Origin of the sequence: Streptomyces mangrovi, assembly GCF_900114215.1 — a bacterium.
Taxonomy (GTDB): Bacteria; Actinomycetota; Actinomycetes; order Streptomycetales; family Streptomycetaceae; genus Streptomyces; species Streptomyces barkulensis.
This window is the reverse complement of record NZ_FOSG01000011.1, coordinates 56,409-112,624: the sequence shown is the minus strand read 5'-3', so window position 1 is coordinate 112,624 and position 56,216 is coordinate 56,409. Positions and strand designations below refer to the sequence as shown.

The window sequence follows — 56,216 nt, the reverse complement described above, 5'->3', positions numbered from 1 at the left end:
GCATGACGGAAGGAAGAGGAGACATGACCGGACACGACGAGCATTCCCCGGCCACGCCCGCCCAGGGGGCCGGGGAGTTCTGGGACGACCTCTACGGTGCGGGCGAGCGGATCTGGAGCGGCGAGCCCAACGCCGCCCTGGTCCGCGAGACGGCGGATCTGGCCCCGGGCAGCGCCCTGGACCTGGGATGCGGTGAGGGGGCCGACGCGATCTGGCTCGCCCGGCGGGGCTGGCGCGTCACCGCGGTGGACGTCTCGCGGATCGCCCTGGAACGCGGAGCCGAGCAGGCCCGGCGGGCGGGCGTCGCCGACCGGATCGAATGGCTGCGGCACGATCTGGCCGAGTCCTTCCCCGGCGGCTCCTTCGACCTGGTCTCCGCCCACTTTCTGCACGCCCCCTCCCCCGTCGAGCTGCCCCGCGAGCGGATTCTGCGCGACGCCGCGGCGGCCGTGTCGCCGGGGGGCGTGCTGCTGGTCGTCGGACACGCCGGCCCTCCCCCGTGGGCCGACGATCACGGCCACGACGACCACCCGCCCCTGCCCACGTCGGCGGAGGTCCTCGGCTCGCTCGGCCTCCCGGAGCAGGAGTGGGAGCCGCTGGTGAGCGGGGAGTACCGGCGCGATGCGACCGGGCCCGACGGGCAGCGGGCCGTCCTCGAGGACGCCGTGCTCAAACTGCGGCGGCTGCCCGGCTGATACCTCCGGGGCCGGTCGGGCCGGCCCCGGAAGACAGGGCCGGGCCGGACGGGAACGCGTGCGCGTTCCCGTCCGGCCCGGTGGTGCGCGGGGCCGTGCCCCGGCTCCGGCGCGTCAGACGAGCCGGGCGTCCAGGGTGATGTTCTTGACGCCGGCCAGTGCCTGGCTGACCGGGCAGTTGGCCTTGGCCTCCTCCGCGGCCGCCTGGAAGTCCTCCTCGGACAGCCCGGGAACGGTGGCGCGGACGGTCAGCTTGATGGCGGTGATGCCCTCGCCCGGCTGGAAGGTGACGTCCGCCTGGGTGTCGAGCTTCTCCACCGTGTGGCCCTTGCGGGCCAGGCCGCCGGAGAAGGCCATCGAGTAGCAGGAGGAGTGGGCCGCCGCGATCAGTTCCTCGGGGCTGGTCTTGCCACCGGGCTCCTCGGCGCGGGCGGGCCAGCTCACCTCATAGGTGCCGATCCCGGAGGACTCCAGGGCGACGTTGCCCCTGCCTTCGAGGAGGTTGCCTTCCCAGTGGGTCTTGGCGGTGCGGGTGGTGGCCATGACTGTCGCTCCTGACGGGTTGTGAGTGGCAAGAAATTCTGCGGTGATCAGTTTATGCGGCAAGGCCGCCCCGGCCCGGCGAACCGGCCCGGGCCCGGCGCGTGCCGCGCCGGAACGGGCTCCACGGGCCGCCCGGAACGGATAACCGATGGCCCGCGGTCCGGGGCACCGGTAGCGTCTCTTCCCGCCCGGCGCGGCGGCACACCTGCCTGCCGTTCCCTCCACCTCCCGCACGCACCGAAGGAGCGCCCGATGACAGGCCGGCCTCCGACGACCCCCCTGTGGCGGCCCACCGGGCCGAAGGAACTGGCACTGGTGCGGGATTCCCGGTGGCGCGCCTGGCCGCCCCGGCTGCCCGAACAGCCGATCTTCTACCCGGTGCTGAACGAGGACTACGCGATCAGGATCGCCAGGGACTGGAACGTGAAGCACGACGGGGCGGGCTTCGTCACGCGATTCGAGGTCGAGACCGGCTTCCTGTCCCGTTATCCGGTGCGGCGGGTCGGCGGGGAGACCATCCTCGAACTGTGGGTCCCGGCGGAGGAGCTCGACGACTTCAATGCACACGTCGTCGGGCGGATCCGGGTGGTCCACGAGTTCCACTGAGCCGCCGGGCACCCGTCACCCGGCGCCCCCGCGATCCCGTCCGCGGGCCCCGCGCTAGGGTGCAGCGTGCTCCTGCGATCCCCTCACGGCTCCCTGGCCGACGTACGCGTCCTGCACCACCGGGAGCAGGACGCTTCCTGGCCGATGCTGTTCTGGCGGCCCGAGTCCGGGCGGCGGATGATCAGCAGCGCGCTGCTGGGCGGCGGGCTCGGTGAGCGCGGCTGGGTCCTCAACGCCCAGGTGCCTCCCGGTTACGCGCGACTGGACGCCGAACGGCACCTGGCCGAACTGGCCGGGCGTGCGGGCGCGGAGGGGCCCGGTGTGGGTCTGATGACCGCGGCCCGGGTGCTGGACCACTGCGTCGCGGTGGACGAGGGGGTCGAGGCCCTGGTCACGGCCGGGATCGGCGTACACGGCTGGGCCGCGGCGCCGGGCGCCGGCAGTGGCGGACCGCTGCCCGCCGGGACCATCAACATCCTGGTCTCGGTGCCGGTCGCGCTGTCGGACGCCGCCCTGGTCAACGCCGTGGCCACGGCCACCGAGGCCAAGGTCCAGGCGCTGCGGGACGCCGGTGTGGACGCCTCGGGCACACCGACCGACGCGGTGTGCGTCGCCGCCGCGCCGCCTTTGCCGGGTCGTCCGACCGCCGTCGAGCCCTTCGCCGGCCCCCGCTCCCCGTGGGGCGCCCGTCTGGCCCGCGCCGTGCACCGGGCGGCCTATCTGGCCTGCACCCGTACGGCGGCGGCCGACGGCTGACGGTCCACCCGGCTCACAGGTCCACCCGGCTCACAGATCGGCGCAGATCCCGCGCGCCCGCTCCAGGTCCTTCTTCGCCTGCGCGTCGAACCCGAAGGTCGAGAGAACCCGGTGGTGCGACTTCCGGAGCGCCTCCGCGAGCGGCTCGTACCGCTCGTCGCCCGCGGCCGCCGAGGCGGAGAGGGCCTGCGCCGCTCCCCAGCGGTTGAGCGCCGCCTCACCGGCCGGCCCCTCGTCCGTGTACCGCGACTCGTCGAAGCGCTCCAGGGCGCCGCACGCCGCACGTGCGTCGGCCTCCGGGCCTGCGGCGGCGCCGCTTTCACCGGTGAGGGCCCAGGCGGCCCCGACGCCCGCGCCGCCGATCACCAGTCCGGCCGCCAGTGCGGCGAGAAGCGGGCCCGTGCGGCGGCGGGCAGGGGACACCGGGGTCTCGGATGGCTGCTGCATGAGCCCGAAGCGTAGCGGCAGGCCGCCGCGCCGGTGAGAGGCCCCTCCCCCTTGAACCGCCCTGTCCGGAAGCCGAGTTGTCCAGCCGGCGAGTGGCCCGGCGGGCGCTCCGTCCTCGCTTCCGGGATCAGGCCGCGCCGTGGAGGCGGCGGTGCAGCTCGCGCACTTCCCGCGCGAGGCCGGGGACCGGCCCCTCCACCGCGACACCGGGTGCGATCTCCTTCACCGGCGGCGTCCGCACCAGTGGTGCGGGCACGCCCAGTTCGGCCGGCCAGGAGGCCAGTTGCGCGGAGGAACTCGCGTAGACGATGCGGCCCAGTCCGACCCGGGCGTGGGTGGCGGCGCACATCGGGCAGTGCTCCCCGGACGTGTGGACGGTCGCCGCCTCCCGTTCCCGCGGTGTCATGTGGGCGGCGGCCCAGCGCGCCGGCCCGAACCCCGGGTGGCGGGTGCGGTCGCCGAGGGCGACCCGGTTGCGGTCCTCGGCCAGGACCGTCCCGTCCCCGCCGACGAGTACGGAGCCGAACGGTTCGTCGCCCGCCTCCAGCGCCTCGGTCGCCGGCTCCACGCAGCGGCGCAGATGGCGCAGATGGCGCAGATGGCGCAGCCCGGCACCGTCCACCATGACGGCCTCCTGCGGTGTGTGATCTCGCGGCCCGGATGCTACTGGGCCCTCCTGGCCGGGCTCGTCCGCGCCGCGCGCCCGTTCCGGGGAGGGCGGGGGCCAGCGCCCCCGCCCGGCCGGGTCAGTACATGGTCGCCTTGTAGGCGCTGAGCGCCTCGGGGACGGGCTGGTAGAAGGTGGTGCCGCCCCTGCGGCAGTCGCCGCTGCCGCCGGAGGTGATACCGAGGGCTCTGGAGCCGTCGTAGAGCGGGCCGCCGGAGTCGCCGGGCTCCGCGCAGACGTTCGTCTGGATCATGCCGCGGACGGTGCCGCTTCCGCTGTAGCGGACCGTGACGTTCAGGGCGGTGACGGTGCCGCTGTGGGTGCCGGTGGTGGATCCGGTGCGCTTGACCGACTGGCCCACGTAGGCGTCGGCCGGGGTGAAGCCGCCCGGATGCCCCAGGGAGGTGTTGTCATAGCGGACGAGGGCGTAGTCGTTGCCGGGGAAGCTCGACTTCACGGTCGGGCCGATGAGCGTGCGCTGACCCGAATCGGCGTACCAGGTGTCGACCACGTCGCCGCAGTGCCCGGCGGTGAGGAAGTGGTACGTGCCGCCGCTGAGGACGTTGAAACCGAGCGAGCAGCGGTAGCCGTTGCCGTAGATGGCGTCGCCGGCGGAGCCCAGCGGGGCGATGACGCCCGGTGTCCGCTCGATCCTGATCGCGCCGGCGTTCGCGCCCGCGGCCTTCCGCAGGGCTCGGACGTCGGTGGGCGAGACGGTGCTGTCGGCCGTCACCACGACGCGTCCGGTCCGGTCGTCGACGTGCCAGGCGATGCCGTCGACGTCCGTGTGGAGTACGGCGTCGCTCGCCCGGGAGAGCTCGGCCGCGCCGTAGGCGCGCGGGGCGGCCGCGGTGGCGCTCGGCGCGGTGGTCACGGCGGCGACGCCCAGGCCGAGCACGGCGGCGAGCAGCCGGGCACGGCGGGCTGTGCTCCTTGCGGTGGTGCGTCTGGTCCTCACGTGGTCTCCTCCTCGTGGTGGGGAAGCCGGTGGGCGACGGCACGTGGGGGGTGTCGCGCGGCGCGCGGAGACGTGTCCACCGAGGGCCGTTGATGACGTGCACCTGACATCAACAAAACGAGTATCGGACCGTCGCGCGACCCGCACAAGACCGCCTCCCCGCCCCGCACCCGGCCGTCCCTCAGGCGCGCCGGGCCACGACCAGCCTGCAGCGGGGGCTGCCGTCCTCCCGTCTGCCGAGCTCCTCCAGCGGCAGCGTGCCCACCTCGAATCCCGCGTCGGTCAGTTCCCGGCGCACGCCGGGGAGGGGGAACGTCCGGTAGTACATGACGAACGGGGGGCGCCACAGCGCGTTGCGCACCCGCATCGCCGCGTCGAAGCCCCACAGCGTCCAGTACGCGCGCGACCCGACCCGGGGCGGCGCGCCGACGGGGAAGGCGAACAGGCCCCCGGGCCGGAGCGCCGCGTGCACTCCCGCGAACAGCCCGGGCCGCTCCTCGGGCAGGAAGTGCCCGAACGCACCGAAGCTGACGGCCAGGTCGAAGGCCCCGGCGAAGGGCAGTCTCCGTACGTCGGCGCGCACCCAGCCGACCGCCGGCCCACCGGGGTCCTCCGGGTGGGCGAAGCGGGCCTCGCCGAGCATGCCGGCGCTGAAGTCGACGCCCACGGCCCGCCGTTCGCACAGCCGCAGCAGGACGCCCGTCCCCGCGCCGGTCCCGCAGCACACGTCCAGGCCCGTTGCGAACGGCCCCAGCGGTTCGAGCGCGCGTGCGGTGGCCTCCAGCAGGCGGTCCGATGTCCTGAACGGCGTCAGGTCGAACTTCGGCGCGAGCAGGTCGTAGCCGCGCTCGACGGACGACAGCGCCTGCACGGCGAGTTCGGGGAGGGTCGGGCCCTGAGCGGTGAACATGCCGCCCACCGTAACGAGCGGGTGGGTCCGCCCGTCACCCCGGCAGCCCTCCGCCCCTGCCGGCGGGGGCCGCGGCAGGGGCGGAGGGCGAATCGGCGGGCCGGCCGGGGCCGGCGGCGCGTCACATCTCGAAGACGACGCGGGCCCTGACGTGGCCGCCGAGGATCTCCTCGATGCAGTCGTTGACGGCCTCCAGCGGGCGGGTCTCGTAGATCACCTTCGTGCGTCCTGCCGCGTGGAGGGCGAAGACCTCCGCGAGGTCCTGCCGGGTGCCGACGATCGAGCCGATGACGGAGGTGCCGTTCAGCACGGTGTCGAAGACCGGGACGCGCAGGGCGCCGCCCGCCGGGAGCGAGACGAGCACCAGTTTCCCGCCGCGCCGCAGGCCGCGCTGGAGCGCCTCCGTCGCCCGGTCGTCGACGGCGAGCGCGATGGCGGCGTGGGCTCCGCCGTGCTTGCGGAGCACCTCGGCCGGGTCCTCCTTGCGCGCGTCGATCAGGATGTCGGCGCCCAGCTCCGCGGCCAGGGAGAGCTTGTCGTCGGTGACGTCGACGGCCGCCACCGTGGCTCCGGCGATCTTCGCGTACTGGACGGCGAGGTGTCCCAGTCCGCCGATGCCGGAGACGGCCACCAGATCGGTCGGCCCCACCCCGGCCACCTTGACCGCCTTGTAGGTCGTCACGCCCGCGCAGGTCAGCGGGGCCGCCTCGCGCGGGTCGATGCCGTCGGGCACCGGCTGGGCGAAGTCGGCGTGGGCCAGCATCATCTCGGCGTGGCCGCCGTCGACGCCGTAGCCGGTGTTCTTCTGCCGCTCGCACAGCGTCTCCCAGCCGGACAGGCAGTGCTCGCAGCGCCCGCAGGCCCAGCCGAGCCAGGGCACCGCCACCCGCTGGCCGACCGACAGATGGGTGACGTCGTCACCGAGCCGTTCGATGATGCCGACGCCCTCGTGGCCGGGGATGAAGGGCGGGTTCGGCTTGACCGGCCAGTCGCCGCGGGCGGCGTGGATGTCGGTGTGGCACAGACCCGACGCCTCGACGCGGATGCTGACCTGCGCGGGGCCGGGCCGCGGATCGGGCCGGTCCTCGATGACCAGGGGTTCGCCGAGGGTTCGGACGACTGCTGCTCTCATGGCCTTGGCTCCTTGTGTCCGGCTCCGGCGTACCGGATTCCTGTCCTTCTCCTTCACTCTCCCGCCTCGCGAGGGGCGGCGACAGGTCCGACAGGAACAGTCCGCGGGACCGAACGGCCCCCCTCCGTGGTGCCGTACGGCCTCGGCCGGCACGGTTGCCGGCACGGCGGGCGCGGCGTTACCGGGCGCGGGGTCGGACGGGTCGTCGGCCGCCGGGCGCGTCCAGGAGTGCGGCCAGGGCGCCTGGCAGGTCGTGCAGCGGGGCCGCGGCACCGGGAACGTCCGGGGGCCAGCCCGGTCCGGCCGGGTGGACGGGGGCGGGGGCGGGGGCGGGGGCCGTCTCCAGCGCGGTCCGCAGCCAGGAGAGATCGGCCGTCGCGGGGGAGCGGGCCCACAGCACCACGGCGCCGGGGCGGGCGAGGGCGAGGGCGTCGGTCAGGGCGGGGACGGGCAGGTCGCCGGCCAGGATGGCGGCGCGGCCCTCCTCCGCCAGGGCGGCGGCCAGGGCCGTCAGCGGCAGCGTGTGGTGCTCGGCCGGTGCGGCGGCCAGGAGCACGGGGCCGGGAGCGCCGGGGCCGGGGCCGGACGGGAGCGCGGTGGCACGGTCCTGGGCGTGGCGGCGCAGGGCGCTTTCGACGATGCCGCTGGTGACGTGCTCCACCTCGACACCGCGGCCGGTCTCCTCCCAGTGTTCGCCGATGGCGGTGAGGGCGGGCGCGAGCACGGTCGTCCAGGCGTCGGCGGCCCCGAGCCGGGCCAGCGATGCCGACACCACCGCCTGGACTGCCGCGGTGTCCAGCGCGTGCATGGCCTCGGTCAGCTCCGCCGCGCCCGCTCCCGCGCCCGCGTCCGGCGGGCCGGCCGCGGTCACCGCGCGGGCCGCGTCGGCGGCGGGCACGCCCCGGCGGACGAGCGTACGCATGCGCTCCAGCCGCTCCAGGTCCCGCGCCGAGTAGCGGCGGTGTCCGCCGGGGGTCCGTCCGGAGGGGGCGAGGCCGTAGCGGCGCTCCCAGGCCCGGAGGGTGGCGGTGCTCATCTCCAGGCGTTCGGCCACCACACCCACCGGCAGCAGGATCTGGCCCGCCTCCTGTCCGAAGGCCGGGCGCGCGGCGGCGCGGGAGGGGTGAGCGGAGGGCATGGGGCCATCGTCCGCCCAGGTCGGACCGGAGGCAAGCCACCGGCTGTACAAGTTGCGCACAATTTCGTTTGCCCCTGCCGGACACGGGCACCCGCGAAGCGACGGGTCGCCCCGAACGGCCCGGTGCGGCTTGGAGGGGGCTTTCACACGTGCGTCGGCACCGCGCACTTCCCGTCGCCCATCCGCGCCGCGCGATGCCTCCGCTTCACCCGTCCAGAGCGCCCGTACTGAGAGCATTGTCTTCAATGTTCGGGTGTGAAAACTTCTGTCCGTATGTGCGCCGGGCGTCTCGGCCCCGCGCCGGGAAGGAGCCGCGATGCGGCACCAGGCCACCGACCTGGCCCTCGCCCCTGCCAGTCCCGCACCCGCACATCCCGTGTCGGCCGTCCTGGGAGGAGAGCAGACCGTCCGGGCCGCGCCCCGGCCGCCGCACCGCCCGGACGAGGCCCGCGCGGAACACCCCGCGGAAGGCCGCACGGCCCGCGGCCCCCTCGCCCGGGACCCCGACCACGACATCGCGGCCACCGTCGACGCCGTGCTCACCGAGCATCTGACGCTGCGCCGGGCCGAGGCGCGGCGGATCAGCGACCGTTTCACCGCCGATGTCGCCGACCGGCTGGTCGATCTGGTGCGGCGCGGCGGCAAGCGGCTGCGCCCGGCCTTCCTGTGGTGGGGCTGGCGGGCGGGCGGCGGCACTCCGGAGCACGCCGACGCGGAGGCGGTGCTGCACGCGGCCGCCGCGCTGGAGCTGATCCAGGCCTGTGCGCTGGTGCACGACGACCTGATGGACGACTCGCCGCTGCGCCGCGGCGCGCCCGCCGTCCATGTGGCCCTCGCCCGCCGGCACCGTGCCCGGGGACTGCGCGGGGATGCGGACGCGTTCGGGGCGTCCGCCGCCCTCCTGACCGGTGATCTGGCCCTGGTCTGGGCGGAGGACCTGTGGGACGCGGCGTCCCCCTGCGAGGAGGCCCGGCGGCGGGCCCGCCCCGTCTGGCGGGCGATGCGCACCGAGATGGTGGCCGGGCAGTACCTGGACCTGTACGGGCAGGCGGCCGGCGCGCCCTCCCCCTCCGCCTCCCTGCGCATCGCCCATCTCAAGAGCGGGCTGTACACCGTGGAGCGCCCGCTGCACCTGGGGGCGGCGCTGGCCGGCGCGGACGCGCACACCACCTCGGCGCTGCGGCGGGCCGGGCGGTGCGCCGGGGTGGCGTTCCAGCTGCGCGACGACCTCCTGGGTGTCTTCGGGGACCCGGCCCGTACGGGGAAGCCCGCGGGCGACGACGTGCGGCAGGGCAAACCCACCCATCTGATGGCCCTGGGCCTGCGCCTGGCCCGCGTCCGCGGCCGGGGCGCGGCCCGGGAACTGCTGGAGCACGCGCTCGGCGACCCCGCGCTGACCGAGGAGGACCTGGACCGGGTGCGCGCCGTGCTGACCGAACTGGGCGCCCGTGAGGCCGTGGAGCGGCGCATCGGCGGCCTGACCGGCGAGGCGCTGGCCGCCCTGGAGGAGGCCGCGCTCGACGGGGCCCCGGCCCGAGAGCTGTCGGCGCTGCTGCACGCCGTCCTGGGCGAACCGGCCGCCGGCCACCACCGCCCGGGCGGCGCCCCCCGCGACGCCGCCGCCCTCCCCACCCGCTGAACACCTGCCGAAGGAATCCGGATGAGAAGACTGCACGGGCCGGGCGACCACGTCGTCATCGTCGGGGCGGGGCTGGCCGGGCTGTCCGCCGCACTGCACCTGCTGGGCGCCGGGCGCTCGGTCACCGTCGTCGAGCGGGAGGACGGGCCGGGGGGCCGGGCCGGCCGCGAGGAGTGGGCGGGCTACCGCGTCGACACCGGCCCCACCGTGCTGACCATGCCCGATCTGGTCGACGAGGCCATGGCCGCGGTGGGCGCCAGGCTCTCCGACCACGTCGAGCTGATCGGGCTCCACCCCGCCTACCGCGCCCGTTTCGCCGACGGCGGCTGCCTGGACGTGCACACCGACCCGCACGCCATGGAGGCCGAGATCGCCCGGGTGGCCGGGCCGGAGGAGGCCGCCGGGTACCGGCGGCTGCGCGACTGGCTGGAGCGGCTGTACCGGGTGCAGATGCGCTCGTTCATCGACGCCAACTTCGACTCGCCGCTGGGACTGCTCGGCGCCGACCTGGCCAGACTGGCCGCGCTCGGCGGTTTCGGCACCTGGCACGGGCGCGTCGCGCGCTTTTTGAAGGACGAGCGGCTGCGCCGCGTGTTCTCCTTCCAGGCCCTGTACGCCGGGGTGCCGCCCACCCGGGCGCTGGCCGCGTACGCCGTCATCGCCTACATGGACACCGTCGCCGGGGTGTGGTTCCCGCGCGGCGGCATGCACGCCGTGCCCCGGGCCATGGCCGACGCCGCCGCCGGTGCCGGGGCCCGCTTCGTCTACGGCGCCGAGGTGACACAGCTGGAGCGTTCGCCGGGCGGGCGTGCCGCGGCGGTGCGCACCGCCGGCGGGGAGCGCATCGCCTGCGACGCGGTGGTGCTCACCTGCGACCTGCCCCTCGCCCACCGCCTGCTGGGCGGCGCGCCGCGCCGCCCGGTGCCGCTGCGGTACGCGCCCTCGGCAGTCGTCCTGCACGCGGGCTGTGACCGGACCTGGCCCGAACTGGCCCACCACACGCTGTCGTTCGGCTCCGCCTGGGAGTCGACGTTCCGGCAGCTCACCCGGACCGGCGAGCTGATGAGCGACCCCTCCCTGCTGATCACCCGGCCCACCGCCACCGACCCCGCGCTGGCCCCCGGGGACAGGCATCTGCACTACGTGCTGGCGCCCTGCCCCAATCTGGTCACCGGCCCCCGCGACTGGGACCGTGTCGGCCCCCGCTACCGCGACGAACTGGTCGCCGAGCTGGAGCGCCGCGGACTGGACGGCTTCGGCGACGCGATCGAGGCGGAGCGTCTGGTCACCCCGGCCGACTGGGCCCGGCAGGGGCATGCGGCCGGCACCCCGTTCTCCGCCGCGCACACCTTCGCCCAGACGGGCCCGTTCCGGCCGCGGAACCTGCCGCGCGGCTGGGAGAACGTGGTCCTGGCCGGCTGCGGCACCACGCCCGGCGTGGGCGTGCCGACGGTGGTGGTCTCCGGCAAGCTCGCCGCCGCCCGTATCACCGCCGGCTCCGGCCGCCCGCGCCCGCCACGGCGCGCGGCGCAGGCTCCGACCGGTGCCGGCGCGGCCGAGGGGGCGGCCGTATGACGGCGCGCGAGCTGGACGCGGCGGGCGTCCACGACCCGGCGCTGCGCGCGGCCTACGCCCGCTGCCGCGAGCTGAACGCCCGCCACGGCAGGACGTACTTCCTGGCCACCCGGCTGCTGACCCCCCGCCAGCGCCCGGCCGTCCACGCCCTGTACGGCTTCGCGCGCTGGGCGGACGACATCGTCGACGACCTCGACCCCGCCCTCACCCCCGAGCAGCGCGCCCGGGAGCTGGCGGAGCTGGACGAGGAGCTGTCGGCGGCCCTGCGCACCGGGCGCGGCGGGCACCCGGTGATCGCGGCCCTGGCCGACACCGCCGCGCGCTACGCCATCGCCCCGGGGCACTTCACCGACTTCATGCGCTCGATGGCCATGGACCTGCACGTCACCGAGTACCCCACGCTCGACGACCTGCGGGTGTACACGCACGGCTCGGCGGCCGTGATCGGTCTTCAGGTGCTGCCGGTGCTGGACACGGTCGTGCCGCGCGAGGAGGCCGCCCCGCACGCCGCGGCGCTCGGGGTGGCCTTCCAGCTCACCAACTTCCTGCGGGACGTGGGCGAGGACCTGGACCGCGGCCGGATCTACCTGCCGCTGGACCGGCTGGCCGCCCACGGCGTCGACCGCGATCTGCTGCTGTGGTGCCGCCGGGCCGGGCGCACCGACGCCCGGGTGCGGGCCGCGCTGCGGGAGTTGTGCGAGACCACCCGGGGGATCTACCGGGAGGCCGAGCCGGGCATCGCCATGCTGCACCCGGTCTCGCGGCCCTGTGTGCGCGCCGCGTTCGTGCTCTACCGCGCCATCCTGGACCGGATCGAGGCGGCCGGGTACGCGGTGCTCCACCGGCGCGCCGTGGTCCCCCGCCGCCGGCGGGCCGCCGTGGCACTGGGCGGGCTGGCGGATGTCGCCGCCTCACGCGCCCGCGGCGCCCTGACCGGTGACCTGCCGCGGGCGCCCGGCCGCCCGCGGGGCCCGGTGGAGAAAACGGCGGGGGAAACGGCGGAGAGAACAGAGGAAGCCCCGCGGACCCGTCGGCGGGACGCGCAGCGAGGAGGAGTGCTGTCTTGACCAAGCGCCGTATCGGGGGTTCGACCGGTTGGCGCAGCCCCCTGCGTCCGATGTCCGATCCCGGCTGGAGCCGCCAGGAGCCGACCTGGCGGGCGGCCCGGCCCCAGATCATCGCCGACGCCCTGAAGCGGGCCTCGGCCCGCCCCTCGGGCAACTGGTACGTGGTCGCGGCCAGTCGCGAGATCCGTCCGGGCCGCCCCTTCGGCAGGACGGTCGCCGGAGTGGAGCTGGTGCTCTGGCGCGCGGAGTCCGGGCGCCTGGCGGCCGGTCCGGGCGCCTGTCCGCACCTGGGGGCGCCGCTGTGCGACAGCGTGGTGGAGTCCGGGCGCCTGATCTGCCACTGGCACGGTCTGGGCCTGACCGAGCGGGGCATGCCCGGCTGGGAGCCCTACCCCGTGTACGACGACGGGGTGCTGGTGTGGGTGCGGCTGGACTCGGCGGGCGGCGAGGAGCCGCTGGAGCGGCCCTGCCTGCCGAAGCGCCCCGACCCGGCCGCCTCGGTGGACGCGGTGACGACCCTGGTGGGCGCCTGCGAGCCGGAGGACGTCATCGCCAACCGGCTCGACCCCTGGCACGGGGCGTGGTTCCATCCGTACGCCTTCACCCGGCTGACGGTGGTGGAGGAGCCCGATCCCGCCGTCAACGGCGACCGCTTCCTGGTCGACGTGGCCTACCGCGTCGGCCCCCGGGCGGGCGTGCCGGTGCGGGCCGCGTTCAGCGCGCCGGAGCCGCGCACGCTGGTGATGCACATCGTCGACGGCGAGGGCGAGACGTCGGCGGTGGAGACCCATGCCACGCCGCTCACCGCCCCGGGCGATCCGAACCCGCGCACCGCCGTGATCGAGGCCGTGCTGGCCACCTCCGGCCGGCCGGGCTTCGCCGTGGCGCGGGCCGCCGCGCCGCTGCTGCGGCCGCTGATGCGGCGGGCCGCGGCCCGGTTGTGGCGCGACGATCTGGCGTACGCCGAGCGCCGCCGGCTGCTGCGCGGCCAGGGCCGCTTCCCGGGGGCGGTGTGAGGGCCGCCGGGGCGGCGGCCCTCACACCGGGTTCCGGGCCGGGTTCCGCGCCGGCCCCCCTGCCGCGTCCCGTGCCCGGCTCAGCGGGGGGCGCGGGCCAGGAAGGTGTGGAGGATGCCGTACTCCCAGCCCGGCAGCGGCGCCGTGCGGACGGGTTCGAAGCCCGCCGCCGTCAGCCGCTCGGCCAGTTCCGGCGCGGTGTCGAACTCCAGGACGCTGCGCCACAGATGGCGGTACAGGTCCGCCCCGCCCGGGCCGAGGGAGCCTGCGGGGATGATCACCGAGCGGCACACGGCCGTCCAGACCAGGCGGTGCCGCGCAGCGCCGGACAGGGCGTACTCGTGGACGGCCAGCCGTCCGCCGGGGCGCAGCAGGCCCCGCAGCCCGTTCAGCACCTTGTCCGGGTCGGTCAGGTTGCGCACCAGATAGGCGGCGAACACCGCGTCGAACGGCCCGCTCACCCCCGCCTGCTCCAGCTCCTCGGCGGGTGTGTGGACGAAGGCGACGTTCCCGGGCCACTCCTTGGCGGCGGCCCGCTCCAGCATCCCGGCCGAGGCGTCCACCGCGGTGATCTCGGCGTGGGGCGCGGCGGCCAGCAGCGCGGCGGTGGAGGCGCCGGTTCCGCAGCCCAGGTCGAGCACGCGCAGGCCCTCGCCGCCGTCCGGCAGGGCCAGTCTGCGGGCGGAGCGGCGCAGTTGCCGGTGGTAGCCGGGGTTCGCACCGACCAGGCGGTCGTAGGCGGTGGAGGCACTGTCGAACGCCGCGGTCAGCGCGCCGTCCTGCAGGAGGGTCATCGTGTCCGTCCTTCCGCCCGTACGGGCCCGGGGTGTGGGGTCATGGCCGCACGCCTACCCGGCGTGCGCCGCCCGGAACGCGCCGGTGAGCGCGCCGGACGCGCTGCCGGGAGGAGGGGGCGCGGATGAACCGCCCGAAGACCGCCGCGGCCCCGGCCGCGCACACGGGAACGGACGCGGACGTGGTGGTGGTCGGTGCGGGCGCGGCGGGCCTGTCGCTGGTCCGCCACCTCCTCGACGCCTCCTCCTCGCCCGCGCTCTCGGTCGCGGTGGTGGAGCCGCCGCCGGGCCCCGCCCGCAGCCCCGAGCGCACCTGGTGCTTCTGGGAGGAGGAAACCGGACCCGGTGCCGGGCTCGGCGCGCCCGTCACCGCCTCCTGGCGGCGGCTGCTGGTGCGGGGCCCCGGCGGGGAGGCCCTGGGCGGTGACAGCCCCCGGCGCTATCTGATGGTCCGCTCCGCGAACTTCACCCGGGCGATGGACGCCCGGCTGGCCGCCGCCGATGCCGTCACCCGTGTCACCGGCACCGTCACCGCCGTCGGGGACGGGCCGCACGGTGCGCGGGTCAGCGGCACGGACGCCGCGGGACGCCCCTTCGCGCTCACCGGCCGCTGGGTGTTCGACTCGCGTCCGCCGCGGGCCCTGCCGCCCGCCCACACCACCTTGCTGCAGCACTTCCGGGGCTGGTTCGTGCGTACCGCCGAGGACCGCTTCGACCCGGGCACGGCGGAGCTGATGGATCTGCGCACCCCGCAGCCGCGGTGCGGGCTGTCCTTCGCCTACGTCCTGCCCCTCACCCCGCGCGAGGCCCTGGTGGAGTACACCGAGTTCTCCCCCCGGCTCCTGACCGTCCGGGAGTACGAGTCGGCGCTGCGGCACTACACCGAACGTGTCCGCCCGCTGGGCGAGTTCACCGTCACCGGTGCCGAGCAGGGCGTCATCCCCATGACCGACGGGCGCTTCGCGCGCCGGGCCGGGCGCTCGGTGTTCCGCATCGGCACGGCGGGCGGCGCCACCCGTCCCTCGACCGGCTACACCTTCGCCACCGTCCAGCGCCAGAGCGCACAGGTGGCCGCGGCCCTCGCGGCCGGGCGCACCCCTGTGCCGCCCCGGCCGCACGCCCGCCGCCATCTGGCCATGGACGCCGCGCTGCTGCGTGCCCTGGCCACCGGCCGGGTGGACGGCGCGGACTTCTTCGCCCGCCTCTTCCGCCGCAACCGGCTGGACAGCGTGCTGCGCTTCCTCGACGGCCGCTCCGCGCTCCGCGAGGAGGTCGCGATCGGTCTGCGCTCCCCCATATGGCCGATGGCGCGCTCCCTGGCCGAACTTCCCCTCCTGCCGCGCCGGCCGTCCGCCGCCGTGCCGCGTCCCGGCGATCCCCACCAGCGAAAGGCCCCCCGATGACAGACGCGACAAACCCGTTCCCGTACCCGCTCGCGGGCCGGGGCCGTACCCGGCTCGCCCGCGACCGTTACGCCGTGCACCGGCCGGCGCCCGCCGGGGCGGCCCGCGTGGGCGACCGCGAGGTGCGCGCCGCCGTGGTGGGCGGCGGCATCGCCGGGCTCACCGCCGCCACCGCGCTGGCCGAACGCGGTGTGGCCGTGGACCTGCTGGAGCGCCGGGAGGTGCTGGGCGGGCGGGTCGGGGGCTGGTCAACGAAGCTGGCCGACGGCACGTCCGTCACCATGAGCCGCGGCTTCCACGCCTTCTTCCGGCAGTACTACAACCTGCGCAATCTGCTGCGGCGTATCGACCCGGCCCTGTCGATGCTCACCCCACTGCCGGACTACCCGCTGTGGCACAGCGGCGGAGCGCGGGACAGCTTCGCGCGGGTGCCCCGCACCCCGCCGTGGAGCGTGCTGGGCTTCACCGCGCTCAGCCCGACCTTCACCCCCTCGGGGCTGGCGGGCATGAACCCCCGCGCGGCGCTGTCCCTGCTCGACGTGCGGGTGCCGGAGGTCCACGAGCGGCTGGACGGCGTGAGCGCCGCGGACTTCCTGGACTCCGTCGGCTTCCCCGAACCGGCCCGGCACCTGGCCTTCGAGGTGTTCTCCCGCAGTTTCTTCGCCGATCCGCGCGAGCTGTCGGCGGCCGAACTGGTGCTGATGTTCCACATCTACTTCCTGGGCTCGGCCGAGGGGCTGCTCTTCGACGTCCCCGACGACCCCTTCCCCGCCGTCCTGTGGGATCCGCTGGCCGCCCGGCTGGAGCGGCTGGGGGCGCGGGTGCGCACCGGTACGGCCGTGGAACTGGTGCGTCCCGGGCGGGACGGCTTCACCGTGGTGACGGCCGAAGGCCGGGGGCCGGGGGCCGAGCGCGGCGAGCGCTACGACGCGGTCGTCCTGGCCGTGGACGGCGCGGGCCTGCGCGCCCTGGTCGACAACTCCCCGCAGCTGGGCGGTCCCGGCTGGCGGGCGTCGGTCGGGCGGCTGCGCGAGGCCCCGCCCTTCCTGGTCTCCCGCTACTGGCTCGGCCGGCCCGTGGCCGCCGACCGGCCCGGCTTCCTGGGCACCAGCGGCTACGGCCCGCTGGACAACGTCAGCGTCCTGGACCGGTGGGAGGGCGAGGCCGCCCGCTGGGCCGCGCGGACGGGCGGCAGCGTGGTGGAGCTGCACGCCTACGCCGTCGATCCCGCCGCGGACCGCGCCGCCGTCCGGCGGGCGGCCCTGGCCGGACTCGCCCGCGTCTACCCGGAGACGGCGGGCGCCCCGGTCGTCGACGAGCGGCACGAGTGGCGGCAGGACTGCCCGCTGTTCGCCACCGGCACCTGGCGGGACCGGCCGGGGGTGCGCACCGGTCATCCCCGGCTGGTGCTCGCCGGGGACCTGGTGCGCACCACGCTGCCGGTGGCGCTGATGGAGCGGGCGGCCACCACCGGTTTCGAGGCGGCCAACGCCCTGCTGGCCACCTGGGGGGTGCGCGGCCACCCGCTGCTGACGGTTCCGCGCCGGGGCCGCTCGGCGCCGCTGCGGCTGCTGGCCTCGGCCCTCGGCGGCTGACGGGTGTTCGGAGCACTGTTCGGAAGACTGTTCAGAGGAGGGGGAGCGGCATGGCCCCGGCGGCCGGGAGGGCGCGCTCGTGCTCCAGAAGCGCCCGTTTGCGCTCCACTCCCCCGCCGTAACCGGTCAGGGCGCCGTCGGCTCCGATGACGCGGTGGCAGGGCACGATGACGCCGACCGGGTTCTTTCCGTTGGCGAGGCCGACGGCGCGGGACGCCGTCGGCCGGCCGATGTGCCCGGCGAGCCGGCCGTAGGTCCAGGTCTGTCCGTGGGGGATCTCGCGCAGCGCGGCCCAGACACGTCGCTGGAACGGTGTTCCGTGCAGTCTCAGCGGCAGGTCGAAGCTCTCGCGGCGCCCGGCGAAGTACTCCTCCAACTGCCGGGCCGTCTCGGCGAACGGCGGCCCGGCGGGCTCCGGCAGCCGCTCGCCGAAGGCCGACTCGTCGGGCCGGTGCCGCTGGGCCTCCATGTAGAGGCCGATCAGATGCTCCTCCTCGGCGACCAGGGTGAGCGGGCCGCAGGGGCTGTCGACGACGGTGTGTGCGCGCCTTCCGGGCGCCCGGGGCACTGCGGGCACGTGCTGGGTCTCCTCTCGGCCGCGGTCCGGACGGGTCCGGTCCGCTCGGCACCAGCATGGCCCGTCACCCACCGACCGACCGGCGGTTTCCGGACATCTGCCCGTCCCGCCTCCCCGGCGGGGCGGAGCGGGGACGGGGATGGTCGCCGCCGGACGCCGTCAGAGGGCGCCGGTCCGCTGCTCCGGCTCCCCGGCCTGCCCCGGGGGCTCCTCCCCGGGCGGTGCGGTGAGGTACTCCAGGGTGCCGGTGATGTCCAGGAGCCGTTCCAGGAAGGGAGGGCGGTTGTCGAGGTGGAGGCGGGTGCCGCGGGCGCCGGCGAGGCGGTGGACGAGCAGCAGCCCGGAGAGTCCCGTGGAGTCGCAGGTGCTCAGCGCGGCGAAGTCGAGGTGGAGGTCGTCCGGCGCCGGCCGGGCGCCGAGGTGCAGGCGTACGGCGCCGACCAGTTCCCCGGTGGTCTCGTGGTCGAGGTCGCCGGTGACGCGGAGCCGGGCGGTGCCGGGGCCGGTCTCGGCCGCGAGCGCGAAGGAGGGGCGGTGCATGGGTGTCATTCGGGCTTTCCGTGGCCGGTGGTGTCGGGTGTGGTGGCAGGAGCGGGAGCGGGGGCGGAGTCCGCGTCGAGGGCCCGGTGGGCCTGTTCCAGCAGGCGGGTGGTGCGGGGGAAGTCCTGCAGCTGACCGGCCAGCAGGTCCAGCGCGGGGCGCAGGGAGTGGGCGGGGACCTTGCGGGCGGTGAGGATCTGCGCGGTCCAGGTCATGAAGCCGGTGAACAGCTCCTCGTCGTCGACGTAGAGGGCGGCGGAAAGGAAGTCGATGATGTGGGCGACGTCCTCGGCCGTGTGCAGCCGCTGGCGTTCGGTGTATTCGCGCATGGCCGGGAACCGCTCCTCCAGCCCGGTCATGGTCTCCCCCACCAGCCGGGGGGCGGTGCGCGAGACCATCGTGTACTCCTGGTCGGCCAGGTGGGGCAGGTCGTCGACCGGATGGTGCGCGGAGCGCGGGCCGGGCAGCAGCGGCGTCTCCCCACCCAGCCTGTCGGCGGCGGCGCGGGCGTCCGGGGCCCAGGCGTCGGCGCCCAGCAGGCGGGCGTAGCGCCCGTCGGGGCCGAAGGCCGCACCACCGGCCAGCACCGGGGTGCCGGCCGCCTGGCAGGCGGTGATCGCGGCGTGGGCGGTGGGCAGGCGGGTGGGGATGGAGGAGGACAGCGCGACGGCGCAGGGCCCCGTGCGGTGCAGATGCGCTATCAGGTGCGGTACGGGGACCTGGGCGCCGAGGAAGTCGACCTGCCAGCCGCGCAGCACCAGCACCTCGGCGAGCAGCCGGGCGGGCAGGGCGTGCCACTCGCCGTCCACGCAGGCGACCGTGACGCGGCCCGCCCCGGCGCCGGGCCGTGCCCCGCCGCGCACCCGGTGGGCGAGTGCGGCGATGATCCGGTCGTTGATGGCGGTGGCGGCGTGCTCCTGCGCCACGGTGATGCGGTCGGCGGCCCACTCGGCGCCCACCTTCCGCTGGACGGGCGCGATGACGTCCAGCAGCACCGCCTCCGGGTCCGTGCCGGCATCCAGCGCGGCGAAGACGGCCTCGGAGGCCGCGTACTCGTCGCCCTCGCGGACGGCGTCCCACAGCCTTTCCCGTGCCGCGTGCGGACCGGCCGTGTGCGGGTCGGCCGCGGACTTCGCGGCGGTGGAGGCGGGGTCTGTGCGGATGGTCATGTTGTGTACCTGCCCCGAGTGTGGCCGTCCACCGCGCTGAGGTGCACGGTGCGCGGCGCGGTGATGGCGACGACGGCCATGTCGTCGTGGCTTCTCCCGGCGACCCACTGGCCGGCGAGCATCCGGACGCGTTCGACCACGGCCTCCGCCGGCATGGCCGCGCACTCCCCGAGCGCGTCCTTCAGCCGCTCCTCCCCGAACATGTCCCCTCCCAGGGGCCCGCCGCGGGCCTCGGTGATGCCGTCGGTGTACAGCAGGCACGTCTCGCCCGGCGCGAGCTCGACCGTGGCGGTGCGCGCCCGGATCCTGGGCAGCACGCCGATCAGCGACCCGCGGGTGTCGGCCTCCTCCACGCTCCCGTCGGCGCGCACGATCAGCGGCGGAGGGTGGCCGGCACTGGTCAGCCGGAGCCTGACGTGGTTGTCCACACGGGCGGCGGAGGCCAGTACGAGGGTGGCGAAGCGGGTGTGGTGCGAGCTGACCAGCGCGCCGTTGAGCAGGCCGAGCACCCGCGGATGGTCGCCGGCCATCGGCAGCAGGGCGTGCAGCGTGTTGCGGATCTTCCCGGTCAGGACGGCCGCCTCCAGCCCCTTGCCGCACACGTCACCCAGGACGACCAGGGACTCCTCGTCCGGCCCGGCCGCGGGGTGGAGGTCGTAGAAGTCGCCGCCGACCCACTCCTTGAGCTCCGACACGCGGTAGCCGCCGGCGAACTCGACCCCGTGCACCTGGCGCAGCCCGGGCGGGAACAGCTCCCGCATCAGCGTTTCGGTGATGGCGGCCTGCTCGGCGTACAGGCGGGCGGCCGACAGCGCGGCTCCGGCCCGGGCGGCGAACAGCCTCGCGAAGGTCTCCTCGCTCCGGCTGAACGCGGCGTGGCCGGTGCGGCGCAGCAGGACCAGCGCCCCGGCCGGGACGCCGTGGCCGGGCAGGGGGGTGACCACCACCGAGCCCGCCGGTCCGTCGAACCGGGGCGGCATGATCCAGTCGGGCAGCAGCGCGGGGTCGATCCAGCGCGAGGGCACCGGCGGGAATCCCTGGAGCGCCTCGCTCAGACCCGGCACCGTCTCCGGGTCCGCCTCGGCCGTGCCGTGCACCGGGCCCTCGGGGGTGCCGTGGGTGACCGGGAGCCTGCGTCCGGCCGCCGGGGCGATCAGCACGGCCGCGTCCGCCAGGTGCTGCACGGCCAGGCGCACGATCGCCTCTGTGCACCGCTCGACGTTCAGGGTGGCCGACAGGGTCTCGGACACCTCCGCGAGAAGGGCGGTGCGTTCCCGCTCGCCGCGCAGGGCGTCCTCGGCCAGGCGCAGTTCGGTGTCGTCGAGCAGCCACCACACCACGTCGCCGTTTCCGCCGCGGGCCGGATGCGCCCGCAGGCTCCGCCCGCCGGCCTCGCCCCCGGGCGCCTCGCCCGGCCCGGAGAGCGGGGCGGAGGACGCGGTCAGGCGCCGGTGGGCATCGGCCAGCCAGTGCGGCACCGCCTCCTCCAGCCGTGCGCCGGGCACCGCCTGAGGGAGGAGTCCGGTGGCGACCGCGTTGGCCCCCACCACCGTGCCGGACGGATCCACCACCAGCACCGCGCAGGGCGCGTCGTCCCACACGGCACCGGAGCCGGTACCGGTACCGCGCGGCCGGGCAGATGAATCCTCGAAGATCGCCACAACCGGGGCCCGCGCCGCGGGCCCCACCGCCTTCCTGCCGAATGAACGCTGAACGGAACGCCGGGTGGAACACCGAACAGAGAATTGCCGTCCGGCAACCTTCCCCCGGATGGCGCGATCGGGGCAACCGCGACGCCCGCCGGGCGAGCGCCCGCACACGGCCCCCGTCTGCCCCATGAGAACAATCGGCGAGGTGGATTCGGGCTAAAAATAGCGATTATGAGGTAATCGTGATAAACCTCACTGTCCCCGACTCCGCCCCCGTCACCGGCCGCTGAACCGCCGGAGTCCGGCGGCCGGGCACGGGCAGCGCCTCCGAACGCGGGCGGCGGGCCGTACGGGGCAGCGGTCACGGGCCGCCCCGGGGCCGCACGTCCCCGCCCCGGAAGCGGTGGCCGAGGCCGTACGTCCCCGGCGGCAGGGCCTTTCGGCCCTGATCCCCGCCCGGCGCCCGAAAGCGCCGCCCGCCGCTGCTAGACAGGTCATGGCCGCACGTCAGCGGCCGACGAACCCCGTGCCCCTTCCTCCTAGGAGCGTCATGCTTTCCGCCGAATCGGCCTCGGTGATCCGTGCCACCCTGCCCGCCGTTGGCGGTGCGCTGGACGAGATCACCACCCGCTTCTACGCGACCATGTTCGCCGACCGCCCCGAGCTGCTCGACGGCATGTTCAACCGCGGCAACCAGGCCAGCGGCGCGCAGCGGCAGGCCCTGGCGGGCTCCATCGCCGCCTTCGCCGGCGCCCTGGTCACCGAGCCCGGCACCCGGCCCGACACGCTGCTGGCCCGCATCGCCCACAAGCACGCCGCCGTCGGTGTCACCGAGGACCAGTACACGATCGTGCACAAGTACCTCTTCGCCGCCATAGCCGACGTGCTCGGCGACGCGGTCACCCCCGAGGTGGCGGCGGCCTGGGACGAGGTGTACTGGCTGATGGCCGGGGCCCTGATCGCCCAGGAGGCCCGCCTCTATCTCATGGCGCAGGTCGAGCCCGGGCACCCCTGGCGGCAGTGGACGGTCGTCGAGCGGCGCGAGGAGACCCCCGACACGGTGTCCTTCCTGCTGCGCCCCTCCGACGGGACGCCCGCGCCGGCCGCCCGCGCGGGCCAGTACGTGAGCGTGCGGGTGCGGATGCCCGACGGCGTCCACCAGCTGCGCCAGTACAGCCTCTCCTCCGCCCCCGGGGACCGGACGCGCCGGATCACCGTCAAGCGGGTCCAGGGCGACGGCGCCCCGGAGGGCGAGGTGTCCAACCTGCTGCACCGCACCGTGCGGCCGGGCGACGAACTCACCCTCTCCGCCCCCTTCGGGGACGTGGTGCTGGACCGGTCCGACCGGCCGCTGATGCTGGTCTCCGCCGGAATCGGCTGCACCCCCATGGTCGGCATGCTCGAACACCTCGCCGTCACCGGCTCCACCCGCCCGGTGACGGTGCTGCACGCCGACCGCTCCCCCGGCGACCACGCGCTGCGCGCCGACACCGAGCGGCTGGTGAATCGGCTGCCGGAAGCGCGCTCGGTGTTCTGGTACGAGCGGCCCGGCGCCGAGGAGTCCCGCGCCCGCCGGGGCGCGATGGACCTCGACGGGCTGGAGGTGGACACCGGCGCGAGCGTGTACCTGTGCGGTCCGCTGTCCTTCATGCGCTCCGTGCGCGAGCAGTTGCTGCGCGCGGGGGTGCCGGCCCGGGAGATCCGGTACGAGGTCTTCGGGCCCGACCTGTGGCTGGCCGGCGCGGCGGCCTGAGGCCGCCGCCCTTCCCCCGGGGCGGTCACGGGTGAACGTACGGCCCGCCGGTGCGACCGGCGGGCCGTACGCGTGTGCGCTCCCGTGCACGCGCACGGGGCCGGACGCGGCCGGTCCGGCGGGGCGGGAACATCCCGGGCCCGAACAGCGCTACTCACTGTGCCCCTGCGTTATGAGCGGTATGAGATGGAAGGTGTGGGAACAGTGGCTGAGACAGGACGGGCGCTTCCCCGGCCGGCCGGCGAGACGCCGATGGTCACCTCCTGCGACCGGCGGATCGCCGTGAAGTGTCTGCGGCTGCCCACCGCGGACCGGCCGATCAGCCGGGTCACCCTGGATCTCGGCCCGGGCCGCGGCAGCACGCCGGGCACCTGGGCCGCGCTCACCGCCGAAGAGGCGCGCGAGCTGGCCCGGCGGCTGCTGGCCCAGGCCGCCCTGGCCGAGCGTGAGGCCACCACGGCGTCCGGCGCACTCCCGTCCGCGCCTTCCCCCGGGCTCTCTCCCGCGTCGCCCGGCCTCCCCTCCCTCTGACCCGGCCCTCCCCCGGCGCCCTGCACCGGCGCCCGGCACGGGCGGCCCGGCGAGTGACACGGTCCGGCCGCCCCTCCCCCCGGTGAGGGAGCGGGGCGGCCGGGTGGCCGGTCACAGCCGGCCGGTGAGCATCCCGCGCCAGTACACGGGCGGCAGGCCGTACCGCTTGAACAGCCACATGTCGCGGCGTTCCCTGGTGGTGTCGATCAGCGGGAAGCTCGGCGCGGGCTTCAGGTCGTAGTCGAACTCGGCGAGCAGCATCCTGTCCCGCGCGGTCACCAGTGGGCAGGAGGTGTAGCCGTCGTACCGGTGCGAGGGCTCGGCCCCCCGCATGGCGTCGAGCAGGTTGCCGGCGACCACGGGCGCCTGCTTGCGGACGGCCGCGCCGGTCTTGGAGGTGGGCAGGTTCGCGACGTCGCCGATGGCGAAGACCTCCGGATGGTGGGGGTGGCGCAGGGTGTGCCTGTCCGCCTCGACGAAGCCGTAGGGACTGGCCGGGTCGGCCAGTGGGCTCTTCTCGACCCAGTCGGGGGCGCTCTGCGGCGGTACCGCGTGCAGCATGTCGTAGCCGAGTGTCTCCTCGGTCCCGGCGGCGCGGCCGGTGAGGGTCACCGTGCGCCGGTCGCCGTCGACGGCGGTCATCTCGGTGTTCAGCCTGACCTCGATGCCGTACCGCCTGGCGACCCGCTCCAGCTCCCGGTTCCAGACCGGCACCTTGAACAGGGCCGGGTCCGGTATCACCAGCACCACCCTGATCCGGTCCAGGACACCCTTCCTGCGCCAGTGGTCGGCGGCCAGATAAGCGATCTTCTGGGGTGCGCCGCCGCACTTGAGGGGGGTGGCGGGATGGGTGAAGACGGCGGTGCCCGAGCGCATGTCCTTGATGAGCTCCCAGGTGCGGGGGGCGTACTCCGGCGCGTAGTTGCTGCTGACGCGGTCGTGGCCGACCGCCTCGGCCAGGCCCGGGACGCCGTTCCAGTCGAGCTGGATGCCGGGGGCCATCACGAGGAAGTCGTAGCCGGCCTCGGTGCCGTCGGAGAGGGTGACGGTGCGGACGCCGGGATCGACCGCCTCGGCGGCCTTCCGGATCCAGCGCACCCCCTCGGGGATGACGGAGGCCTCGGGCCGGCCGGTGATGCGCAGGGACGCCTGGCCGCCACCGACGAGCGTCCACAGCGGCTGGTACCAGTGGACGTCGGAGGGGTCGATCACGGTGATGTCGCGGACTCCCGCGCGCCGCAGCCGGGCGGCGGTGCTGATGCCGGCGCTGCCGCCGCCGACGATCAGCACGCGCCGGTCCGGGGTGCCGGGGCTGGTTCTGGGGGACATGGGGTGCTCCCGTCTGCATGGGTGCGGATGTGCCGGTGAGCCCGGGGGCTCACGCCGCCGGGGCGAGGGGTCGGCGGCTCGGGTGGGAGCCGCCGGGGTCCGCGACTCCTCGACTCCTCCGGACACGTCCAGCACTTCCTTGTATACCCCTGGGGGTATCAGGAGACCCAGACTAGAGCACGGGGCGGAGAAACCGCAAATACCCCACCGGGTATCCGCGAACGGTTCCGCCGCACCGTCCGGGCGGGTGTGCCGAGAGGCCGGGCGGGCCGGAAGACCCCCGGGCACGGCGAGGCGGCCCGGGCCGCTCCTCCCGGGCCGCTTCGACCTCTCCCCCTCACGGCTCCCCACAGCCGCACGACGATGCTGCCCGCCCCGCCGCGTCCACCACAGGGCCGAAAGGGGAACACCGGGCGGGGACCAACGTCCCTTCCCGCCCGGCCCGGTGACGCACCGCCGTGCGAACCGACCGCGCCTCAGGAACGCGGCCCGGCGGCCGTGTTGGACCGCATGCGGACCGTTGCTCCGGGTATCCGGCATGCACGGCGCGCTCCGCGTGCCGCACAGTCGAGGGCCGACCACGACCGGGGGTGCGAGGGATGAGGCGCGGTCTTCCGCCGAGGAGTACGGACTCCGACGCGGCCACAGCCGTGAGCGGGGAGCCCGCCGCACCCCGGCCGCCCCTGGTGCGGGCGCTGGTGATGGTGGTGGCCCTGGCGGCGACGGTGCTGTTCGCCGTGGTGCTGGCCAGACTGACCCTGACGCCGTCGTACGCCTCGGAGGCGCTGACGCACAGCAATCTGCGGCCGGGCGACTCCATCCGCAACTACCTGGAGCAGCCCGCGTTCCGCGACACCGTCAAGCAGCTCGGCGGCAACATCGCCCTGGGGGTGCCGTTCGGAGTACTGCTGCCGGTGGCCTGGCCGCGTGCCCGCGGACTGCTGCGGGTGGTCCTGCTGACCACGGCGGTGATGGTGGCGGTGGAGCTGGTGCAGGGGGCCGTGGTGCCGGGCCGGGCGTTCGACATCGACGACGTCATCCTCAACACCACCGGCGCGCTGCTGGGTTACCTGCTGCTCGGCCGCCGCATCGGCCGTGCCGTCCATCCGCCCCGCCGCCGCTGGTGGCAGCGGGGCACGAGGCGGGAGAGCGCCGCGGCCGCCGGGTCCGGGAAGGCCTGAAGGCGCCGGGCCGGCGGGAGGTCCGGTCTCACCAGATGGCCTCGACCCACTCGGGGCGGTCGATGAACGGATTCCGGTTGCGCTGGTACTCGTTGTAGATGACCTCGTTGCGGTTGCGCTCGAAGGAGTCGGGCGGGTCCTCCCGGTGCCACTGCTTCAGGACGCTGATACGCCCGTGGTAGGGCGCCGATCCGTTGCCCACCCGGTCGTTGGGCTCCAGATCGGCGAAGCCGTCCTCGCCCTCGTAGCGCACGGCCATGTAGAGGATCATGCGGGCCACGTCGCCCTTGACCGCGTCGCGCGGCTCGAAGCTGTCGCCGTCGGTGTAGTTGCCGGGGGCCCCGGAGACCGCGCTGCCGCCGTTGTCGAAGTCCTTGTTCCCCCGGATGCTGTTGACCCGTACGTCCGTGGGGCGCAGATGGTGCAGGTCGGTGCCGGGCCCGGTCCTGGTGCCGAAGTCACCGTGGGACTTGGCCCACACGTGCTCGCGGTTCCAGTCGCCCAGGTTGCCGCCGTGCTCGGACTTCGACTGGGAGCGGCCGCTGTACAGCAGGATCACGTTGTCCGGGTCGTAGGGGTCCTCGTCGGTGTCTCCCAGCGCGTCCCAGACCTGGCTGTAGGAGAGTCTGTTCTGCTCGCTGATGATGTCGTTGAGTGCCGCCTTCAGCGCGGTGCCGGTCCTGCCCTCGGCGGACGCGTAGTAGGTGCTCGCCGTGGAGGCCGGGAGCGCGGCGGACGGAACGGGGGCGGGAGCGGCCGAGACGGAGGTGGGAACGGCCACGGCCAGCAGGGCGGCCGCGGCCAGGGCTATGCCTCCGGCCGCGGACCTGCGGGAGCGGGACATGTGGGGATGTCCTTTCGGTAGGCCCCGGATCAGGGACTGCCAACGGTTGTTCGATATACGGAGCCTCCCATATAGACATGTCCCTGCCAACAGCACAGTGGGAAGATCCCGTGACCTTCACGAGAACGACGGGCCCCGTCGTCACCGCGTCTGCGCCGCCCTCCCGGAGCAGGGCCGGGGCGGTTCCCCGGAAAGCCCGACGGCACGCCCCGGGTGTGGAACAATTTCTCCGCCCGACGCCGGGAGCACCGTGCCCTCGAGTGCCCCCTTCACGCGGGCCGGGGTCCGGCCCAGGGGCGGCCGACCCCCGGAGGGGGGAGCAGCAATGCGTGATGAGGACATTGTGGCGGCGGCCCGTGATATCCGCGCGGAGTCTTCGGCGCCCGGGGCGAACGAGCCCGGGTTCGATACGGCCGCACTGGATGCCCTGCTGCGGAGGGCGTCCTCGGGAGAGCGGGTGGGCGACGAGATCCTCGCCCTGCTGACGTCGAGTGCCGCGGTCCGCCGCGAGTTGAGCCGTCGCCTGCCGCAGGAGGAGGACACCGATCGGTCGGCGGCGGACGGCCCCGGCTACTCGGGCCTGCCCGGCTTCGGCGAGCCGAGCGCGGAGATCGTCCACAGATGTCCCGTGTGCGGGTACGAGTACCCGCTCTTCGAGGTCGGCGAGCCCGTCCCGGAGGAGTGCCCCGACGGGCACGGCCCTCTCGCGCTGACGGCCTGACGCGCCGTGCTCACCGCGTTGTGGACGGGGCTGGGCGGCCGGCTGGCCGAGCGGTGGGACTCCTCCGCCGTGATGTTCTGGACCGGCGGGGTGCTGGCCTGGGTATGGGGCCACGGTGGCCTCAGCGGCCCCGGCTCCGGCTGGCAGGCGTTCGGAAGCGCCTGGGAGCAGGAGTTCGGCGGTCTGCCCGTGGCCGCCCAGGTGGTGATCGCCGTACTGGCGCTGCTGATCGTGGCCGGGTCGAGGCGACTGGCGGAGGCGCTGACCCCCGGCGTGCTACGGCTGCTGGAAGGCTACTGGCCCGCCTGGGCGTCACCGGTGCGGGCCATGCTCATCGGCGTACGGGGACGAGGCATCGGACGCAGGGCCGACCGGTGGCGCGCCCTGGCCCGGCGCCGGGCGGAGCTGTCGGCCGCCGAGCGGGCCGAGTACGCGGCGCTGAACGCCTGGCGTGCCACGGTGCCGCCCGCACCGCCGGACCGGATGCCGACCGGCCTGGGTGATCTGCTCAGGGCTGTCGAGTCCCGGCCTCGGCACCGCTACGGGCTCGATGCCGTGGTGTGCTGGCCGCGACTGTGGCTGGTCCTCCCCGAGGAGGTCCGTGCCGAGGTCGCAGCGGCCCGTGCGCGGCTGGACGCGAACGCGCGATTGTGGCTGTGGAGTCTGCTCTTCGGCGTCTGGACGGTCTTCACCTGGTGGGCTCTGGCCGCCGCGCTCGTCGGAACGGCCGTCGGCTACAGACTGGCCCTCTCCGCGGCAGCGCAATACGGCCAACTGGTCCAGGCGTGCTTCGACCTCCACCGCGGTGGGCTCTATGAGGCGCTGGGACGGGAACTCCCCTCCGATCCCCGGCGGGAGTACGAGGCGGGCAGGGAGCTGACGGCGCGTCTGGAGCGCGGCCGGACGCCCCCCGCTCCCGGGGAGCCGGCATGAGTGCGCGGCGGGGGCGGGAGGTGGAGGAGCAGTTGGGGTGGCTGCCCGTCCCCCGGCCACCGATCCGTTTCCGTGCCCGCCTCGCGGCCGCGGGCCGGGCGCTCGCCGACTACGTGCTCGACGGCGACGAGTCTGCCCGGCGGCGCCTCTCCGACACGCTCGACCGGATAATCGCCGACCGGTGCTTCGCCACCGCGCCCCGGGGTTTCCGGGTCTCCCTCATGACCCGTTCGGGAATCGCGCACAACTGGCGCGGAGTCGCCGAGTACGACCACGGGGAGATACTCCGGGCCCGTGATCTCCTCACCGCGGGGCTGCGGCTCTCGTCACCGGACGGTCCGGACCGGGCCTGGCTCGAGTACGCCCTCGCCAACACGTTGGGCAACCTGCGCGAGCCCGGCCGTGAGGCCGCGTCGGCTGCCGAAGCCCTCGGGTACGCCCGGCGCAGCGTGGCGCATGCCGCGGGCGCGGGCGATCCGCGGCTGGTGGCGCAGTGCAGAAGCGGTCTGGCGCTGTTACTGGGCCGCCTCTTCCGGGCGGAAGGAGGGCTCCCCGTGCTGAACGAGGCCATCGGCCACGCGGAGTGGGCCGTGGCCGCGGCGGGGCAGGGGCTGCTCGGCCCCAGATTCAGATACGCACTCGCCGATCTGCTGTCCGCCAGGTACGACGCCCGCGGAGGGCTGAAGGACCTCGACCGAGCCATCGAGCTGCTGCGCACGGACCAGGGCGCTCGCCTCCACATCATGGCGCCGCAGGGCAAAGCGCTGCAGGGGACGCTCGGAGCCCTGCTGCGCCGCCGGTATCTGCGCACCAGGGACCCCGCCGACCTCGACGAGGCGGTCCGGCTGCTGAAGGAGACCGTGGAGGAGGCTCCTCAGCCCGACCCGGTCGGGCTGACCAACCTGGGCAACGCCCTGCTGACGCGGTACGAGGTCCACCGCGAACCGGACGATCTGCTCGGCGCGTTCGAAGCGCAGCTCCGGTCGCTGGCCGCCCGCGGCGCGGACGATCGGCGCACGGCCCCCGCGCACAACAACATCGGCAACGCGCTGGCGTCGGCCTGGCGCACATCCGGTGACCGCCGGTTCGGCGAGGCGGCGGTCGGGCACTATCGCACGGCGCTGGGGCTCACCGGGGAGAACGCCCCCGAACGTGCCTCCCGCGAGTACAACCTCGCATCGATCCTGCGTGCTCTGGGCGAGCCCGGCGAGGCGGTCGCCGCCTACCGCGACGCCGTACGCCACGGCCTTGACACCTCGCCGGAATGGGCGCTCGCCGCGGCCCGGCAGTGGGGTGGCTGGGCCGCGGACCGCCATCACTGGCAGGAGGCGGCCGACGCCTACACGAACGCGCTGGAGGCGGCCGGACGGCTGTTCCGGATCCAGCTCCTGCGGGAGGAGAAGGAGACATGGCTGGCCGAGTCGCAGGGGCTTCCCGCGGAGGCGGCCCACGCGCTGTTCCGCGCCGGGCGGTGGAAGGAGGCCGTGGTCGCGCTGGAGGCCGGACTCGGCCTGCTGCTGTCCGAGGCTCTGGAGGCGGAACGCATCGACCTCGGCCGGCTCTCCGGCACGGACCACTCCGACCTGGCCGGGCGGTACCGGGCGGCCGTCTCGGAACTGGAGGAGACGATGCGCCGGGGGGCCGGTCCGGACACCCTGCGCCGCCGCCGGGAGGCGGTCGACGAGACAGCCGGGAGAATCCGCTCCACAAGCGGGTACGAACACTTCCTGGGACGCCCGGACTTCGCCGCCGTACACCGTTCCGTGCCTCCGGGCGCCGTTGTCGTGTACCTTGCCGCGGCGAGCCCGTCCGGGGTCGCGCTGGCGGTGGGTGAAGGCGGGGACGTGTCCGCCGTGGAACTGCCGTCGGTGACCGCGGCGGCGGTCAGACGCCGGATCGGCACACTGCTCGGTGCCCGCCGGGGCGCGCCCGGGGCGTGGAGAGGAGCGCTCGACGCGGTCACCCGCTGGGCATGGGACGCGATCGTCTCCCCCGTTCTGTCGATCGCCGGGGACCGCGACGAGATCGTCTTCGTGCTTTCCGGTTCCCTGGTGATGCTTCCGCTGCACGCGGCCTGGAGGCCGGTGCGGGAGGCCCCGGGTTCGCGTCGCCACCTCCTGGACGAGCACACCGTGAGGTACGTCCCCAACGCACGGTCGCTGGCGGTCACCCGGGAGATCGCGGCACGGGTGCCGGCCGACAGGGCCGCGGTCGTCGCCGACCCCGAGCCGACCTCGTGGAAACCAGTCGGGTACGCGCGGGCCGAGACGGCCTGGGTCCGGCACTGGTTCCCGGCCTGCGACGTCCTGCGGGGCGGGGAGGCCCGCCACGCGGCGGTGTTGGAGGCGCTGCCACGGGCGCGGGTCCACCACTTCGTCTGCCACGGCCTCGCCCGTACGGACAGCCCTCTGCGCAGCGCGCTGATCCTGGCCGACGACGCGGAGCTCACCCTGCGGGAGATCATGGAGCTGCGGCTGACGCGGTCCGGCGCCGGTGCGCGGCTGGCCGTGCTGTCCGCCTGCGACACGGCTGTGCCCGGCGCCCTCCTGCCCGACGAGGTCGTCTCCCTCCCGAGTGGTCTGATCCAGGCAGGTGTCGCCGGCGTGGTGGCGAGCCAGTGGGCGGTCCGCGGCGAGGCGGCGAGCCTGCTGACGGCACGCTTCTACCAGCTCTGGCGGGCCGAGGGGCTGAGCCCGCCCGCGGCATTGTGCGCGGCCCAGCGGTGGCTCCGGGACACGACCAACCGGGAGAAGGCCAATGATCTGGCGCCTGTCGCCGCCCTCGCTCCCGGGGACGACGATCTGGCGGTCCTGGTACGGGCCTTACGGCTGCGCGACCCGGAGGCCCGGCCCTATCTGCACCCTGCCGACTGGGCCGCGCTCGGCTACCACGGCTCCTGAGAAGTGCGGACGGTGACGCCTTCGAGGCCTCACGGGCAGGAGTGAGGCCTCACGGGCAGGAGGGGGCCGCCGGCAGATCCGAGACCAGTTCGGACCACCGGTGGGTCCGCCTCGCCCGGCAGACCTCGGCCGCCACCTCGGCGGCGTCGAGCCTCCACAGGCGCTTCCCCTCGCCCGCGGTGGCCAGCGTCCGGCCGTCCGGGCTCAGGGCCATGGCGGAGATCTCCCCGTCGCCGGTGAGCGTGGCCACCGTGTCGCGCGAGGCGGTGTCCCACAGGTGGATCGTGCCCGTCCCCGCGGTGACCAGCGTCTCGCCGCGCGGGGAGAACGCCACGTGCTCGGCGCCGTCGGGGTGGCCCGTGAGGGTGGCGGCGGTGCGGTACGAGGCCGTGTCCCACAGCCGTACACGGCCTCCGGCGGCGGTCGCCAGCAGACGTCCGTCCGGGGAGAACGCCACACCGGTGACCGGGCCCTCGTGGCCGGTGAGGGAGGTCCGCACCCGCCGGTCGCGCACCTCCCACACCAGTACGGTGCGGTCGGCGGAGGCCGTGGCCAGGGTGCCGCCGTCCGGGGAGAACGCCAGCGCGCGCACCCGATCGGTGTGCCGTCTGAGGACGGCCGTCCGCCGCCCCTGCCCGGCCTCCCACAGCCGGACCGTGTCGTCGGCGGACCCGGTGGCCAGGGTGCGGCCGTCCGGGGAGAACGCCATGGCCGTCACTCCGCCGGTGTGACCGGTGAGGGTGGCCCGCCGCCGCCCCGAGGCGGCGTCCCACAGCCGGACCGTGCCGTCGGCGGACCCGGTGGCCAGGGTCCGGCCGTCCGGGGAGAACGCCGCCGCGTGCACGTCGCTTCCGTGTTCCAGGGTGCGCAGCCGGCGGTGGCCGCCCGTCCGCCACAGCTCCACCGCCCCGTCGGCGGATCCGGTGGTGGCCAGGGTCCGGCCGTCCGGGGAGAACGCCGCCAGCCGGGAGAACGGCGCCGCGGTGCCCAGGACGGCGGTCCGCTGCCGTGTGGCCGTGTCCCACAACTGCACCCGGCCCTCGCCGTCGGCCACGGCCAGGACGCGGCCGCCGGGGGACAGCGCCGTCTCGTAGGCGGCCGGGTCCTGGCCGGCGGTGATGGTGGCGGTCGTGCGGTGGTCGCCGGTGTCCCAGAACCTGACGGTGCCGTCGGCTCCGGTGATGGCGAGGGTACGGCTGTCGGGGGTGAAGGCCAGTTCCCGGTGGGCGTGTTCGCGGCGGCCCGTCACCGAGGAGGTCTTGCGGTAGTGGTAGGTCGCGGTGTCCCACAGCCGGGTGATCTCGGTGCCGGCCGCGGCCAGGGTGCCGCCGTCCGGGGAGAACGCCACGTCGTAGACCGGGCTGCGCTGCCCGGTCGACGCGCTTCTCATGACGGCGAGGGTGGCGCTCTCACGGCCCGTCCCGGTGTCCCACATGCGCAAGGTGGCATCGACGCCGCCGGTCACCAGGGTGCCGCCCTCCGGGGAGAACGCCACGGCCGTCACCTCGCCCGTGTGTCCCGCCAGGACGGCCGTCTGCCGCTCCTTCGCGACGTCCCACAGCCGCACGGTCCCGTCGCCGCCGCCGGTGGCCAGGGTACGGCCGTCCGGGGAGAACGCCACCGTCGTCGCCTGGCCGGTGTGGCCGGTGAGCGTGGCGGCCACCCGGCGGGTTCGGGTGTTCCACAGCTTGACGCTGCGGTCGTCGCCCGCGGTGGCCAGCAGCCGGCCGTCCGGGGAGAAGGCCACGTCGTTCACCCGGTCCGTGTGGCCGGCGAGGGTGGCGGCCACCCGGCGGGCCCGCGTGTCCCACAGTCTGACGCCGTGCCCGCCCCCTGTCGTGGCCAGGGTGCGGCCGTCCGGGGAGAACTCCATCGCCGACACGGTGCCGGCCTGCCCGGCGAACCGGTCGGCCCGGTAACGGGCGTAGGCGGACAGCAGACTGCTGCGCGTCTCGGGGACGTCGGCCCGCTGGAAGGCGGCCAGGGCCAGCATCGCCGCCGCCTCCGGGCGTTCCCCGGCCATCGAGTCGGCCTGGGCGGCCAGTTCGTGCGAGGTGACGACGCGCCGCTGCTCACGGGCGATCGAGTACTGCTGGAAGGTCGCCGCGATCGCGGTCGCGCAGAGCACCAGCAGGGCGGACAGCACCGTCGAAAGCCGCCGCAGCCGCATGGTCCGGGCGCGGGCCTCCTCGGCCTCGGCCTCCTCGGCGGCCTCGCTGGCCAGCAGGAACTCCCGCTCCAGCGCGGTGAGACCGGCCCCCGTGCCGCCGAGCCGGTCCCGGGCCGCCGCGAGCCGGGCACCCCGGTAGAGGGCTCCCGCGTCGCGGTCCAGGGAGTGCCAGACCTGCGCGGCCTCCGTCAGCTGCCGGTGGACGAGCAGCCGCCGCCGGTCCGCCTCGATCCAGCCGCGCAGCCGGGGCCAGGCCGCGATCAGCGCCTCGTGTGCCAGGGTGACCGCCGAGCCGTCGAGGGTGACCAGACGGGCCCGCGCCAGCCGCTCCAGCACCTCCGCCTCGACGGTGCGGCCCGCGCCGTCCGCGCCCAGCTCGCCGCGGTCGGTGGGGCGCCGGGTGTCGGGCGCCCCCTCGCCGGGGTTCACCAGCCGCAGCAGGATCCCGCGGGCGGCGGCGGCCTGGTCGGGGTCCAGTCGGGTGTAGAGGTCCTCGGCGGTCTGGGCGATGGCGCCGCGTATGCCGCCGGCGGCCTCGTAGGCCGCCAGGGTCAGCGCGCGTCCGCGGCGCCGGCGCCAGGTCTCCAGCAGGGCGTGGGACATCAGCGGCAGTCCTCCGGGTTCGCCGGTCGCCTCGTCCACCAGCCTCGCGGTGAGGGCGCGTTCGACGATCAGTCCCGCGTCGGCGGCCGGGCGGACGATGGCCCGGCGCAGTTGCGCCGGGGTCATCGGCCCGACCAGGAGCGTGGCGTCCCGCAGGGCGTCGGCGAGGTCGGGATGGCCCGCGCAGTGGCCGAAGAAGTCCGCCCTGACCGCGACGACGACACGCAGCCGGCTGCGGGGGCGGCGGGCCGCCAGCAGCAGGTCGATGAACTCCCTGCGCTCCTCGGGGTCCCGGCACAGGGTGAAGACCTCCTCGAACTGGTCGACGACGACCACCGTGTCCGCGTCAGGGGCACGGGAGGCGGGCGCGAGCAGGCGGGGATGGTCCCTCATCGGGTGCGGACCGGGGGTGAAGACGCGGACGGTGGCCGGCCGCACCGCGGCGGCGCCGGAGCGCAGGGCGGGGATCAGCCCCGCGCGCAGCAGCGAGGACTTGCCGCTGCCGGAGGCGCCGACGACGGCCGTGAACCTGCCCTCCCCCACCCGGCGTACGAGGTCGCCGGTGAGCTGCTCGCGTCCGAAGAAGCGTTTCTCGTCCTCCGGCTGGAAGCGTCTGAGCCCCGGGTAGGGTGCGTCGGCGCCGTCCGTGCCGGACGGCTGGGCCAGTACGTCGGCACACGCCCGGTGCCAGCGCTCCTCCCACTCCTCCCGGTCGCCGCCGCAGGCCTGCGCGTAGGCCAGGGCGACCGGGAGCGTGGGCAGCCTGCGGCCGGCCGCCGCCTCGGCCAGGGTCGCCGCCGAGTAGGGCGCCCGCTGGGCCATCGCCCGGTAGGTGGTGCCGCCCGACGCCCGGCGCAGTTCGCGCAGTTCGGCGGCGAACCGCTGCACCGGGCCGGCGGCCGGATCCAGCGGTTTCTCCCGGCGCCCCATCGCATGTCCTCCCCCGTCGCGTCCGCCCGCCGCGTCCGCGATCGGGCGCCACCGTAGGCCCCCCGCGACCGGCCGACAAGCCCGCGCTCCGCCCTGTCGCCTCCTTCCCCGGCGCCTGCCGCGCACCGGCCGCGAATTGTCCGGCGCGGCGGAACGGGCCTGCCTGACAACGCCTGCCGGCCGAGACTCGGTGCTCGGGCATGGCCGGACGGGCCGGTGTGCTCCGGCCGGGCCGGCGGCGGGAGACACGACCGGGGAGAAGGAGGAACACATGGTGTACGAGACGGCGTTCGCGAGCGAGGACGTGCCCGCGGCCGAGCGGTTCGGCCGCTGGTGCGAGCTGGTCCGGCGGGCCCACGCGCCCCTGGAGGCGGACAGCCCCCACCGGGCGGACTTCCGGGCCCGGCTGCGCGTGCTGAGCCTCGGGGCCGTCACGGTGTGGCCCGCGGAGTTCGCGCCCGCCGTCCTGCGGCGCACCCCGGAGCTGGCCCGGCGGCACGACCCGCGGACCGTCCATGTCTCCCTGCCGCTGCGGGGGCGGCTGAGGGTCGCCCGGGAGGGCCGCGCGGACGGCCACGGTCCCGGTTCCCTGTGTGTGGTGGACACCTCGCGCCCGTGCGAGATGTGGGCGGGCGACGGCGACGGCCCGTACAGCGGCATCGGGCTGGAGGTCCCCCGGGACCTGCTGCACCTGCCGCCGGAGCGGCTGGCCGGGCTGACCCGCCGCAGCCTGTCGGCACGGGAGGGGATGGGGGCGCTGCTGGCGCAGTTCCTGACCACGGTGGCGGCGGACTCCGCCCGCTACCGGCCGTCCGACGGGCCCAGGCTGGCCGCGGTCGCGGTCGATCTGCTGTCCGCCCTGTTCGCCCACGCCCTGGAGAGCGACCACGCGCTGCCGCCGGAGGACCAGCGGCGGGCCCTGCTGCTGCGCGTCCAGGCCCACATACGCCGGCACCTGCACGACCCGCATCTGTCCCCGCCCGCGATCGCGGCGGCACACCACATCTCCCTGAGCCATCTGCACCGGCTGTTCCGGGACGAGGGCTCCACCGTCTCGGCGTTCCTGCGTGACCAGCGGCTGCGGCGCATCCGGCAGGACCTGTCCGACCCCGCCCTGCACCGCACGCCCATCCACTCCGTCGCCGCCCGGTGGGGTCTGACGGACCCCTCCGCCTTCAGCCGCGCCTTCCGCGTCGCCTACGGCACCTCGCCCAGCGACTACCGGCAGCGTGTGCTGGCCGGCGGCGGTACGCCGGCGGCCGCGCGGGGCGGCCTCGTGGCGAACGCCGCCGGCCGCTGACGCACCGTGCGGCCCGGTACCCGGTACCCGGTACCCGGCACCCGGTACCCGGTGTCAGCCCATGCCCAGGCGGGCGGTGGCCTTGCGCATCATGCCCGCCTTCTGCTCGACCGGCTTCTGCTGCTCGCCCTGGAGCGCGCTGACGACGGTGAGCGCGCCGGTCAGGACGGGGATGCTCCACTGGGCCCAGCGCAGCTGCCGCTCGGCGTCCTCCATGGAGGCCGGGTGGTGCTGGGACCCGGCCGCCTTGTCCGGGTCGGTGGAGGTGGCCATCTCCAGCTTCTTGCCCATGACGCGGCTGTAGGCGGTCGCCGCCAGGGCCGCGCCGGTCAGGACGGTCTTGAGCGCCGAGGAGGCCCCCACTCCCCGCTGGTGCTCCACGCGGTACATGTTGGACGCCAGCAGGGAGACGGCGCCCGCGAGGTGGGCGGCGATGGCCAGCCCGTTGACCGGCGTCCACTTCGCCCATCCGGTGCTCGCGATCCTGTCGCCGGCCGCGGCGTCCTCCCACTCCCTGGCGACGCCGTTCAGACCCACGGCGCCCATCAGGGAGCCGCCGAACCATGCGCCCATCCCCAGGTCGTGCAGGCTGCGAGCGAGCGTGTTGCGTTCGGACACGATGATCTCCAGTTCGCCTCGTCCGATTCGAGCGGTATCCACGACATTCGAGAATTTCGCGGCATTCAAGGCATACCAGAGGTTTCCGGAGGCCGCCGCCCGGAGTCGCACGTCCGGGCGGCGGCGCTCACATCCGCACCGGGGCGCGGCGGCGGTCATCCGCCGGCGCCCTCCCCCGCCCCCGGCCGCCGCGGATCGGGGCGGCACAGCACCGGGTTCCGCAGTTCGACGCAGGGGCGGTGGCCGCGGGAGCGCACGATGTCCCTGCCGACCTCGTTCGTCAGATAGCGCAGGAAGCCGGCGGCCAGGGACCTGGCGGGGGGCTCGCCGTAGGTGTAGGCGTACTCCGTCTCCCAGAACGGGTAGGCCCCGTGGTCGGCCGCCTCCAGTGTGGCCCGCTGTCCGCCGATGCGCACCAGCCGCAGGTCCTTCCGGCCGGACGCCTCGTCGAGGCCGCTGTAGCCGATGGCTCCGGGCGTCTGCGCCACCTCGTCCAGCACCTCGGTGGTGGAGCCCCGTTCGCAGTTGAGCGGGCCGCGCGGCATGCCGGGCAGCAGGGTGAGGCAGTCGTCGGAGGTGCGCGCGAGATTCCGCGATCCGCTGAAGATCCGCTCCTCGAAGACGCCGCGGGTACCGGAGTTGCTCAGCCGGCTCACCAGACGGACGGGCAGGTCCGCTCCTCCCACCTCCTTCCAGTTGGTGATCCTCCCGCCGTACAGGTCCCCGATCTGCTCCAGCGTGAGGTCCTGGACCCCGGCGTCCTCGTGGATCACGAGAGTGAAGAGGGTGAAGGCCACCGGACGCGGCAGCAGCAGCGGCTGGTCGTCCCGCTTGACCCCGTCGGTGAACGCCAGTATCCGGGTGTTCCTCCCCTTGCTCTCACTCGTCAGCGCCTCCAGACCCCCCTTGCTGCCCCGGTAGTCGTGGTGGAACGTCACGTCCTGCTCGCCGCAGGTCTCCCGGTACGCCTCCGCGGCCTCTCGCAGCACGGGTTCGAAGGCCGTGGATCCGGTGAGGGTGAGCTTGCCGCCGGCGCAGTCCAGCGGCGCCGCGGTGTCGTCGCGGCCGAGCAAGGAGAAGGCGAGTTGCCCGAGGATGACCAGCACCAGGAAGCAGACCAGCGCGACGGCCTGCCAGGGCGTCCCGGTCTGGCTCCTGGTCTCCTGTATGCCGCCGTTGCCCACACCGCCCTTGATCCCGCCTATGACCCTGGGCGGCTCGAACGGCGCCTGCGGGCCCGCGCCGGCCCCCGCGTCACCGGTGCGCTCCAGGGCGGCCAGGACCTTGTAGTGGGCGGAGCGGTTGAGCGGCACCTTGGGGAGTTCGATGACGCCGTCGCGCACGCTCAGACCCGAGTCGTCGCTGAAGCAGGGGCGCAGGAAGTCGTCGCTGAGCTCGGTCACCACCATCCCGGCGACCCTGCGCCCGGGGAACTCGACCCGGACACCGACCCTGTCGTCGGGGAGGACGGCGTAGTCGTCGATGTCGATGTGGGTCGCGCCGCTGTTCTCCACTCGCAGCAGGACGAAGGACGGGTCCACCAGCCGGGTGCCGTCGCCGTCCTGCAACTGCTGCAGCGCCCCCGCGTACTGGACCCCCGCGAACTGGGCGTGGACGGCGTCGGTGGCGGTGGTGTCCATCTGCACCCGGTAGCCGAGTCGCTTGCGTCCGACGAAGACGAACTCGTAGAGCGCGGCGACGATCGGCACGAGCACACCGAGCACCGCGAGAACGACTTCCCACCGAAGCATGTCCATGGCCTGTCCGCCCCCCGTGGAGAACATGGTGAAGGGCCGTCAAACATACGAGCGGGCCGGGCTCCGGCGAAGTGGCGTGTCCGGCTTCCGGCGAGTGTTCACCGGCTGTTGGGGAGCGGTGCGCCGGCCGTACGGCGCGCCGTACGCTCCCGGGTGGGCCGGGGGCGTACGGCTCCGGGCGGCGGGCCGCGGCGGGTCCCTCAGCCGCAGGAGGCCGTCCGCTCGTACCGGCCGGGTTCGGTCTCGGTGAGGGAGGTGACGGTGTAGATGTTCCACAGCCCCAACGCGTCACCGGAGCCGACCGCGTAGGTGTAGCCGTAGCGGACGATGGCGCGGCCCTGCTGCACATGGGTGTAGTTGCTCGCCGTGAAGCAGGCGGGCGCCCCCGGGTCGCCCGGATCACCGGGATCACCGGGATCACCGGGATCACCGGGATCGGTGTCGCCCAGGCCCCAGTCGGCGGTGATGTACGCCGTCGAACACATCAGGTCGGCGGTGTACGAGCCGGTCGTACCGCAGCCCTCCGACGGGCGCACCGGGACGGCGTGCCCCATGCCGGAGACTCGGTAGTCGCGCACGACGGTGCCGGCGGAGGAGCCGTAGTCCTTCCGCGTCACCCCTCCGGGCAGCGAGGCCGAGCCGTCCGCGGTGGCGTCCGTGCCGTGCGCGTTCGTCCACTGCTTCACCAGTTCGTCCGCGTTCGCCGGGGCGACCGTGGTGTCGGAGGTGCCGTGCCAGATCGCGACCGACGGCCATGGTCCGCCGTATCCCGGGTTCTGGGCACGGACCAGATCGCCCCACCGGTCGGCGGTCTTCGTGACGCCCGGGTTCATGCAGCCGAACGCCCCCACCATGCCGGTGGCGCAGCCGTGCGGCACACCGGCCAGCACGGCGCCTCCCGCGAACACGTCCGGGTAGGCGGCGAGCATGCTCGCGGCCATCGCGCCGCCGCCGGAGAATCCGGCGACGTACACCCGGGACGGGTCGGCCCCCACCGCGTTCACGGTGTGGCCGGCCATCTGACGCAGCGACAGCGCCTCGCCCCGCCCGCGCGAGGTGTCGCCGCTCTGGAACCAGTTGAAGCAGCGGGAGCTGTTGTTGGCCGTCTCCTGCTGGGCGGCGACGAGCGCGAAGCCTCGGCTGTCGGCGTACGCGCGCCAGCCGTAGGTCGCCACGAACCCGGGCGCGTCCTGGGTGCAGCCGTGCAGGACGAGGACGACCGGGGCGCCGGCCGGCAGGTCGTCGGGGACGTAGCGGTACATGGTCAGCGCGCCCGGGTTGGAACCGAAGCCGGTGACGCGTTCGAGGTCGGCGGCCGCCGCCGGGGCGGCGGACAGCCCGGTGAACGCCAGCGCGAGCGTGCCCAGCAGCACGCCCGCGCGGCGCAGGAGGGTCATGGCTCTCATGAGGAGGGTTCCTTACGTCTGAAAGGGACCTGACAATCAACGCCTGCACCGTAGGGCGTGACACAGATCACTCGAACATGCCGGAGCCACAGGTTCACCGGCCCGCCGGTGGCCGCCGCCCACATTGCCCCGTAAGGACCCGCAGCCGCGGAGGTCACTCGGCGCAGGCCTGCTCCGGCCCCGAGCGGGCGAGGGCGGCGAGGGTGTCCAGCGCGCGGGCGAGGACGTCCGGCGGCGGCGAGGCGAGGGCGAGGCGTACGGCGTGGGGGGCCCTGAGCCCGTCGGCGGCGAACGCGGCCGCCGGGGTGACCGCGATGCCGTGCCGGGCGGCAGCCGCGACGAAGGTGTCGGCCCGCCACGGAGGTGGCAGCTCCCACCAGCAGAAGTACGAGGACGGGTCGCCGCCGACCGCGAAGCCCTCCAGCCGGCGGGCGGCGATCTCCCGGCGGGCGGAGGCGTCCCGCCGTTTGGCCCGCACGATCTCGTCCACCGCCCCCTCGGCCCACCAGCGCCCCGCCGCGTCCAGAGCGAAGCGCGCGGGCCCCCACCCCCCGGAGCGCAGCGCCGCGGCGACGGCGGACACGAGGGCGTTCGGGGCGACGGCATATCCCGCGGTGAGCCCGGGGGCCAGACGCTTGGAGAGGCTGTCGACCAGGACCGTACGCTCCGGGAGCAGGGCGGCCAGCGGCGGCACGTCGCGAAGGAAGGCCCAGACGGCGTCCTCGATCACGGCAACACCCAGCCGGCCGAGCACCTCCGCCAGCTCCGCCAGCCGCCGCGGCGGCGTCACCAGGCCCAGCGGGTTGTGGACGGTGGGCTGGAGGTAGACGGCTGCCAGCGGTGCGGCGCGGTGAGCCTCGGCGACGACCTGCGGTACCACCCCTTCCCCGTCCACCGACAGCGGGACGACCTCCACCCCCAGCCGGCCCGCCACGGACCGCAGCACCGGATAGGTCAGCTCCTCGGCTCCCAGCCGCCCGCCCGGCGGGACCAGCGCGGCGATCGCGGCCGCGATCGCCTGGCGCCCGCCCCCCGCGAACAGCACCCGGTCCGGGTCCGGACGCCAGCCGCCCCGGGCCAGCAGGCCGGCGGCGGCGTTGCGCGCGGCGGCCGTGCCCGCGGGGCCGACGGGGCGCGTGGCGGACTCCAGGACGTCCGGGCGCAGCAGCGGCGCGATCCCGGCCGCGAGGAGCGCCGACTGCTCGGGCACCACGGGATGGTTGAACTCCAGGTCGATGCGCCCCTCGGCCGGCTCGGCCACCGCCGGGTCCGCCGTGCGGGCGGAGGCCCGGACGAAGGTCCCCCTGCCGACCTCGCCGACCGTCAGGCCCCGGCGGGCCAGCTCGCGGTAGACCCGGGCGGCCGTGGAGCCCGCGATGCCGCGCCGCCGGGCGAACTCCCGCTGCGTGGGCAGCCGGTCGCCCGGCCGCAGCCGCCCCGCGGCGATGTCGGCCGCCATGCCGTCGGCGATTCGCCGGTAGTCGTCCACAGGGCCCCCTCGCCGGTCTCTTCGGCTTCGTCCGCCACCGCCGATGCCGCCGATGCCGTCCGGCCACATCATTGCACCGAGATCAATATAGTGCATTGCATCGATGCGCACTCGGAACATACGCTCGACGGGCGGTACTTCCCGCGAGCGGCCCGGCGGCCGCGGACCGGCTCCGGAAAGGCGGACACAGGCCATGCTCGGAACAGGTGCGGTGCTCGGCGTCGCGGCGGTCTCCCTGGGGATGGTCCTGACCCCGGGGCCGAACATGATCTACCTCGTCTCGCGGAGCATCGCCCAGGGGCGGCGCGCCGGGATCGTGTCGCTCGGCGGCGTCGCCCTCGGCTTCCTGGTCTACCTCACGGCCGCGAACCTGGGCCTGTCGGTCGTCTTCCTGGCCGTCCCCGGGCTGTACGCCACGGTGAAGCTCGCCGGAGCCGCGTATCTGGCGTGGCTCGCCTGGCAGGCCCTCCGGCCGGGCGGAACGGCCGTCTTCGCCCCGCGGGACGTTCCGCACGACCCGCCCCGCCGCCTGTTCGTCATGGGACTGACGACGAACCTGCTCAACCCGAAGATCGCGGTCATGTACCTCTCGCTCATCCCCCAGTTCGTCGATCCGGGGGCCGGGCACGTCCTGCTCCAGGGATTCGCGCTCGGCGCGGTCCAGGTGGCGGTCAGCCTGGCGGTGAACCTGGCCATCGTCCTGGCCGCCGGCTCCATCGCGGCCCTCCTGTCCCGGCACCCCTCCTGGCTGAGGATCCAGCGGTACGCCATGGGATCCGTCCTCGGCATGCTGGCCGTCACCCTCGCCGTCGACGACTCGCGCCCCGCACGGACGGCCTGAGGCGCCGACGGGGGCGCCGCCGCGTCAGCCCCTGTCACGAGGCTCCGCGCCGCACGTACACTCCCGCGCGCGCCGCGGCCGCGGCGGCGTCGGCGGCACGGTCCGCGTCGGACTCGCGGAGCGGGCCGACACCGGTCAGCAGGCGGTAGTAGAGGGGGGCGGAGACGGCACGGACCACCTCGTGGGCGTCGGTGCCCTCGGGGATCTCACCCCGTTCGACGGCCTGCCGCACACAGGGGGCCCACTCCTCGACGCGGATGTCGTAGAAGCGGCGCAGAGCCTCGGCCGTCCTCGCGTCGCAGGTGGCGGCCGCGATCACGGCCTTGAACAGCGGCCCCTGCCGCGGATCGGACAGAGTGCGCCGCACCAGCCGGGCGTTGGCCCTGAGGTCGCCCGGCAGCGATCCGGTCTCGGTGCGGGGCAGCGACTGCTCGGCCATGTCCGCCAGCAGATCGGCCACCACGACGGGCACCGTTCCCCAGCGCCGGTAGACGGTCGTCTTCCCCACCTCCGCGCGGCGTGCGATGTCGGCGAGATCCAGGCGGTCGAAGCCCTGCTCGACCAGGGCGTCCCCGGCCGCCCGCAGCACCGCGGCCCGTACCCGGGCCGTGCGCCCTCCGGGCCGGACGGTCCCCGGCCCCATGCTCTCGGAATCCATAAACGGCACTCCCGTTCCACTAGCAGCCCGAGTCTGTTAGCCTCGCACACGACTTTTAACGGAACCACAGTACCGTTAAGAGGGTCGCCGCCGTGCTCGCGCAGACGGCCCCGGCCCGACATCCGACGGAAGAGGACCGATATGGAATACAGACGTCTGGGCGCCTCCGGACTCAAGGTGCCCGCACTGAGTTTCGGCGCCGGCACGTTCGGCGGCCGAGGGCCGCTCTTCGGAGCCTGGGGTGACACCGGCGTACAGGAGGCCCGCCGCCTGGTGGACATCTGCCTGGACGCGGGGGTCACGATGTTCGACACCGCCGACGTCTACTCGGACGGCATGTCCGAGGAGGTGCTGGGCGAGGCCGTCCGGGGACGCAGGGATCAGGTGATCATCTCGACCAAGGCCGGTCTTCCCACGGGCGACGGCCCGAACGACGCGGGCACCTCCCGCGCACGTCTGATCACCGCCTGCGAGAACGCGCTGCGTCGGCTCGGCACCGACCGCATCGACCTGTTCCAGCTCCACGCCTTCGACGCCGGCACACCGGTCGAGGAGGTGCTCTGCGCGCTCGACACGCTGGTGCGGGACGGGAAGGTGCGTTACACCGGGGTCTCCAACTTCTCGGGCTGGCAGGTGATGAAGTCCCTCGCGGCCGCGGAGCGGTACGGCTTCCCCCGCTATACGGCACACCAGGTCTACTACTCCCTCGTCGGACGCGACTACGAGTGGGAACTGATGCCCCTCGGGCTCGACCAGGGCCTCGGGGCCATCGTGTGGAGCCCGCTGGGCTGGGGCCGGCTCACCGGCAAGGTGCGCCGCGGCCGGCCGCTCCCGGCCGGCAGCCGACTGCACGGCACCGCGGCCTGGGGCCCGCCCGTGGACGACGACCACCTGTACCGGGTGGTCGACGTCCTCTGCGAGATCGCGGAGGAGACCGGCAGGGCCGTGCCCCAGATCGCCCTCAACTGGCTGCTGCGACGACCCACCGTGTCGTCCGTCGTCATCGGCGCCCGCAACGAGGAGCAGCTCAGGCAGAACCTCGGCGCGGTCGGCTGGACGCTCACACCCGAGCAGTCCGCACGGCTCGACGAGGTGAGCGCCAAGACCGCGCCCTACCCGTACTTCCCCTACCACCGGCAGGAGGGCTTCGCCCGGCTCAACCCGCCGGTGGTGGGCGCCTCCTCCCCGCCCCCGGCGTGAGACCGCGCGGGGCGCGCCGGGCGCCCCGCGTCACCACCGCAGGGCGAGCGACCCGTCCGGCTCGCGGTCGACGTGCGAGCCCAGGCCGCGGCCGGCGCGGTCCAGGACCGCCCGCAGCCACCCGGCGTCCCCCGGCGAGGCGTGGCGCAGCCGTATCCGCCGTGCCTGGAGCGGCACCATCCGCACACCGGCCGTCCGGCCGTCCGGCTCCAGCCGGACGAAGTACAGCAGCCGCAGGTCGTCCCGGTACCGCTCGTAGCCGGTGATGCCCTCGTAGTCGTTCACCAGATCGCCGCAGCCGTACAGCACGAGCCTTTCCCGGTACACCTCCAGGGGGCGGGGGTGGTGCGAGGAGTGGCCGTGGACGATGTCCGCGCCACCGTCGATCAGGGCGTGCGCGAAGCCGGCCTCCTCACCGGAGACCTCGTACCCCCAGTTCGGCCCCCAGTGGACCGAGGCGACCACGACGTCGCCCGGCCGCCCGGCCCGGCGGATCCGCTCGGCCACGGCGGCAGCGGCGGCCGGCGAGGGCTCGTCCACGACGTCCACGCCGGGCCGGCCGGGGCCCGCGGACCAGGACGGCGGTATGCCGCTGGAGGGCATGCCGAAGGCCAGGACCACCACCCGCCGCCCGCCTTCCAGGGGTACCGTCGCGGGCCGCCGCGCGGCGGCGAGGTCCCGTCCCGCCCCCGCCGCGGCGATTCCCGCGCCCGCCAGGGCGTCGAGCGTCTCCTCCAGGCCCGGGCGGCCGAAGTCCAGGACGTGGTTGTTGGCCAGGACGCAGACGTCGGGGCGGGCGGCCGCCAGACAGGGGAGGTTGGCGGGGCTCATCCGGTAGTGGACACCCTTGCCCGGCGCGAACGCGCCGCTGCGCGTGACGGCGGTCTCCAGGTTGACGATCCGGGCGTCGGGGGCGGCCTCGTCGATCGCCGCGAGCGCCCCGCCCCAGGGCCACTCGAAACCGGCCGGCCGGGGCACCGGGCCACCGGCCGCCTCGGCCAGCTCGACGTAGGAGCGGGCGTCGCGGACGTACGCCTCGCGCAGTGCCGGATCACCGGGGTGCGGGAGGATCTGGTCGACGCCCCGGCCGAGCATCACGTCACCGCAGAGGAACAGGGTGACCGCGGCCCCGCTCATGCCTCCCAGGGTAGGACCTCCCCGCCCCCGCCGAGGGGCCGGCCGACCCCTCGGCGGGGGACCGTCGGCCCTGCCGTCCCGGCCCCGTCCGTGGTGTCCTGGTGGTGGCCGTCGGAGGCGGCCACCGGACGCGGAGAAGCGGAGCGAGACCGCGCACCGCGCAATCGGAGCCCGCGAGAAGCGGGTGGCCTCCGGCAGGCCCCGTGTGCCCGACGTGACCCCCGTACGCCGGGCACACGGCACGGGCGCGGCTATCCGCCGGTCCCCTCGCCCCCGGCTCCCTCCAGGGTCGCGGCGTGGTCGGGCACAAGGGTCTGCGTCTCCCTCGGCGGCCGCCGGTAGCCGGTGGACGGCGGCCGGGGCGGCAGACTCAGCCCCGGTGGCTCGACCTCGCGGTACGGGACGCCGGACAGCAGATGGGCGATCATGTTGATCCGCGCCCGCCGCTTGTCGTCCGCGTCGACGACGTACCAGGGGGCCTCGGGGATGTCGGTGTGGGCGAACATCTCGTCCTTGGCCCGCGAGTACGCCTCCCAGCGGACGCGGGACTCCAGGTCCATCGGGGACAGCTTCCAGCGCCGCATGGGGTCCTCCAGCCTCGACCGGAAGCGCCTCTCCTGCTCCTCGTCGCTCACCGAGAACCAGTACTTGCGCAGCAGGATGCCGTCCTCGGTCAGCAGCCGCTCGAAGACGGGGCACTGGCGCAGGAAGCGCGCGTGCTCCTCCTCCGTGCAGAACCCCATGACACGCTCGACGCCCGCGCGGTTGTACCAGCTGCGGTCGAACAGCACGATCTCGCCGGCCGCCGGAAGCTGCTCGGCGTAGCGCTGGAAGTACCACTGGGTGCGCTGGCGTTCGGTGGGCGCGGGCAGGGCGACGATACGGGCCACGCGCGGGTTGAGGTACTCGGTGACGCGCTTGATGGCGCCGCCCTTGCCCGCCGCGTCGCGCCCCTCGAAGACGACGACCAGCCGGGCGCCGGTGGAGCGCACCCACTCCTGCATCATCACCAGCTGCTCCTGGAGCCGGAGCAGTTCCCTCTCGTACACCGGGCGGGGCAGCCGGGCGGGCCGCCCTTTGGGCCTCTTCGGCGGCCGCTTCCCGCCGTCCTGTCGCGGCATGCGCGTCCCCTTCCGTTTCCGTGCCCACCGGGGCCTGCCGGGCCCTCTGTGCCGACAGGGACCGTCTCCCCCCTGCCGCACCGGGAAACACGGAGGACCGAACCGGCGTACCCCGGTACCGGTGGCCCCGAAGGGCGCCGGAGGCCGCGCGGCGGTCACCATGGAGGCATGTCCCGACGCCGATCCCGTCCCCGCCGGAAGACCCCGCCCGTCTCCCACGCCCCTTCCTCCTCTTCCTCCTCCACCGCCGTCTCCCCCGACGCGCCCTGCCCGTGCGGCCTGCCCGCCTCCCTCACCGACTGCTGCGGCCGGTTCCACCGGGGACAGGCCACCGCCCCCACCGCCGAGGCCCTGATGCGTTCCCGCTACAGCGCCTTCGCCGTGCGCGACCGGGCGTATCTGCTGCGCACCTGGCATCCGGACACCGCGCCGAAGCGGCTGGAGACGGATCCGGAGACCTGGTGGCGGCGTCTGGAGATCCTCGGCGCCACCGGCGGCAGCCCCTTCCACACCGAGGGGGCCGTCTCCTTCCGCGCCCACTTCACCGAGCGGGGGCGCGAGGGCGTCATGGAGGAGCACAGCCGCTTCGTGCGTCACGCCGGCGCATGGGTCTACCTCGACGCCTCCGGCACCCCCCGACCGTCCCCCTGACCGTCTTCGGGCACCCCGGGGCGCCCGAGGGGAGGGGTCCGGCGCGCGAGGACGTGAAGAAGCCGTGCACCGCCCGCGCACGACCGGTTCCGGCACGGCCGCGACCGAGTAAGGTCCTCTCCGGGGACCATCCGTGAGCGATCGCGTACTCTGCGGCGCGGCACCGCGGTGGAGCACGTGTCCGCCGCGGAACGTTCGCACGGGCGTACGGCGGTCCCCTCCGCGCCCCGCTCTGCGGGCGCGGAGGAGGTACAGGAGGGGGGAGATGGCGTTGCGTCCCGACCCGAGGCCGCGGCCACGCCGTCCGATCGCCGGGGAGCCGCGCTCCCTGGGCCCGTGGGACCGTCCGGAGCCGGGCCCGCCTCGGCGGCCCGGCGGTGACGTGTCCAAAAGCGGGTACGAGGCCGGCCTGCGGGACACGGAGCCCGGCGGCCCCCACCGGGACGGCCCGGCCGGGCCGGCCGGGCCCGCCGCGCCTCCCGAACCGCGCACCGGCTTCCTGACCGGGCGCCGCGGCCCGCGCACCACCGCCCTGATCCTGACCACCGGCGCGATCGGCTCCGCCCTGGCGACCCTGCTGGTGGCCTCCGGTGTCCTGACGCCCGCCGACCCCCGCCCACCGCTGTCCGGCGGCCCGCCGCCCTCCCCCGAACGGACGGCCTCCGCGCCGGACGCCCCGCCCTCCGCGTCCGGCTCACCGGACCCCGGGCCCGCCACGCCCGCGGCCGGCCCCACCGCTCCGGACGGCACGCCGTCCGCGCCCGCGCAGCCCTCGCGCGCCCCGTCGGCGTCCGCCACACCGCCGCCCAACCCAGCCTCCCAGCAGTCGCTGCGCCCCGTGCCCGGCATGCTGCGGGAGGGCGACAGCGGTCCGGAGGTGGAGGAGCTCCAGCGGCGGCTGCGGCAGATCCAGGGCGTCTACCCCGGCGGCGAGGTCGACGGCCGCTACGACGCCGAGGTCACCGAGGCCGTCGCCCGCTACCAGCAGTGGTACGGCGTCCGGGGCGACGAGAAGGGCGTGTACGGCGACGACACCCGGCGCGACCTGGAGGCGCGCACCTGACGGACGGGCCACGCGCTCACCGACCGCGCGTTCACCATGCGTGCGCCCCGAGCCAGGACTCCACCCGGCCCTCGTCCCAGGCGCCGTCCGCCACCACCACGCGGTAGCGGTAGGCGAAGCTCTCCCCCGGCGGCAGCTCGAACTCCTCGAAGAAGGCCCAGGAGAAGGCCACGACCGGGGTCGGCTCGGAGCGCACGAACCAGTGGGAGGCGTGGATCGCGCCCTCGTTCCCGGGCGCGTGGGCGAAGACCAGGGTGGTGTGCGCGTCCGCCCCGTCGCGTTCGGCGGTGAAGGCCAGCCAGGGAGCCCGGGTGCCCATCATGGCCGCGGCGCCGGCCTCCCCCTTCCCGCCCCGGCCGCCGGGGCCGAGGACGTCACCGCCGGTGAGATCGCGCGGACCGCGCCAGTGGAGACCGGTGTAGCCGGCCATCTCGCGTCCGGCGGTGGTCGGGGAACCGAACACCAGCGGTTCGGCGCGGATGTTGGTGAGGTGGATCGACCAGTCCAGCGCCCAGGCTCCCTCCTCGGGATCGGCCGAGTGCACCTCGACGGTGCGCGTCTCACGGGCCCACTCCCGCCCGCCGTTCTCGATCCACGTCAGCCGTTCGGCCATGCGCACCCGGTCCCCGTCCGGGCCGAGGACGTCCACCGCGTCGAAGCCGTCGTGCCGCATCCACCCCACCCGGTCGCGCAGCGGCAGGTACCCGCGGCCGTGGACGTAGGAGTTGCCGCCCCAGAAGTTCTGCCCGGACAGATGGCTGGCGGTCATCTGCAGCCCCTTGTGCCAGCGGTGGTCGCTGGGCCGGTAGCCGGTGACGGTGCGGCCGGCCAGGGTGCGCAGCGGGTGGGCGTAGGGCTTGCGGGACTCGAAGGCGTCCGGGTCGGGCCGGTAGACGTAGGCCATCAGCTCCACCGCGCCGCAGGCGACGGAGATCCGCTCGCCGTGGGTGTGGGTGACGGTCAGCGGTGCGCTCACCGGGTCGCCTCCTTCGCGGGGGCGTTCGGCGCCCAGTCGGGGTGGCCTCCGTGCATGGCGGTGTAGTACGGGTCGCCGGGGACGATCTCGCCGGCGCGCACCGGCAGCCCGGTGAAGGCGGACTTGTACAGGGCGGCGGTGAACTCCAGGGTGCGGCGGGCCTCGTGGCCGCTGCCGGGCGGCCGGACGCCCGCGCGCCGGGCGGCGAGTACGGCGGCGAGCTGGGCGGTGTGGGAGCTGGGCAGGTCGGTGGCCGGGGTGCGCCAGGCGCGGACGCGGTCGGCGCCGTCGGGGGCGCCGGCCACGTGGGGGGCGGGGGTGTAGACCCAGTCGTCGTTGGAGTGGCCGTACAGATGGGTGAGTTCGACGGTGGCGTCGGCGCAGTCGATCCGTATGCGGCTGGTCTCCCCGGGGGACAGAACACTGTTGACGACGGTGGCCATCGCGCCGCTTCCGAAGCGGACCAGGGCGGTGGAGACGTCCTCGCTCTCCACCTCGTGCACCAGGCGTCCGGCCATGGCCCGCACCTCGGCCCAGTCGCCGAGCAGATGCAGCAGCAGATCCGTCTGGTGGATGCCGTGGCCCATGGCGGGGCCGCCGCCCTCGGTGGCCCACCGGCCGCGCCAGGGTACGGAGTAGTAGGCGGCGTCGCGGTACCAGGTGGTCTGGCAGTGGGCGACGAGCGGGGCGCCCAGAGCGCCGGAGGCGAGCAGCTCACGGGCGTGGACGGCGCCGGAGCCGTAGCGGTGCTGGAAGAGGACGGTGGCGTACGGACCGCCGTCCTCCTGCGGTCCCTCGGCGGCGGCGATCTCGTCGTACTCGGCGAGGGAGAGGCACAGCGGCTTCTCGCACAGCACCCACGCTCCGGCGCGCAGCGCGGCCACGGCCTGCTCGCGGTGGAGGGAGGGCGGGCTGCCGATCAGCACCAGGTCGGGCCTCTCCCGCTCCAGCATCGGGGCCAGGTCGGTGTAACCCGCCACCCCTTCGCCCGCCCGCGCGCGGAAGGCTTCGAGCCGTCCGGTGTCCACGTCGACGACGGCGACCGGCTCGACCTCGTCCGCGTGGGCTTCGAGGGCCGGCAGGTGGCCGACGGTGGCGATGGCCCCGGCGCCGACGACGGCGGCGCGGAGGCGTTGGGTGACCGGGGGCATCGGGTTCGGGCTCCTTCGGTGGCCGACGAGGACAGAAAGCGCTTACCGACCTAGACCCTAGGGGCGGCGCGGGCATCTGGAAAGAGCCGCGCACCGCGTCCGCGGCTTCGCGGGTCAGCCCTGCGGTACGTCCCTGAGGAACACGACGCCCTCGCCGTCCGCCAGTTGGGCCGGATCGAGCGGGGAGTAGCCGAACCAGGGGGACACACGGGGTGCGGGCGGTGCGTCGCCGAGGGCGGCGGCCAGTCGCCGGGCGTCGACGAGGCAGCGGTCCCGGGGCAGCGCGTACAGGAGCCCTTCGAGGGTGTCCGGCGGCGGGACGCCCACGCCCCGGTGCCGGATCGTGCCCAGAGCCGTGGCCACGAAGGCGTACTCCTGGCCGAGCCGGGCGCTCACCAGCGCGCCGGCGCTCCACCACTCCAGCGGCCTCCCGCCCATCCGCATCCTGCTCCTGCTCCGCTGGAGGTGGGCGTTGTGGGCGTGGACGAACACCGGGCCCCGGTCGGCGAGGGCCAGGAGGTTGCCGGCCATCATCGAGTCCCGCCGGCCCGTCAGCCGCGCCAGGCGGTCCGGCGAGGCGTCGGCCATCCGCTGGTGGTAGCGCAGCAGGCCGGTCGCGGCGCGGCCGTACAGGCGCGCCCTCTCCCACTCCTCCCGTGAGGCCGCCGCAATCAGGTGGGGTGTCTGCTCCTCCAGCAGCGCCACGAGGTCGTCGGCGAGCAGTCGCAGCCTGTCCGCCTCGGCCGACCGCCCCACCGACCGGGACGGGTCCGTCATCGCGGCCGGTTCGGTCCACCGGCCGTCGTCGCCGAGCAGGTGGTCGAGCGCCTCCGCGTCACAGGGGAGCAGGCCCACGTCCACATGGGCCGCGAGGTGGCGGTGGAGTGCGGTGAGGGCCTGCCGGGGGCTCGCGGCGTGGGTGATCTCCAGCGGGCCGTCGAAGCCGGCGAAGCGGAGCCGCTCGGAGGCGGGCCGGCCCTCGGCGTCGGCGCGGGCGTTGTGGGCGCGTATCCAGCGCACGAGTTCGCGGTTGGCCGCGAAGGCGCCCCAGCCGTGGCTGAACCCGTGCTCCATGACCTGATCGAGGGTGCCCGTACCGGATGTGACGTAGTCGTCCACGATCAGGCCCGCCAGGCAGTCGCTCTCGATCGCGATCGTCCGGTAGCCCTCCTCCTCGACGAGCTGCCGGAACAGTTCGTTGCGCAGGCCGAGCAGGGCCTCCTCGCCGTGGGTGGGCTCGCCCAGGGCGAGCAGCCGGGGCCGGACCGGAAGCAGCCCCATGACGGCGGCGGCCTCGACGGGGCGGGCGATGTCCTTGGTGTCGGTAGCCATGCCTTCAACGCTATCGTTGAACCTTCGGTGGAAACTTTCCCGCGATATCTTCGGTCTCATGGGGAGAAACCTTCAAAGCAGTGAACGGCTCAGGCCGATCGATCTGGCGCGTGGGCACGGGCTGTCCGCACAGGCGGTCAGGAACTACGAGGAGGCCGGCATCCTTCCGGCCGCCGACCGCACACCCCACGGCTACCGCGTCTACACCCCGCTGCACGCGCGGGCCCTGCGCACCTTCCTCGCCCTGGTGCCCGGCCACGGCCACCAGGCGGCGACGGCGATCATGCGGGCGGTCAACGAGGGTGCGCAGCAGGAGGCGTTCCGCCTCGTCGACGAGAGCCACGCCCAACTCCTGGAGGACCGCCGGACCCTCCGGGCCGTGGAGAGCGCCCTGCGCGACCTGGGAGCCGGTGCGGCCTTCGGGCCGGGCTCGGTGTCCGGAGCCTCGTCCGACTCCGCATCCGCGTCCGCGTCCGGCGGCATGTTCATCGGGCCGCTGGCCGGGAAGCTCGGCCTCCGGCCCGCGACGCTGCGCAAGTGGGAGCGTGCCGGGCTGGTCCGCCCGTACCGCGATCCGCGCACCGGGTACCGCGTCTACGGTGAGGCCGACGTACGGGACGCCCGGCTGGTCCACCAGCTCAGGCGGGGCGGCTATCCGCTGGAGCAGATCGCCCCGCTGATCGACCGGGTGCGGACGGCCGGTGGGCTGGAGCCGCTGGAGGCCGCGCTGCGCGACTGGCACGGCAGGCTGTCCGCCCGCGGGCGGGCGATGCTGGCCGGGGCCGCCGAGTTGGACGCGTACCTGCGCGAACGCGGGTGAAGCGTCCCCTCCCTGAGATCCGCGGATGAACGGCCGCCGCTCGGCGCGGAGTCCGACGGCTGAAGCAGGACGGGGAAAAGCCCCGGATCCGCCGCAACGTCTCCTGCGCCGCCCCGTCCGGCGGCTATGGTGCGGTCACCGGTCGGGCGAGGGGCGTGAGGGGCGGTATGGCGGACGAGGCGGTCGCGGGCGACGGTGCGCGTACGGGGTCCGGCAGGGAGTCCGTGCCGGAGCCGGTACCGGAAGCCGTGCTGGATTCGGTCCTGGAGTCCGTGGTGGTGCACGCCGTCGGGGCCGTGTGCCTCCGGCGCGCCCGCTGCGCCCTGCCGCCCGGTCTCCCGGCGGCTCCGGACGCGGCCGTGCGCGTCCGGGTGGAGGGGCTGCCGATCGCCCTGTACGACCACTCGCTGCGCGGCCGGGTCGTCTCCGGCCCGCCCGGGCTGCGGGTGACCGACGCACGGCCGGTGCGGGCCGCCGCTCCCCGGCAGCACCGCGAACTGCCCTCCCTGCGACTGGAGTTGGAGGAGGCAGAGGACCGGCTGGCCCGGCTGCGCGAGCAGCGCGACCGGCTCACCGCGGAGATCGAAAAGGCGGCCGAGCTGCGGGCCGTGCCGCCGCAGCCCCGCCGCGGGGACCCGCCCCGCTGGGCTCCGGTGGAGTCCCTGCTGGCGCTGGCGAACTTCGTGGACGGCCGGCTGGCGCTGCTCCACGAGCGGCTGCGGGCGGTGGAGGCCGAACTGGGCGGCGCCGAGCACGATGTCGGTGTGCTCATCCGCCGTCTGGAGGCGGCCTCCAGCGCGCTGCCCGCCACGCGGGCGGGCGAGTCGGCCGCCGCCGTCCTGACCCTGGAGTGGGCCGGGGACGGCGCGTCGCACAACGACGGCGGGGACGAACAGGTTTCCTCCCGGGTTTCCTCCGAGGCGGAGTTGGAGGTCGAGTACCACGTGCCCGGGGCCACCTGGTCGCCGGTGTACCAGTTGCGGCTGGACGGCACGGACTCCGCCTCCGGCGGGACGCTCGTGCTGCGGGCCTGCGTGGCCCAGCGCACCGGCGAGGACTGGACGGGCGTGCGGCTGGGCCTGTCCACCGCCGACCTGCTGCGGCCCGCGGACGTCCCCCGGCTGCGGTCACTGCGGATCGGGCGGCGCCAGGAGGAGCCCGCCGCACGGGGATGGCGCGAACCCCCTCCGGGGCTGGAGGAGTTGTTCGCCGGTTACGACGCGGCCGTCCCGCCCGGGCCACCGCCCGGCCCCGCTCCGGCCCGAGCCGGCGGGGCGCCGCCGCCCGCCTCCGCGGCCCCGCCGCTCCTGACCGGTGCGGCCGCGGCGCCGGGCCCGGCGGATACGGCGGATACGGCGGACATGAGCCGGGCGCTCCACGGGGCCGAACGCGGATTCGCCGCGTACGGCGCCCCCGCCGCGGCCTCCGCGCCGCTCGCCCCGGCCGCTCCCGGGGCGGCAGCCGTTCCCCCGCCGCTGTCCTCTCCGCCGTCCCCGCCGGTCCCGGCCGAGGGCATGCTCGACTACTCGGGCCTGACGCTGGCCGGCCCGGACGAGCCCGGCCGGCGCGGCAGGCTGCGGCCCGCGCCGGGCAAGAGGAGCACGGTCGTCGCCGAGCACCGCCGGCGGGCCGAGTCCGTGGCGCGGCTGGCGCGGCCCGCCCACGCGGTCGACGTACGGCGGTCCGCCGGCTCCTTCCACCACCGCTACGACACGGCCGCCCCCGTGGACGTGGCCGCGGACGGGGCCTGGCACACCGTCCCCGTCCGCGAGATCCCGGTGGAGACGGTGCCTCAGTACGTGTGCGTGCCGTCGGTGGACCCGACCGTGTACGGCACGGTGCTGCTGACCAACGCCTCCCGCCACCCGCTGCCGGCCGGGCCTGCCGACGTCGTCGTGGACGGCGACTTCGTCCTCACCGCGCCTCTGCCCACCCTCGCGCCCGGAGAGTGCCGCAGGGTGGGGATCGGTGCCGTCGAGAGCGTGAAGGCGGCGCGGCGCACGCGTCTGCGCGAGTCCACCGCCGGGCTGCGCGGCGGGACCACGGTGCTCGACCACACGGTCGAGGTTGAGCTCGCCAACCGCCTCGCGCACCGGATCACGGTGGAGGTGCGCGAGCGCGTGCCCGTCAGCACCGACAAGGAGGTGCGGATCGAGGAGCGCCCGGCCGAGCCGCCCTGGACGGACCCCGGCAGGCCCCTCGACGACGGGGGCGACGGCCGCCATGTGCGCGGGGCCCGGATCTGGCGGGTGGAGCTGGAGCCGGGCCGGACCACCGTCCTCAGGGGCGGATACGAGGTGCGGATCCCCGCGGGGAAGGCACTGGTCGGCGGGAACCGGAGGGACTGATCCACACCATGACCCGAGCACCCCAGGACACGGCCGGCCCCGGCGCGCCGGCATCCCGCCGGGAACCGGTCCCCCTGCCGGTCACCGCCGTGACGTGCATGGAGGACCGCGCCCAGGTCGAGCGGCGCGGGAGCGTCGAACTGGCCGCGGGCACACAGCGGTTGCTGGTCGGCCCGGTGACGCCGCTGGCCGTGGACCGCTCCCTGCGCGCGGAGGTACCGGCCGGGGACGGCGGCGCGGGCGGTGTCCGGGTCGTCGACGCCCGTGTGGTGCGCACGTACGCGCCCCCGCGCCCCGGGCACCCGGGCGACGACGCGTCGGAGCTGCGCCGCAGGGTCCACGACCTGGAGGAGGAACTGCGCGACACCCGGTGGCTGCGGCAGCGGCTGGAGAGCCGCCTCGCGGTCGTCGCCCAGGCCAGGGCGGACCTGTATCGCGACGTCGCCGAGGGCGCCGGGGCCGGCGCGGCCGATCCGGAGCGCTGGGCGGACCGCATGGAGCGGATCGACGAGGAGGACCAGGCGCGCTCCGGCGAGTTGCACGTGCTGCGGCGCAGGCTGCTGCGCGCGGAGGAGGAACTGGAGGACGCGCGCCGGGCCCTGCGGCGCACCGACGAGGAGCCGCAGGAGCTGACGGCGGTCGTCGAGGTGGTCGTCGAGGCCGACCGCGCCGGGCCCGCCGTGCTGCGTCTGACCCATCTGGTGCCCTGCGCCCTGTGGCGGCCGGCGTACCGGGCGACGCTGGCCGGGGACGAGCGGTCGGTGCGCCTGGAGACCGACGCGGTGGTGTGGCAGCGCACCGGCGAGGACTGGAAGGGGGTGCGGCTGTCACTGTCCACCGCCCGGCCCACCCTCGCCTCCGGCCCTCCGGCGCTGTACGAGGACGAACTGGTGCTGCGGGAGCGCTCGGCCGCGGAGCGGCGCACGGTCGAGGTGGATCTGCGCGAGGAGGAGGTGCGCACGGCCGGGGAGGAGTCCGTCCCGGGCGGGCCCGCCGGGGCGGACGCGGAGCTTCCCGGGCTGTCGGACGGCGGCGAGGTGCGGGTGATGACCGCCGCGGCACCCGTCGACGTGGCCTGTGACGGGCGCCCCCACCGAGTGCCCCTGTCGGTGTTCACCGCACCGTGCCGCACCGGGCTGGAGTGCGCCCCCGAGCTGTCACCGCTGGTGGCCAGGGTGGCCAGGGCGGCCAACGGGGCCGGGCATGTCCTGCTGGCCGGGCCGGTGGACCTGGTGCGCGGCGGCGGGTTCACCGGGCGTGGCGAACTGCCGTTCACCGGGCGGGGCGAGGAGGTCTCGCTGGCCTTCGGCAGCGAGGACACCTACCGGGTGGTGCGCCATGTCGAGGAGAGCCGCGGCACCGCGGGCCTGAGCGGCGTCAACCACCGCACGGTGATCACGCGTACGGTGCGGCTGTTCGTCTCCCGGCTGGACTCCTCCCCGCAGGGGGAGGCGGCGGTCGTGGTGGTCCGCGAGCGCGTCCCGGTCTCGGAGGTCTCCGCCGTCGAGGTGCGGCTGCGCCGGGGAGCGTGCCTGCCGGAGCCCGACGAGGGCGTCGACGCGGAGGGCATGGTGCGC

The 56,216-nt window shown here is 75.1% G+C and carries 48 protein-coding genes (1 of these 48 only partly in view); 23 read left to right on the top strand and 25 right to left on the bottom strand.

Annotation, left to right across the window (positions count from 1 at the left end; translation table 11 throughout):
- The first annotated feature begins 23 nt into the window (after nt 1-23).
- A complete protein-coding gene (locus tag BM237_RS17040) occupies nt 24-695 on the top strand; it encodes a class I SAM-dependent methyltransferase (protein WP_093850535.1) in 672 nt (223 codons plus the stop codon).
- Between the two features lie 114 nt (nt 696-809).
- Here BM237_RS17040 and BM237_RS17035 read toward each other — a convergent pair whose 3' ends face one another.
- Nucleotides 810-1,238, bottom strand: coding sequence for an OsmC family protein (locus BM237_RS17035; protein ID WP_093850534.1), 429 nt, complete (start codon nt 1,236-1,238; stop codon nt 810-812).
- Nucleotides 1,239-1,490: 252 nt separating this feature from the next.
- On the opposite strand from BM237_RS17035, the gene BM237_RS17030 reads away from it, so the two are divergent.
- Together BM237_RS17030 and BM237_RS17025 are read left to right on the top strand one after the other, a co-directional pair.
- Nucleotides 1,491-1,844, top strand: coding sequence for a hypothetical protein (locus BM237_RS17030; RefSeq protein WP_093850533.1), 354 nt, complete (start codon nt 1,491-1,493; stop codon nt 1,842-1,844).
- A 144-nt stretch (nt 1,845-1,988) separates the two neighbouring features.
- The gene (locus tag BM237_RS17025; protein ID WP_093850615.1) at nt 1,989-2,600 is read left to right on the top strand and encodes an adenosylcobinamide amidohydrolase; all 612 of its coding nucleotides are present in this window, start codon (nt 1,989-1,991) and stop codon (nt 2,598-2,600) included.
- 30 nt (nt 2,601-2,630) lie between these two features.
- Here the strand turns inward: BM237_RS17025 and BM237_RS17020 are convergent, their stop codons facing one another.
- The 6 genes from BM237_RS17020 to BM237_RS16995 all read right to left on the bottom strand — a co-directional run bounded on the left by BM237_RS17020 (nt 2,631) and on the right by BM237_RS16995 (nt 7,852).
- On the bottom strand, nt 2,631-3,047 hold the full coding sequence (locus BM237_RS17020) for a hypothetical protein (protein ID WP_093850532.1): 417 nt from the start codon (nt 3,045-3,047) through the stop codon (nt 2,631-2,633).
- Between the two features lie 127 nt (nt 3,048-3,174).
- Nucleotides 3,175-3,672, bottom strand: a complete 498-nt coding sequence (locus tag BM237_RS17015; RefSeq protein ID WP_093850531.1) for a nucleoside deaminase — start codon at nt 3,670-3,672, stop codon at nt 3,175-3,177.
- A 121-nt stretch (nt 3,673-3,793) separates the two neighbouring features.
- Nucleotides 3,794-4,672, bottom strand: a complete 879-nt coding sequence (locus tag BM237_RS17010) for a S1 family peptidase (RefSeq protein ID WP_093850530.1) — start codon at nt 4,670-4,672, stop codon at nt 3,794-3,796.
- A 181-nt stretch (nt 4,673-4,853) separates the two neighbouring features.
- Nucleotides 4,854-5,582, bottom strand: a complete 729-nt coding sequence (locus tag BM237_RS17005) for a class I SAM-dependent methyltransferase (protein ID WP_093850529.1) — start codon at nt 5,580-5,582, stop codon at nt 4,854-4,856.
- Nucleotides 5,583-5,703: 121 nt separating this feature from the next.
- Nucleotides 5,704-6,714: a zinc-dependent alcohol dehydrogenase gene (locus BM237_RS17000; protein ID WP_093850528.1), complete on the bottom strand. Its 1,011-nt coding sequence runs from the start codon at nt 6,712-6,714 to the stop codon at nt 5,704-5,706.
- Nucleotides 6,715-6,892: 178 nt separating this feature from the next.
- Nucleotides 6,893-7,852 (bottom strand): MerR family transcriptional regulator, encoded by a 960-nt coding sequence (locus tag BM237_RS16995; protein WP_175541040.1) that lies wholly within the window; start codon nt 7,850-7,852, stop codon nt 6,893-6,895.
- Nucleotides 7,853-8,168: 316 nt separating this feature from the next.
- On the opposite strand from BM237_RS16995, the gene BM237_RS16990 reads away from it, so the two are divergent.
- The 4 genes from BM237_RS16990 to BM237_RS16975 are packed head-to-tail and all read left to right on the top strand — an operon-like array spanning nt 8,169 to nt 13,149.
- Nucleotides 8,169-9,491 carry a polyprenyl synthetase family protein gene (locus BM237_RS16990; RefSeq protein ID WP_107415238.1) on the top strand — a complete coding sequence of 441 codons (1,323 nt, stop codon included), beginning with the start codon at nt 8,169-8,171 and terminating at the stop codon, nt 9,489-9,491.
- A gap of 21 nt (nt 9,492-9,512) precedes the next feature.
- Entirely contained in the window at nt 9,513-11,066 is a 1,554-nt protein-coding gene (gene crtI / locus BM237_RS16985; RefSeq protein WP_093850525.1) for a phytoene desaturase family protein, read from the top strand.
- Nucleotides 11,063-12,133, top strand: a complete 1,071-nt coding sequence (locus tag BM237_RS16980) for a phytoene/squalene synthase family protein (protein ID WP_093850524.1) — start codon at nt 11,063-11,065, stop codon at nt 12,131-12,133. Before crtI ends, BM237_RS16980 begins: the two co-directional genes overlap by 4 nt.
- 50 nt (nt 12,134-12,183) lie before the next feature.
- Nucleotides 12,184-13,149: a Rieske (2Fe-2S) protein gene (locus tag BM237_RS16975; RefSeq protein WP_093850614.1), complete on the top strand. Its 966-nt coding sequence runs from the start codon at nt 12,184-12,186 to the stop codon at nt 13,147-13,149.
- Between the two features lie 80 nt (nt 13,150-13,229).
- On the opposite strand, the gene BM237_RS16970 is transcribed toward BM237_RS16975, so the two are convergent.
- The gene (locus tag BM237_RS16970; protein ID WP_093850523.1) at nt 13,230-13,943 is read right to left on the bottom strand and encodes a class I SAM-dependent methyltransferase; all 714 of its coding nucleotides are present in this window, start codon (nt 13,941-13,943) and stop codon (nt 13,230-13,232) included.
- A gap of 125 nt (nt 13,944-14,068) precedes the next feature.
- On the opposite strand from BM237_RS16970, the gene BM237_RS16965 reads away from it, so the two are divergent.
- Nucleotides 14,069-15,346 carry a lycopene cyclase family protein gene (locus tag BM237_RS16965; RefSeq protein WP_093850522.1) on the top strand — a complete coding sequence of 426 codons (1,278 nt, stop codon included), beginning with the start codon at nt 14,069-14,071 and terminating at the stop codon, nt 15,344-15,346.
- Entirely contained in the window at nt 15,343-16,941 is a 1,599-nt protein-coding gene (locus tag BM237_RS16960) for an FAD-dependent oxidoreductase (protein ID WP_093850521.1), read from the top strand. Before BM237_RS16965 ends, BM237_RS16960 begins: the two co-directional genes overlap by 4 nt.
- A gap of 31 nt (nt 16,942-16,972) precedes the next feature.
- Here the strand turns inward: BM237_RS16960 and BM237_RS16955 are convergent, their stop codons facing one another.
- The 4 genes from BM237_RS16955 to BM237_RS16940 form a co-directional block, all read right to left on the bottom strand.
- Nucleotides 16,973-17,518: a methylated-DNA--[protein]-cysteine S-methyltransferase gene (locus BM237_RS16955; RefSeq protein ID WP_245793681.1), complete on the bottom strand. Its 546-nt coding sequence runs from the start codon at nt 17,516-17,518 to the stop codon at nt 16,973-16,975.
- A 159-nt stretch (nt 17,519-17,677) separates the two neighbouring features.
- On the bottom strand, nt 17,678-18,067 hold the full coding sequence (locus BM237_RS16950; protein ID WP_217655880.1) for an STAS domain-containing protein: 390 nt from the start codon (nt 18,065-18,067) through the stop codon (nt 17,678-17,680).
- Nucleotides 18,064-19,227 carry a cobalamin B12-binding domain-containing protein gene (locus tag BM237_RS16945; protein ID WP_093850519.1) on the bottom strand — a complete coding sequence of 388 codons (1,164 nt, stop codon included), beginning with the start codon at nt 19,225-19,227 and terminating at the stop codon, nt 18,064-18,066. The genes BM237_RS16950 and BM237_RS16945 overlap by 4 nt, the downstream gene beginning before the upstream one ends.
- Nucleotides 19,224-20,828, bottom strand: a complete 1,605-nt coding sequence (locus tag BM237_RS16940) for a PP2C family protein-serine/threonine phosphatase (RefSeq protein WP_245793680.1) — start codon at nt 20,826-20,828, stop codon at nt 19,224-19,226. The genes BM237_RS16945 and BM237_RS16940 overlap by 4 nt, the downstream gene beginning before the upstream one ends.
- 598 nt (nt 20,829-21,426) lie before the next feature.
- Between BM237_RS16940 and BM237_RS16935 the strand changes: the two genes are divergently transcribed.
- Both BM237_RS16935 and BM237_RS30020 read left to right on the top strand, forming a co-directional pair.
- On the top strand, nt 21,427-22,629 hold the full coding sequence (locus BM237_RS16935) for a globin domain-containing protein (protein WP_093850517.1): 1,203 nt from the start codon (nt 21,427-21,429) through the stop codon (nt 22,627-22,629).
- A gap of 204 nt (nt 22,630-22,833) precedes the next feature.
- Nucleotides 22,834-23,160, top strand: a complete 327-nt coding sequence (locus BM237_RS30020; protein ID WP_245793679.1) for a hypothetical protein — start codon at nt 22,834-22,836, stop codon at nt 23,158-23,160.
- Between the two features lie 111 nt (nt 23,161-23,271).
- Here BM237_RS30020 and BM237_RS16925 read toward each other — a convergent pair whose 3' ends face one another.
- A complete protein-coding gene (locus tag BM237_RS16925; protein WP_093850516.1) occupies nt 23,272-24,489 on the bottom strand; it encodes an NAD(P)/FAD-dependent oxidoreductase in 1,218 nt (405 codons plus the stop codon).
- Between the two features lie 599 nt (nt 24,490-25,088).
- Between BM237_RS16925 and BM237_RS16920 the strand changes: the two genes are divergently transcribed.
- On the top strand, nt 25,089-25,670 hold the full coding sequence (locus BM237_RS16920; protein WP_245793678.1) for a VanZ family protein: 582 nt from the start codon (nt 25,089-25,091) through the stop codon (nt 25,668-25,670).
- Between the two features lie 28 nt (nt 25,671-25,698).
- On the opposite strand, the gene BM237_RS16915 is transcribed toward BM237_RS16920, so the two are convergent.
- Entirely contained in the window at nt 25,699-26,514 is an 816-nt protein-coding gene (locus BM237_RS16915) for an endonuclease I family protein (protein WP_093850515.1), read from the bottom strand.
- Between the two features lie 325 nt (nt 26,515-26,839).
- Between BM237_RS16915 and BM237_RS16910 the strand changes: the two genes are divergently transcribed.
- From BM237_RS16910 to BM237_RS30330, 3 genes are read left to right on the top strand one after another with little or no spacing between them, the layout of a single operon-like run.
- On the top strand, nt 26,840-27,235 hold the full coding sequence (locus BM237_RS16910; RefSeq protein ID WP_093850514.1) for a hypothetical protein: 396 nt from the start codon (nt 26,840-26,842) through the stop codon (nt 27,233-27,235).
- Between the two features lie 6 nt (nt 27,236-27,241).
- Complete coding sequence (locus tag BM237_RS16905; RefSeq protein ID WP_093850513.1) at nt 27,242-28,168, top strand: hypothetical protein; 927 nt, start codon at nt 27,242-27,244, stop codon at nt 28,166-28,168.
- Nucleotides 28,165-31,068, top strand: coding sequence for a CHAT domain-containing protein (locus BM237_RS30330; RefSeq protein WP_093850512.1), 2,904 nt, complete (start codon nt 28,165-28,167; stop codon nt 31,066-31,068). The genes BM237_RS16905 and BM237_RS30330 overlap by 4 nt, the downstream gene beginning before the upstream one ends.
- A 49-nt stretch (nt 31,069-31,117) precedes the next feature.
- On the opposite strand, the gene BM237_RS30325 is transcribed toward BM237_RS30330, so the two are convergent.
- A complete protein-coding gene (locus BM237_RS30325; RefSeq protein WP_107415237.1) occupies nt 31,118-34,771 on the bottom strand; it encodes a WD40 repeat domain-containing protein in 3,654 nt (1,217 codons plus the stop codon).
- A gap of 271 nt (nt 34,772-35,042) precedes the next feature.
- On the opposite strand from BM237_RS30325, the gene BM237_RS16890 reads away from it, so the two are divergent.
- The gene (locus BM237_RS16890) at nt 35,043-36,071 is read left to right on the top strand and encodes an AraC-like ligand-binding domain-containing protein (protein ID WP_093850510.1); all 1,029 of its coding nucleotides are present in this window, start codon (nt 35,043-35,045) and stop codon (nt 36,069-36,071) included.
- 54 nt (nt 36,072-36,125) lie between these two features.
- On the opposite strand, the gene BM237_RS16885 is transcribed toward BM237_RS16890, so the two are convergent.
- From BM237_RS16885 to BM237_RS16870, 4 genes are all read right to left on the bottom strand, one after another.
- Nucleotides 36,126-36,731: a hypothetical protein gene (locus BM237_RS16885; RefSeq protein ID WP_342746243.1), complete on the bottom strand. Its 606-nt coding sequence runs from the start codon at nt 36,729-36,731 to the stop codon at nt 36,126-36,128.
- A 113-nt stretch (nt 36,732-36,844) separates the two neighbouring features.
- Nucleotides 36,845-38,446: a substrate-binding domain-containing protein gene (locus BM237_RS16880; protein ID WP_093850508.1), complete on the bottom strand. Its 1,602-nt coding sequence runs from the start codon at nt 38,444-38,446 to the stop codon at nt 36,845-36,847.
- Between the two features lie 200 nt (nt 38,447-38,646).
- Nucleotides 38,647-39,852, bottom strand: a complete 1,206-nt coding sequence (locus tag BM237_RS16875; RefSeq protein WP_093850507.1) for an extracellular catalytic domain type 1 short-chain-length polyhydroxyalkanoate depolymerase — start codon at nt 39,850-39,852, stop codon at nt 38,647-38,649.
- A 154-nt stretch (nt 39,853-40,006) separates the two neighbouring features.
- Nucleotides 40,007-41,341 carry an aminotransferase-like domain-containing protein gene (locus BM237_RS16870; protein ID WP_093850506.1) on the bottom strand — a complete coding sequence of 445 codons (1,335 nt, stop codon included), beginning with the start codon at nt 41,339-41,341 and terminating at the stop codon, nt 40,007-40,009.
- Nucleotides 41,342-41,534: 193 nt separating this feature from the next.
- Between BM237_RS16870 and BM237_RS16865 the strand changes: the two genes are divergently transcribed.
- On the top strand, nt 41,535-42,182 hold the full coding sequence (locus BM237_RS16865; RefSeq protein ID WP_093850505.1) for a LysE family translocator: 648 nt from the start codon (nt 41,535-41,537) through the stop codon (nt 42,180-42,182).
- A gap of 34 nt (nt 42,183-42,216) precedes the next feature.
- Here the strand turns inward: BM237_RS16865 and BM237_RS16860 are convergent, their stop codons facing one another.
- Entirely contained in the window at nt 42,217-42,840 is a 624-nt protein-coding gene (locus tag BM237_RS16860; protein WP_093850504.1) for a TetR/AcrR family transcriptional regulator, read from the bottom strand.
- Nucleotides 42,841-42,981: 141 nt separating this feature from the next.
- Here BM237_RS16860 and BM237_RS16855 point away from each other — a divergent pair, with 141 nt between their 5' ends.
- On the top strand, nt 42,982-44,040 hold the full coding sequence (locus BM237_RS16855) for an aldo/keto reductase (RefSeq protein WP_093850503.1): 1,059 nt from the start codon (nt 42,982-42,984) through the stop codon (nt 44,038-44,040).
- A 30-nt stretch (nt 44,041-44,070) separates the two neighbouring features.
- Here the strand turns inward: BM237_RS16855 and BM237_RS16850 are convergent, their stop codons facing one another.
- Nucleotides 44,071-45,177, bottom strand: a complete 1,107-nt coding sequence (locus tag BM237_RS16850; protein WP_093850502.1) for a CapA family protein — start codon at nt 45,175-45,177, stop codon at nt 44,071-44,073.
- Nucleotides 45,178-45,428: 251 nt separating this feature from the next.
- The gene (gene ppk2 / locus BM237_RS16845; RefSeq protein WP_093850501.1) at nt 45,429-46,298 is read right to left on the bottom strand and encodes a polyphosphate kinase 2; all 870 of its coding nucleotides are present in this window, start codon (nt 46,296-46,298) and stop codon (nt 45,429-45,431) included.
- Nucleotides 46,299-46,466: 168 nt separating this feature from the next.
- On the opposite strand from ppk2, the gene BM237_RS16840 reads away from it, so the two are divergent.
- Nucleotides 46,467-46,949 (top strand): YchJ family protein, encoded by a 483-nt coding sequence (locus BM237_RS16840; protein ID WP_093850500.1) that lies wholly within the window; start codon nt 46,467-46,469, stop codon nt 46,947-46,949.
- Nucleotides 46,950-47,331: 382 nt separating this feature from the next.
- Entirely contained in the window at nt 47,332-48,012 is a 681-nt protein-coding gene (locus BM237_RS16835) for a peptidoglycan-binding domain-containing protein (RefSeq protein ID WP_245793677.1), read from the top strand.
- A 31-nt stretch (nt 48,013-48,043) separates the two neighbouring features.
- On the opposite strand, the gene BM237_RS16830 is transcribed toward BM237_RS16835, so the two are convergent.
- The 3 genes from BM237_RS16830 to BM237_RS16820 all read right to left on the bottom strand — a co-directional run bounded on the left by BM237_RS16830 (nt 48,044) and on the right by BM237_RS16820 (nt 51,471).
- On the bottom strand, nt 48,044-48,988 hold the full coding sequence (locus BM237_RS16830; RefSeq protein WP_093850498.1) for a DUF6807 domain-containing protein: 945 nt from the start codon (nt 48,986-48,988) through the stop codon (nt 48,044-48,046).
- Nucleotides 48,985-50,139, bottom strand: a complete 1,155-nt coding sequence (locus tag BM237_RS16825; RefSeq protein WP_093850497.1) for a Gfo/Idh/MocA family protein — start codon at nt 50,137-50,139, stop codon at nt 48,985-48,987. The genes BM237_RS16830 and BM237_RS16825 overlap by 4 nt, the downstream gene beginning before the upstream one ends.
- A gap of 114 nt (nt 50,140-50,253) precedes the next feature.
- Nucleotides 50,254-51,471, bottom strand: coding sequence for an erythromycin esterase family protein (locus tag BM237_RS16820; protein ID WP_093850496.1), 1,218 nt, complete (start codon nt 51,469-51,471; stop codon nt 50,254-50,256).
- Nucleotides 51,472-51,529: 58 nt separating this feature from the next.
- Here BM237_RS16820 and BM237_RS16815 point away from each other — a divergent pair, with 58 nt between their 5' ends.
- From BM237_RS16815 to BM237_RS16805, 3 genes are all read left to right on the top strand, one after another.
- Nucleotides 51,530-52,291 (top strand): TioE family transcriptional regulator, encoded by a 762-nt coding sequence (locus tag BM237_RS16815; protein ID WP_093850495.1) that lies wholly within the window; start codon nt 51,530-51,532, stop codon nt 52,289-52,291.
- Nucleotides 52,292-52,458: 167 nt separating this feature from the next.
- Nucleotides 52,459-54,639: a DUF4139 domain-containing protein gene (locus BM237_RS16810; protein ID WP_093850494.1), complete on the top strand. Its 2,181-nt coding sequence runs from the start codon at nt 52,459-52,461 to the stop codon at nt 54,637-54,639.
- Nucleotides 54,640-54,647: 8 nt separating this feature from the next.
- Nucleotides 54,648-56,216, top strand: partial view of a DUF4139 domain-containing protein gene (locus BM237_RS16805; RefSeq protein ID WP_093850493.1) — the 5' portion only. The gene runs 87 nt beyond the window's last position; only the first 1,569 of its 1,656 coding nucleotides appear in the window; the start codon lies at nt 54,648-54,650; its stop codon lies off the right edge, out of view.

Bases quoted from the DNA above. Each gene is read 5' to 3' on its own strand.
- BM237_RS17005 (WP_093850529.1), bottom strand. From the start codon at position 5,582: ATGTTCACCGCTCAGGGCCCGACCCTCCCCGAACTCGCCGTGCAGGCG.
- BM237_RS17020 (WP_093850532.1), bottom strand. From the start codon at position 3,047: ATGCAGCAGCCATCCGAGACCCCGGTGTCCCCTGCCCGCCGCCGCACG.
- BM237_RS16960 (WP_093850521.1), top strand. From the start codon at position 15,343: ATGACAGACGCGACAAACCCGTTCCCGTACCCGCTCGCGGGCCGGGGC.
- BM237_RS17040 (WP_093850535.1), top strand. From the start codon at position 24: ATGACCGGACACGACGAGCATTCCCCGGCCACGCCCGCCCAGGGGGCC.
- BM237_RS16850 (WP_093850502.1), bottom strand. From the start codon at position 45,177: ATGAGCGGGGCCGCGGTCACCCTGTTCCTCTGCGGTGACGTGATGCTC.
- BM237_RS16950 (WP_217655880.1), bottom strand. From the start codon at position 18,067: ATGACACCCATGCACCGCCCCTCCTTCGCGCTCGCGGCCGAGACCGGC.
- BM237_RS16925 (WP_093850516.1), bottom strand. From the start codon at position 24,489: ATGTCCCCCAGAACCAGCCCCGGCACCCCGGACCGGCGCGTGCTGATC.
- BM237_RS17025 (WP_093850615.1), top strand. From the start codon at position 1,989: ATGCTGTTCTGGCGGCCCGAGTCCGGGCGGCGGATGATCAGCAGCGCG.
- BM237_RS17000 (WP_093850528.1), bottom strand. From the start codon at position 6,714: ATGAGAGCAGCAGTCGTCCGAACCCTCGGCGAACCCCTGGTCATCGAG.
- BM237_RS16910 (WP_093850514.1), top strand. From the start codon at position 26,840: ATGCGTGATGAGGACATTGTGGCGGCGGCCCGTGATATCCGCGCGGAG.
- BM237_RS16825 (WP_093850497.1), bottom strand. From the start codon at position 50,139: ATGCCCCCGGTCACCCAACGCCTCCGCGCCGCCGTCGTCGGCGCCGGG.
- BM237_RS16915 (WP_093850515.1), bottom strand. From the start codon at position 26,514: ATGTCCCGCTCCCGCAGGTCCGCGGCCGGAGGCATAGCCCTGGCCGCG.
- BM237_RS17015 (WP_093850531.1), bottom strand. From the start codon at position 3,672: ATGGTGGACGGTGCCGGGCTGCGCCATCTGCGCCATCTGCGCCATCTG.
- BM237_RS30330 (WP_093850512.1), top strand. From the start codon at position 28,165: ATGAGTGCGCGGCGGGGGCGGGAGGTGGAGGAGCAGTTGGGGTGGCTG.
- BM237_RS16970 (WP_093850523.1), bottom strand. From the start codon at position 13,943: ATGACCCTCCTGCAGGACGGCGCGCTGACCGCGGCGTTCGACAGTGCC.
- BM237_RS16990 (WP_107415238.1), top strand. From the start codon at position 8,169: ATGCGGCACCAGGCCACCGACCTGGCCCTCGCCCCTGCCAGTCCCGCA.
- BM237_RS16875 (WP_093850507.1), bottom strand. From the start codon at position 39,852: ATGAGAGCCATGACCCTCCTGCGCCGCGCGGGCGTGCTGCTGGGCACG.
- BM237_RS16880 (WP_093850508.1), bottom strand. From the start codon at position 38,446: ATGGACATGCTTCGGTGGGAAGTCGTTCTCGCGGTGCTCGGTGTGCTC.
- BM237_RS16890 (WP_093850510.1), top strand. From the start codon at position 35,043: ATGGTGTACGAGACGGCGTTCGCGAGCGAGGACGTGCCCGCGGCCGAG.
- BM237_RS16840 (WP_093850500.1), top strand. From the start codon at position 46,467: ATGTCCCGACGCCGATCCCGTCCCCGCCGGAAGACCCCGCCCGTCTCC.
- BM237_RS16855 (WP_093850503.1), top strand. From the start codon at position 42,982: ATGGAATACAGACGTCTGGGCGCCTCCGGACTCAAGGTGCCCGCACTG.
- crtI (WP_093850525.1), top strand. From the start codon at position 9,513: ATGAGAAGACTGCACGGGCCGGGCGACCACGTCGTCATCGTCGGGGCG.
- BM237_RS16860 (WP_093850504.1), bottom strand. From the start codon at position 42,840: ATGGATTCCGAGAGCATGGGGCCGGGGACCGTCCGGCCCGGAGGGCGC.
- BM237_RS16945 (WP_093850519.1), bottom strand. From the start codon at position 19,227: ATGACCATCCGCACAGACCCCGCCTCCACCGCCGCGAAGTCCGCGGCC.
- BM237_RS16980 (WP_093850524.1), top strand. From the start codon at position 11,063: ATGACGGCGCGCGAGCTGGACGCGGCGGGCGTCCACGACCCGGCGCTG.
- BM237_RS16810 (WP_093850494.1), top strand. From the start codon at position 52,459: ATGGCGGACGAGGCGGTCGCGGGCGACGGTGCGCGTACGGGGTCCGGC.
- BM237_RS16815 (WP_093850495.1), top strand. From the start codon at position 51,530: ATGGGGAGAAACCTTCAAAGCAGTGAACGGCTCAGGCCGATCGATCTG.
- BM237_RS16965 (WP_093850522.1), top strand. From the start codon at position 14,069: ATGAACCGCCCGAAGACCGCCGCGGCCCCGGCCGCGCACACGGGAACG.
- BM237_RS16820 (WP_093850496.1), bottom strand. From the start codon at position 51,471: ATGGCTACCGACACCAAGGACATCGCCCGCCCCGTCGAGGCCGCCGCC.
- BM237_RS16975 (WP_093850614.1), top strand. From the start codon at position 12,184: ATGTCCGATCCCGGCTGGAGCCGCCAGGAGCCGACCTGGCGGGCGGCC.
- BM237_RS16865 (WP_093850505.1), top strand. From the start codon at position 41,535: ATGCTCGGAACAGGTGCGGTGCTCGGCGTCGCGGCGGTCTCCCTGGGG.
- BM237_RS16995 (WP_175541040.1), bottom strand. From the start codon at position 7,852: ATGCCCTCCGCTCACCCCTCCCGCGCCGCCGCGCGCCCGGCCTTCGGA.
- BM237_RS17030 (WP_093850533.1), top strand. From the start codon at position 1,491: ATGACAGGCCGGCCTCCGACGACCCCCCTGTGGCGGCCCACCGGGCCG.
- BM237_RS17035 (WP_093850534.1), bottom strand. From the start codon at position 1,238: ATGGCCACCACCCGCACCGCCAAGACCCACTGGGAAGGCAACCTCCTC.
- BM237_RS30325 (WP_107415237.1), bottom strand. From the start codon at position 34,771: ATGGGGCGCCGGGAGAAACCGCTGGATCCGGCCGCCGGCCCGGTGCAG.
- BM237_RS16920 (WP_245793678.1), top strand. From the start codon at position 25,089: ATGAGGCGCGGTCTTCCGCCGAGGAGTACGGACTCCGACGCGGCCACA.
- BM237_RS16935 (WP_093850517.1), top strand. From the start codon at position 21,427: ATGCTTTCCGCCGAATCGGCCTCGGTGATCCGTGCCACCCTGCCCGCC.
- ppk2 (WP_093850501.1), bottom strand. From the start codon at position 46,298: ATGCCGCGACAGGACGGCGGGAAGCGGCCGCCGAAGAGGCCCAAAGGG.